Source organism: Salinithrix halophila, from assembly GCF_042650125.1.
In the GTDB taxonomy this organism is placed as follows: domain Bacteria; phylum Bacillota; class Bacilli; order Thermoactinomycetales; family DSM-45169; genus Salinithrix; species Salinithrix halophila.
Genome location: NZ_JBHSAP010000003.1, coordinates 57672 through 113211 on the forward strand (window position 1 = coordinate 57672; position 55540 = coordinate 113211).

Consider the following 55540-nt stretch of genomic DNA (forward strand, 5'->3'; position numbering starts at 1 on the left):
GCAATATCTCTGCGTTACTATATTTTGTGATCTTCGGTCAAATCGCTTGGTCTATTGGATTGATTATGATGCTCGGTCAAATCTTAGGTTCATTTATTGGCGCAAGGATGGTATTCACTAAAGGGGTTTCGTTAATCAGACCCGTGGTGATCATCGTATGCTTTATGATGGCTGTACGAATTTTTATACAGAATTTTTAAAACCCAATACGTTTTTTTGGACATAAAAAGGGGGGTCGGGTAGGGCAGGCCCCCCTTATGGTGTCATGACATTCAATATGATGATCTGGGGCCTCAATACGGTCGCTCTCGAGCCATGGAATGGCCCATGATCCCCAATCCAATAAAACCGACACGCATCCTTTCAGCCAAGCCGACTCCTCCTCTCCCCATCTAGGGGATTTCTTTGAATGTCCCTCCTCCCTTGTACCCGTTTCAAACGGGGTGCCAACTTCTCCTTGCACAAACCATCCCAAAGCGCTAAAATTTAGGATAACGAAAAATTTCGGGCATTCAAGGAAGAGGCCTTTGGCCTTTTCCCTTTCTTTTATCTTCAGGAAAGAAGGGTTGGGATTGGATAAGAAAGCCGCTTATGGTGTCATGACATTCAACATGATGATCTGGGGCCTCAATACCGTCGCTCTCAAAGTACTGGTGGCCCATTTCCCCCCATTGGCGATGCAGTCTCTCCGGATCTTCGTCGCCGGCCTGATCCTGGTTCCCTTTCTGCTCGTTTTCAACCAATGGCGGAAAATGAGCGGACAGGAATGGAATTTAACGCTGGGAGCCGCCCTATTCGGTGTCCTTGGTCACCATTCCTTGCTAGCGATGGGCCTGGAAAAAACGACAGCGAGTCATGCTGCCCTCATCCTTGCCTTAAATCCCCTGGCCACTTCTCTCCTCGCCTTTTTCCTGCTGAAGGATCGGCTTACCCTCCTTCGCTGTTTAGGCATCGTCTTCGGTTTGACCGGGGTCTCCTTCGTGGTACTCAACGGAAGTGAAGGGTTACAGCAAGGTACCATCGGTGACTTATATATCTTGGCCTCCATGGCATCGCAGGCGCTCAGTTTCATTTTCATAAAAAAAGCCACGGATACGCTGGATGCTAAACAGATGACGTCGGTCATGTTCTTGCTGGGATCCTTGATGATCCTCACAGTCGCCTTTTTCACAAACCCGGTATCCCTTCCGCAAATGATCGGCAGCAGTCCATGGATATGGACCATCTTCTTTGGATCAGCGGTCATTGCAACAGGCCTCGGTCATCTCATTTACAACTCTGCCATCCATCGACTGGGGCCGGGGCAGACAGCCATCTTCATCAACATGACCCCTTTCTTCGCTCTCACCGGCTCCATATGGCTCCTGGGTGAGGCGATGGCATGGACCCAGGCCTTCGGCTTTCTTTTCATCTGCACCGGTGTCTTCCTTGGCTCGGGTGCCCTGGATGGGTGGTGGACCGCCATTTGGACCGGCTTCCGTCTTTCCCGGAAGCAGACAGATTGTCAATGAAACAGAAGAAACCTGGTCGGTTCACCCCCTAAAAGTAGACACAGGAAAATCTCCTCTGTGTAGAACTACTTTTACGGGGTGTTTTTCGTGAAACCGAAGTTCCTTCCTCTGAGGTACAACAAACCATTAACGAATGAAATATCCATTTGGACGTTTTGCGCCGATTACTGGATCCTGTTTTTTATCTATTTGATCATCGTTCCCAACTGTTTGGTGTATAATCAAGATATAAGGAAAAAAGGGGGAATTTATCATCCCTCTAAGGAGGTAGTAAAAAATGAGTGAAGCTAGTAGTTTTTGGGATATCATGGGCCCAATAGGTTTTGCCCTGTTCGGTATTTGTTTCGTTCTCTCTATTTGGGGATATCGAAAACATTCGGCAATGGTTGTTTTTATGTGTAGTTTAGTTAGTGGTGTTACTGCCTATATAATGATGTGGTCTTTCGGGCTAATTATCGGAATCGTGGCTGTGCTTCAATTATTAGCTGCTTTTTATCTTTATAGAAAACCGAGAGAAAGCAAAGAGCGAGTCGACAACTAATTGTCGGCTCGCTCTTTTTATCCTTTTATCCCGACTTTGTAGCAATATCAAGGTCTAACAAAGTATGACCTTCACCACTTCGCGCCCAATCTACATAGTAACGTGACTTCCCTGTATAGTAACCTTCAATTGTTATATAATGTGTTACTCTGGTCACTTTACCATCATTTCCGAAATCGTAGTTGTGGAACTTCGCCCTAGACTTACTCTCGACAGTTCTGTTACCATCTATAAACCTTAAGCCTGTAAACTTATTTTCATCTACATACCAGTGTGTGCCTAGAGAACTTGGATAAGCAGCCCAAGCAGATTTACTTCTAGATCGATAAGAAACACTACTACTACCTTTTGAGAAATTCAACTTTTGAGTGTGCTTAGCTAAGTCTACCCCAGCAGGATCATCCGTAATAGCGGTTACGGATCGATACCGTGATCCTCTCGCTGTAATCTTATCCTGCAGTTCTTCTTGGAAGGATTCTAACTTTTCACCCTCTATGTTAGTAGCTGTGTACGTTCCGGCTTTCTCATCAACTTCTATATTATAAGCCTCCACTTCATTCGCTTCACTAGCTTCTCCTTCTATTCTAATGACGTCCTCTTCATCACTTATCACGGTTCGTGTTACCTTTTTAAACACCCTTTCCGTACTATTAGATGGGTTAAGTACCTCAGATTCATTATATACTGGCTCACTTGCCGATGAAACAGATGGAAATGAACCTATTGCTAAAGTGACAGCTAATAATACAGCCCTTTTCAACATTAAAAACCTCCTTATCCAAATATCACAACAACATATTACTCTAAAGTGGTTCTGTTGTAAATACTTAATATTTTTAAAAAATTTTTATGGTATTAAGCTTTGTAAAAAGCCTAGGCGACGCGAGGTCGTGACAGAATTTAACCATTATAACCCCAAAAAGGCGCTACACTTGTCATGGGCCCACCATGCACTCAAAACTACCAAATCGATTATCCCCAAAGATCTCAAATAAAACAGAAGAAGCCCAGCACCAAGGATGGGACACCTCGCCGAACTTCCTGCAAAAACATGATAAATTCCCTCAGTGGAGGCCGGTTACCAATTGCCAGCTAATGGATGTGCCTCCGTATTCCCCCTGTAAGGTTCGTACTCCTACGGTTTTCATCATGGAGGGCACCCTTCTTTTGCTATCCCTTCTACAGCTCTTTCAAAGAAAGCGGCCCCCGGCAGTGGCCACATCGATAGCGACGGGGGTCCATCCTTTTTTTCCGGTAGGCTTTTTGGCCGCATTCCCGGCAGACCAAAACCCAACGAAAGGGCTTTTCCCCCTTCCCGCCGGGAAGGGTCGGTGTGTAACGCAGGCCCTTGACACGGGCGAGGAGTTCCTTAAACTCCCCGTCACGATGGCGGTACCCTTTCCCTTCTCGATGCAGGTGATAGTGACAGAGCTCATGGCGAATGATCCCCTCCATCACTTCCACCCCCAATGCTTCCAGGTGTCGGGGGCTGACTTCAATCCGATGGTCGTGAAGAAAATACCGACCGCCGGTTGTCCGTAACCGCCGATTAAACCGGGCCTGATGGAGGAAGGGTTTACCGAAATCCCGGAGGGATATAGCCTCCACCCAGTGCTGCAACGCTGTGTCATCCATCGGTGTACCCAAATCGGGATTCACGGAACAACAGCCTCCTTCATAAACTTTAACCACGGCACATTCGTCACAGGGGGAGGCCTTTTTCATGCCATACTGGCTGCGTCGTCAGCTACAACGGGCATTCCACGGAAAAGACCGGCGGCAGATCCGCATCCTGAACGACTGCTGGTTTCAATATCAGGAGAAAAACACGTTTCTTCCGTTGGAATCCCGTTAAGGCATCCACCTCATGGATAAAGGGTATCACATGAAAAAGCAGACGGCGAAACCCGTCTGCTTTTTTGTAGGAATACCATTTTATTCACCAACGGCCTTGGCTGCATTGATACGACCGTAAGCCCAATCGCTTCCCGTACCGGAAATTTTATCAGCCGTCCCTTCAATGGTGGAACGGATATCGGCTGCTTTTTTGCCCTGAGAAGCTAAGAGGCCCGCCAGCCCAGCCACATGAGGCGTGGCCATCGAAGTCCCGGAAAGGTTTTTGTAACCGCCTCCGGTGATTGTGGAGTAAATGTCCACGCCGGGTGCCGCCACATCGACCCAGTCAGCTCCACAGTTGGAGAAATCCGCCTTTTTATCGTTGGAATCCGTAGCCCCTACAGCGATCGTCTTCTTGTAGTAGCCGGGATAATTCGGAGTGGTTTTGCCTTCATTTCCTGCAGCGGCAACCACGATTGCTCCCTTGTCGGCGGCATAGTCGACCGCGTCTTTTAACGCTTGCGCCCCTTTCGAGGCGCCGAGACTGAGACTGATTACTTTCGCTCCGTGATCTGCGGCATCCGTAATGCCATTAGCGACGGCATCCAAAGAGCCCCTCCCGTTAGCATCGAGAACTCGAGATGCGTAGATCTTTGCATTTGGAGCCATACCAGCGATTCCGATCTCGTTATTGGTATGGGCCGCGGCAATGCCGGCACAGTGGGTGCCATGGCCATTCTCATCCATCGGGTCGGAATCATTGTCGATAAAATCCCGGCCTTTGATGACTTTCCCTTTCAGATCCGGGTGATTGTAGTCCACGCCGGTGTCCACAATCGCAATTTTGGCTCCTTTACCCGTAACGGTTTTCCAGGCTGTGGGTGCGTTGACCAGCTCGAGACCATATTGCTTGGAGTAATCCGAGTCATTGGGAGTGGCGGCCGCTTTGAAGGTAATATTCGGTTCGGCATACTCTACCAGGGGATTTTCTCGGTACATCTTGAGGGCGTTCTCTACAGAGCCGTGCACTTTCACGACATCGAACCCAAGTGCATGATTTTTGGATAAGATCTTGGAGTTCAGTTTATCGAGTGTCGCTAGCCGTTTGGTTTGGGCCGCACCTTGCTTGAACTTGACGACAATCTCTCCCGCTTGGTATCCCGCATCAGCCTTTGTTTTTTCCCCCCTGGAGGCAGCAGCCGGGGAAGAAGGAAGTACTACAAGCGTGAGAGCGAGAGTCATGACAGCGAGAGCGGACAATGAACGCTTGATCGAGAATCCCTCCTCTTTTCATCTGAATGTTGTTGCAAATCGGACAACACTTACTTCCTAATTACCTAATACAGGTAATTATTGTGTTCCACCTCCATAAAAATGGTAGTTATATGATAAAAAACGTCACCCTTATACAACGGGTGACGCTGTTTCCCAGTTTCATTTTTCGACAAAAACCACGATCATTCGCGCCACGAACCCTGAACAAGAGATAATCGGTGCCTCAACCTTGTTATGGGGTGGGCTTATACTGAACACCTTCATCCGTAACCAATGGCCGTTCGGTTTCCCCCGAGGTAACCATCACGATGGAGCCGAAGACGGCACTGCCGGCAAGGTACAGGACTTCCGCCATATCGGGACCGATGGTATAGTTCGGGTTCTCATCATGATGGGCAAAGAGGTCGCTCCCCGAAAACTCCGGATGTTGCTGCATCATGTTCTCCACCGACCGCCGACACTCCGCGGAATGAAGAACCAACGGAAAGATTCGCTCAAAGGTAGCACCGATAAAAGCATCCCGGCCTTGGCCTGCATTTGGTAAATCCTGTCCTTTCATTTCCGTCTCTACAAAAGCAGCGATTGTCGCCAGTTCATCGGGGCAACGTTCAAATAGTCGACTGCAAGAGAGGGCTGTTTTGCCCATTTTTCGCGCCATTTCTTGGGGTACTCCGTGTTGGATCATGAGAAATCCTCCTCTGACCTTATTGCTTTTAATTTTCCTAGCCTTGCGGAAAACATGCAGAGGAGTTGTTACATTCATCGTTGACGGCTTTCCCAGGTTCGCAAAAAAACATAAGGATTCATCGCCTCACGCATCGGAGAAAAGAGACTCTCCCGAACGTATATACCAAAATGGAGGTGAGGAGCAAATTTTCCTGTCGTTCCTTCGGGGCCGTATCCGCTGTCCCCGACGTAACCAATCACTTGACCCTTTTTCACCTTGGAGCCCAATTGAATGTCTTCGGCGTAGCGGGAAAGATGGGCATAGTAGTAAATAATCTGCGAATGCTCCCCATCCATCAGTGAAAGCCGCCAACCTCCGAGTTCGTTCCACCCTTTAGCCACGACCCTGCTATCACGGACAGCGCGAAGCGGAGTCCCTTTAGCAGCGAATAGGTCCGTTCCTTCATGGGTGCGCTTCCCGCCATAGGTACGGCTGACACCCCATGTATCACCGTAATCCACCTTGGCATCCTTAGCAAAGGGAAAGACTGCTGGTTCCGCAAGCGACGCTGCTGCCCAATCATAAGACTTCGCTAGTCGGATCGCCTGATCCGCCTGGGAAGGAGCGAGTAATTTTTTCAAGGCGCGCTCCGCTGCCCGCTCTCCCGTTCCGCCACCGGCTTCTGCCATCCTTTTCCCCCGACGGAGGATGGAGGCGGCATTGACTCCCTTGTAATTCAACTCCACCTCGTCGGCAGCGGCCAAGTATGGCCAGGGGATGCCCGTTTTCTTTCCCGATTGTATATAGGCCTTCGCCAGTTCATCTTTTACCTTCATCTCGGGAATCTCTACTGACTTGGTCCAGTCGTAAACCACGTATCCGACCACGGCAAGTAATCCGGTTAGAATAAAGCCCCCGATCCACTTCTTCCACACGTCTCCCACTCCCCGACTACATGGTTTGTTTTTAACCAAACCCACACGGATTTTCGGCCCTTCCCTTTCCATTGTAAAGGAAAGAATCTTCCTTCCGTAGGCTATTTCCTAATTTATAGACAAAGAGCCTCCTCGTCTGAGAGGAGGCTCTGCTCTGCTACTTACCAATTGGGAATCATACTGAGCGAGACGCGTTCCCGATCATGATCCACGTTGATCACCCAGACATCCACGATGTCACCCACGCCGACGACATCCATCGGGTGTTTAACAAATTTATCGCTCATTTTGGAGATATGGACAAGGCCATCATTTTTCAGCCCGATATCGACAAAGGCTCCGAAATCAACCACATTGCGTACGGTCCCTTTCAATTCTAGGCCTTCCTTTAAGTCTTCCAACTGTAGGACATCGGAACGGAGCACGGGAGTGGGCAACTCTTCCCGGGGGTCACGTCCTGGGCGCAAGAGAGCCTCGATGATATCCCGTAACGTCGGCACACCACAGTCGAGGACGGATGCCATGGCCGTGATATCCACCCGGCGCAGTCGTTCGTTCAACTCCGGAGTACCGATCGCATCCGCTCGGCTATCCAGCTCCGTCAGGAGTTTTTCCACCGTTGGATAGGATTCCGGGTGGATGGGTGTTTTATCGAGAGGGTTTTCCCCGTCTATCACTCGTAAGAAGCCAATGCACTGCTCAAAGGTCTTGGCCCCCAGCCGAGGCACTTTTTTCAGCTGCTTCCGATCTCCGTAACGCCCCAGCTCCTCCCGGTATTTAATAATGTTTTTGGCGACGGTGGTATTCACTCCAGCCACATACGAGAGGAGCGGCGCCGAGGCGGTATTCACATCCACGCCGACATGGTTTACGGCTGACTCCACGACCGTACCCAGGCTCTCGGTCAGCCGCTTCTGAGAGACATCATGCTGATACTGGCCGACACCAACGGCTTTGGGCTCGATTTTGACGAGCTCAGCAAGCGGGTCCTGTAACCGGCGAGCGATGGAGACGGCACTTCGCTGGGCGACGTCCAGATCCGGAAACTCCTCCCGAGCCAGCTTGGAGGCAGAATAAACGCTGGCACCGGCTTCATTCACCATGATGTAATAGAGGTCACGATCCACTTCTCGCATCAATTCGGCGATGAAGGATTCTGTTTCTCGGGAAGCGGTCCCATTGCCGATGGCGATCAAGTCGATGCTGTATTCCTCGATCAGACGGCGAACCGTTTGTTTCGCCTCTTCGACTTGTTTTGGGGAAAGCGTGGGATAGACTACGCCGACATGCTGCAAACGCCCCGTATCGTCTACCACCGCCAGTTTACAACCGGTTCGGTACGCGGGATCGACACCTAATACCTTCTTGCCCCGGATCGGCGGCTGTAGCAAAAGCTTACGCAGGTTCTCAGCAAAGATGTGGATAGCCTGTTCCTCAGCGGCCTCTGTCATCTTCGCCCGGATCTCCCGTTCTACCGAGGGGAAGATCAGCCGTTTCCAACTGTCCACCGCCACTTCCTTCAAATACGGATGGGGTTTTTTAGGAAACCAGCCCTCCAATTGGCGAAGAATGGCCTCTTCCTCCACCTCGATGGAGAGCTTCAACACCTCTTCCCTCTCCCCCCGGTTGACGGCCAGTACACGATGAGAAGGCATCTTCCGTACCGGCTCGCGGCGGTCATAATACATCTCATACACCGTGCGGGCTTGCCCGTCCTTCGCCTCGGAGGCTAGGATGCCGTTTTTCCAGGTATAATCTCGCACCCATTTTCGGATGTCCGCATCATCGGCCAAATCCTCAGCGATAATATCCATCGCTCCTTGGATCGCCGCTGCTGCATCCTCCACACCCTTTTCTGAATCGACGAAACGAAGGGCTGCTTCATCCACTGATAATGGTTCCTCAGCCGCTAGCATGTGTTCCGCCAGTGGAGCCAGTCCGCGTTCCCGGGCGATCGAGGCACGGGTCTTCCGTTTGGGACGGTAAGGACGATAGAGATCTTCTACGGTCTGCAACTTGTCTGCCGCTTCAATCCGGGCCTTCAGTTCGTCATTGAGCTTCCCCTGGTCGTCGATCAATCGCAGGACTTCCTCTTTACGCCCGCCCAATTGGATCAGGTACCGGTTCCGTTCTTCGACGGACCGCAGCACTTCCTCGTCCATCTCTTTGGTCCGCTCTTTCCGGTAACGAGCGATAAAGGGGATCGTGTTGCCCTCATCCATCAACTCGACGGCTGCCTGTACCCTTTCTACAGCAAGGCCCAATTCCTTCGCAATCACCTGGTATCTCTCTCTTGCTTCCATAAACGCCTCCGTATCCAGTAGATTGTCGCTTCCCCATCATACCGCTTTGCCGACAGGGGCGCAATTTTCCGACGGAGGATATCTTTGCCCATTCCGTGAAAACGATTCGAATAGTTTCCTGAATTTCCTTCTGATCCACCTTGCGGGATTCTCCTATTAGCAATAGCATCCTTCCTCAATTCATAGTAGAATAGAGTTTATGTGTAACACGGATCGTAAGGAGGAAAAACCATCATGGCTTTAATACATCCACAAGGAGACACCTTACAGGAAAACCGAGGGCGAATCCTGATTTCCTGCCCGGATCGGCCAGGGATTGTCGCTGCGGTATCGCGATTCCTGTATGATTGGGGAGCGAACATCATCCGTTCGGATCAACATACCACCGATCCGGAAGGCGGCCTTTTTTTTATGCGGGTCGAATTCCAAATGGACGATCTGGCCCGGCGTTTCCCTGAGGTGGAAGAAGGCTTCCGCGAGGCGGCCAGGCCCTTCGGGATCTCCTGGCGGATGAGTCGGTCAGGCCATAAAAAACGGCTGGCCGTCTTCGTTTCTAAAGAGGACCACTGCCTGACCGACTTGTTGTGGCGGTGGCGAATCGGGGAACTCAATGCCGACATCTCGATGGTGGTAAGCAACCATCCCGATATGGAACCCCTGGTCTCCCCCTTCGGCATCCCCTACCACCATGTTCCCTGTAACCGGGACATCCGGCTAGAGGCAGAAAAAACCCACTTGAAACTGTTGGCGGAAAACGAGGTGGACACGGTGATTCTGGCGCGGTACATGCAGATCATCCCTCCGACGATGATTCAGCGTTACAAGAATCAGATGATCAACATCCACCACTCTTTCCTACCGGCCTTCGTCGGTGCTAAACCATACAATCAGGCTTATGAACGGGGCGTTAAAATTATCGGCGCTACGGCCCATTATGTGACAGAAGATCTGGATGAAGGCCCGATCATTGAACAGGATGTTGAGCGGGTCGATCATCGCTGCCGGGTGGAAGACTTGAAGCGGATCGGCCGCGATGTGGAACGCCTTGTACTCGCCCGTGCAGTTCAGTGGCATCTCAACGATGAAGTGCTCGTTCACGGCAACAAAACCATCGTCTTTCGCTGAGAGGGACGGGAAAAACCTTCCCCCTGTACCGGCGATATTCGAACCGCCTCCCTCATCGCAGGGAGGTGGTTTTTTAACGCGTTTTGAGTTACGGTTGAACTATAGCCTTGTTCCGTATTTTCCGACAATGGATCCCGAAAGGGCGGTAGTCATGAAAACGAGCCGACGATCCCGAATCTTCCGACAGCGTGTTCAACAAGTGGAGGGAGAAACATCCCGCATCCGACAGGATGTCCTGGCGGTGGAGGAGCCGCTGGAGATCCGCCTCACTTCTCCCCAATTATCTGATCCTGTGCCAATCTCCGTCACCATGCGTACCCCGGGAGACGATTTCGAATTGGCTGCTGGATTTCTCTTTACCGAAGGGATTCTCCCCTCCCATAACCTTATCCATTCTATCACCTATTGTCAGGAACCGAAGGTAGATGGAGAACAACACTACAACATCGTCAATGTTCGCCTCCAATCCGGAGCTCCCCTCGATCTGAAGCGACTTACACGCCACTTCTATACCGGTTCCAGTTGCGGTGTTTGCGGAAAAGCTTCTTTGGAGGCGATTCGGGTACAAGGGGTGCAACCCCTACCCGGTGGATTTTGTGTGGATGTCTCCATCATCTCCCGACTGGGTAAAGCTTTGCGTCGGGAACAGCAGATTTTTGAACAGACAGGAGGCCTTCATGCAGCCGGACAGTTCGACGCTGACGGCAACCTGATCGCCTTACGGGAAGACGTGGGACGCCACAACGCGGTGGACAAACTATTTGGTCACGCCTTTCTCAACGGGCAGACCCCCCTCCACCGCTCCATCCTGATGGTGAGTGGCCGAACCAGCTTTGAAATCATGCAAAAAGCGGCGGTGGCAGGGGTCCCCATCGTCGCCGCCGTCTCCGCTCCCTCTAGTCTGGCCTGTGACCTAGCGCGGAAGTTCAACATCACCTTAATCGGGTTTGCCCGGTCAGATCGTTTCAACCTCTATTCTTGCGGGGAACGAATCCGTTCTATTGGGGCTAATCAGCCAAAATAAAAAACCGCGGTACCCATGACCGACGGCCTCACGGTTATATTCAAATAATTTCAGTTGGCTCCACTCGAATCGCTTCCCTCAGTTTCCGAAGGGCACGCCGCTGGAGTCGGGAAACATGCATCTGAGAAATTCCCAGGTTTTCTCCGGCTTGTTTTTGACTTAGATTTTCATAAAACGTCATCCGGATGATCTCCTGCTCCCGCTCCGACAGAACCTGAAAAGCTTTACCCAAAAGCATCTGCTGATCCACTTGATCAAATCCGTGGTCTTGGTTACCGACCAGGTCGAGGAGGGTAACGTGGCTGCCGTCACTGTTGGCTTCAATCGGACTATCGACAGAGACAGCATTGTAGCTCCGACCCATCTCCATCGTCTCCAGCACTTCTTCCGTCGTAACACTGAGATAATCGGCAATCTCGTCCACGTGGGGGGAGCGTTGAAATTGAATGGTAAGCTCCTCGACAGCCTTCTTGATCCTCGGCCCAAGTTCCTTGATCCGGCGGGGAACATGGACACTCCAGGTTTTATCTCGAATATAGCGCTTAATCTCTCCAACGATGGTGGGCACGGCAAATCCTTCGAAACTCCTGCCATAGGACGCATCATAGCGCTTTAAGGCGGCAAGGAGTCCGATCATTCCCACTTGGGCTAAGTCTTCAAAAGGCTCCGACCCCCGTGAGAACTTGGAAGCCAGCGTCTCTACCAGGGAGGTATAGTGGTCGACAAGGCGAGCTTGCACCTCATTGTCCCCTTCTTCCTGGTACAGACGAATCATCTCCAGGATATCTTCATCCGTGAGATTGCGTTTCTGTGGGCGAGTCGACAACGTGATCCACCTCGTCCCTATCTATAAACTTGGTCAAGGTAACGACGACACCGCGATCTCCGTCGATATCGACCCGATCCATCAACGTTTCCATCAGGTGGAGACCCAGCCCCCTTTCCCTCATGGCGGTCAGCGGCATGTCGTTTTCAATCGGTCCTGAACGTTGTTTAACGGCAGCGATATCAAAGCTGTTGCCTTCATCCTTCACCTTCATCTCTAACCGATCATCATGAACGAAAAAGGAGACTGCGATTTGCCCCTCCCTCCCGGAATAGGCATGATCAACCGCGTTGGTGCAGGCTTCCGCCAAGGCCAGTTTCATATCTTCGATGTCGTCATAGTGAAACCCCATCCGATTGGCGATTCCTGACACGGCCAAACGCACCACACCTACATACTCGGCCTTGGCTGGTATGGTCAGTTCAACCAATTCCTTCGATTGATCCATCATCATCCGTTCACCCCTAGGCTCCGTCTTCAATATCGATGATCTCTGTCAGCCCGGTGATCTTGAGCAACCGGCTCAAGCGCGGGCTCATGCCAACTAATACCAGACGTCCCCCTTGGACGCGCAGCGATTTGTAGGCACCGATCAATACACCCAACCCCGTACTGTCCATATAATTTACTTCGGATAAGTCCAGATAAATTTCCCTGCTCTCTCTGGTCAGCGGCATCAGCTTTTCCCGGAGTTGCGGAGCGGTGAATGCATCCACTTCACCGGACACCACGAGAGTCGTTACTTTATCTGATTGGGTTTGTTCCTGGATCGATACATTCATATCCTCTCAACCTCCATACTTGTGACTTTACCCTACCCATTGGATTTTAAACCGGTGTTTCTATTCTTGGGGGCGTCGGAGCAGCATGATGGTCTGGTCATCCTTCAATTCATAATTCGCCCGCTCATAGAGGTTTTGGTAAATCCCCTCTACCGCCTGTTGAGCCGGCAGATGAAGGTATTCGTGGAATAGATCCTTCAGCCGTTCCCGACCGAGAAATTGCCCATCAATCCGCGCTTCCGTGACCCCATCGGAAAAGAGAAGGACAGCATCCCCTGGTTCCAGCTCGACGGTGAACTCCTCGTAGGAGATGTCTTTAGCTACCCCTAACACCAGTCCCTTGGTCGTTAAGTCCTCAAAGGAGCTACCTCTTTCCCTGTAAACAAAGCCGGGCTCATGGCCGGCGGTCGCGTAACGGAAAATATGCCGGACGGTGTCGTATACCCCGTACACCATGGTAATAAACATACTGGCGTCCACATTCCGTTCCACCACGATATTGAGTCGACGAAGGATCTCCGAAGGACCGGAGGGATTGTCCAGCTGATCCATGGCGTATTTAATCATCGACATGCAGAGCGCAGCAGGAATCCCCTTGCCGATAATATCGGAAAGAGCCACCCCCAGCGAACCGCAGCCATGGTCCACAAAATTATAATAATCCCCGCTCATACGATTGGCCGGCACGCTGATGACTCCAAGATCCAGAGCCCCCACCTCAGGGGGGGCATCGGGGAGGAGAGTCTGCTGCATCCCGACCGCTACTTCGATTTCATACTCCAGCTCTTTTTGCCGGTTAACAAGGCTTTCATGCTCCTTCAAGGCGATCCCATACCCAATCATCATCTCGATCAGCAGATCGAAAGAATCCTTGACCGAGGGGGATAGATGGGGCAACTTTTTCTTCACAGCCTCCGCGTGAACGCTGACCATCTCTTCGGGAGGGATTCTCTGTTCCATCATCCACCTGCTCATCTGCTGGGCCGTGTACAGGATGTCTTCCCGTTTTTCGTTCAGGTAGGAGGTGAGTAGCTCCTGGTATTGTTGCAATAGTTGATCTCTCATCATGTCACCTCAAATCGATGGGTGCCGGTCCCCCCGACACCCTACCGGCAACCTGCGCCATCGGCGCAAGGAGGCTCCGTCTTTTTAAACACTGTCTCTTAGAACCAATCCTCAACGGGGCTACCGGAGTCAATCGTTTCTATTATACAACACAAAGATCTCAATTGGAGAACGGGGATTTTTCCCTTCAGAAAAAAGAAGATGTGCCCCATGCACACCTCCTTGACCGCTTTTCTAAAAATCGATGAGGCCCAGGCTGATATTGAGCGCCTCGTTCACCCGGGACATCATTTCCTCATCCAAGTGGGTGATTTTATCTGTCAGGCGCTGTTTATCAATCGTTCTGATCTGTTCCAACAGGATGACGGAATCCCGGTCAAACCCGTAGGTTTTTGCATCGATTTCCACGTGAGTGGGAAGCTTCGCCTTTTGGATCTGGGCGGTGATCGCGGCGATGATCACAGTGGGGCTGAACCGGTTTCCGATGTTATTTTGAATCACCAGAACAGGCCGAACCCCACCTTGTTCAGATCCGACCACAGGAGAGAGATCGGCAAAATAAACATCGCCACGCTTGACTATCAAAGGTTTACACCCCGCTAACCAGACGAATCGTCGTATCGTCAGCTTCTTCTTCCGCCTCAAAGGCTTCCGATGCGATATTGAGATTGATCTTAGCCATCTCCATATAACCGCGTTGCATCATTTCTCGGATCAAACGCTTCTTCCGTTCATACAGATAGAGCTTCATCGCCTGGCGTACAAACTCGCTGCGATTGGAGTTTTCTTTCTCCACCATGCCGTCCACTTCCTGAAGCAAATGTTGCGGCAGGCTGATCATGATTCTCTTTGTCTCGGACAACGTACGCACCCCCAACCAATCATCACCGTTGGCGATTTCCCTTATCAATACTACCATTATGTTAAACCAGTTGCAAAAATATACTTACGGAGCGGGCTTCTGCGGGCTTTAGGGGGAACGGATTTTCCCTTCCCGCCGCCTTCGGAAACCGATTTCCTCTACCGGGCCCATCTTCCCGGCATACCCTCCACAGGCCTTCACAGCGGCGGCGAAGGACAATATTAAATTTATTCGCCCCACACGACAAAATTCCTTCCCGTTCTTCCCGGTTCTTAGTCGGGATTTCGCTCCCCTTCTCTCTCACCCAGAGACTTAAGGCGTCGGAGATCTCCTAAGAGATTGGAACAACCGATCACTTGGCCGTTCCTAAGGTAGACACGGGGAACGCGCCGCCCGACCCAACAGGTTACCTCGTAAGAAATCGTGTCGAGGTGTTGGGCGATTTCGTCCACATGAATCATTCCGCTACCCTGGGTGCCGTAAAGAACAACTTCGTCCCCCAGTTGAACAGGCATCACATCGGTAACATCGAGCATGGTTTGATCCATGCAGATCCGTCCTATTATGGGGACTCGTTTTCCTCCGACCAGGGCATGACCCCGGTTGGAGAGGCTGCGGTTTAACCCGTCAGCATAACCGACAGGCAACGTCGCCACCCATTCCCCTTCCCGTGCAATATGCGTTCGGCCATAACTGATCCCGGTACCGGGTTCCGGTTGTTTCAGATGGACAATTCGCGTCTTCAAAGTCATCGCCGGGCGCAAGTTGACGGCCTCCCGATCCACTTCAGCAGAAGGGTAGTAGCCGTACAAGCTGATGCCTACACGGATCATGGCATGGGCATATTCCGGCAGATCAATAGAGGCAGCACTGTTAGAACAGTGAACAAGGGGGACCCGAACCCCTCGTTCCGCAAGGTGTTCCACAACCTCCATTAGCAGCTCGTGCTGCTTGTGAGTGTAACGCTTGTCCTCGTCATCCGCTGTAGCAAAATGGGTATATAGCCCTTCCACTTCGATACCGGGGAGTGTTACAGCCTCTTCCGCCAAGGGCAAAATGTCATTTCCCCACAGGCCAATCCTCCCCATCCCCGTATCCAATTTTAAATGGATGAGTGCCTTCTCCCCTTGTTTCTCCGCTTCCCGGGAGAGCGATCGCAAGGAATCGGTATCGTATACAGTCAGGGCAATCCTTTGCTGAATCGCCTCTGCAAAGCCCCGCTCCGGGGTATAACCCAGAACCAATATGGGAGCTTGGATCCCCGCCGCCCGAAGCTCCAGCGCTTCGTCAAGGAAAGCGACGCCCAAGTCAGTGGCTCCCCCATCCAAAGCGGCCATGGAGACTGGCACCGCCCCATGGCCGTAGGCATCCGCCTTTACCGCCGCCATCAGGCGCCGGGAGCTGGGAAGCCGGCGTTGAAATTCTTTTATATTGTGCCGTATGGCATCCAAATCGATTTCCGCTACTGTGTCGCGGTAAAATGTATCCTGGTTCATATCAATCCAACCTTCGTTTAATCCGTTCCAACTGGGCATCCAGGGACTCAAGAAAATCGTCGTCCACCAGGAGCGGCCTCTTTTTTCCCCGAATCTCATAGATATAAGGAAGGTCGTAGGCCCGCTTGACTTCGGCCAGATCAAAGGTCTCTTCTTTCCCCCGGGAACGGATCGTTAATGCGTTCGGATAAAGCGTATATCGGAGCCGGAAAATCCCGAGGTAAACTGCTGGGACGGCGGCCATTACCAAGGCTCCCCAGACGAGAAGCGTCAATACAAAAGAAGCGGATCGCAGTTGAAAAAAGGGGATCATGGCAAAGAAACCCGCCAGAAAGACGACAACTTCAGCCAGGCGTTGCACCTTATCTTTCCGATAAAGCAAAATCTTATAGGAAACAACTTCGTCATGAATCGGCTGGTCAGTCAAATCATCGACCCCTTTGTTCACGGGGAACCAGTCGAAAAAACCCAAGTTTATCATACAACGGATTCCCTCGTATTTGCAAATGATGGAAAATGATGGTTTATCCTATTGCGTACCGAAGAGCACGTCCGGTACGGCTGGATTCCATCGCCCGCTCAATCACTCGGATGACACGGGTAGCCTCGCCAGCAGTAACCGGAACGGGAGCCCCGTGGGTGAGTGCATCCCGAATCTGCCGATAATACTCCTCGTAGCAACCCCTTAGGGTAGGGACGGTTTCGATTACCGTCTCTCCATGGCGATCCAGTGTCAGCTGCCCATAATTGCAGGGATCATCTTCACCCCAGCCTGCATCCCCAGGCTTGGCTCCTTGTTTCAACGCTTCCTCCTGACCATCGAGGCCGTATTTTATAAAGCTGCCCTTAGAACCGTGTACTTCGAACCGGGGCCCCGCTCCTTTCACGATCGAACTTGAGCGCAGATCCACACGCCGATAGTCCCCGTATCCTAGAACGAGATGAAAATAATCAGGGGCGCCTGCTCCATCACGCTGGATCAGAACATCCCCCCACACGGTGTCCGGTTCTCCAAAAAGGTGTAGCGCCTGATCAATCAGGTGGGACCCGAGATCAAAGAGGGTACCTGCCCCCTCCCCGGCCGTTTCCCGCCAACGATCCCGTACGAGGGGACGATAACGATGGTAATGGGTTTTCCAGGTGTGCACCTCACCGAGATGTCCTTGTTCCATGCAGGACTTAATGGTAAGAAAATCATTGTCCCAGCGCCGGTTATGATAAACACTTAATGCCAACCCTTTTTCCTCAGCGATCCGGGCCAGCTCTTCCCCTTCCTCCGAATGGATCGTGAAGGGTTTTTCCACGACAGCATGCTTTCCTGCCTGAAGAGCCTCTTTGGCCAGAGGATAATGAAGGGTATTCGGAGTGGCGATTACCACCAGATCAATGTCCGGATCCATGATCAGGTCCTTCGGTTCCTCCGTCACCGACACCTGCGGCCAGTCTCTCCTCACCTCTTCTCGCCGACTCGTCACCACTTTGGTCACCTGCAGTCCTTCTGTCGCCCCGATAATCGGAGCATGGAACACTTTCCCCGACAGTCCGTATCCGATGATACCCACTTTGATATCTTTTCTCACCCAGTCGCCTCCTCCTAAGGATCCATGAAAGGGTTAATACTTCTATCCTACCATGGGATGGGGAGCGGATAAACGGACGAACAAAAACAAAAAAACCGCCAACGATGGGCGGGTGATTATTTGGAATCCTGGCCGTACACGGATTGGGCGAGTTTGATCATTTCCTTTTCCTGTAGGGCACCGTACAGATCGAAGTCCGTCCCTTCATAGGTCCAGGAGAGACGTTTTTTTCCGTCCATTTCCAACAGGACACCCATTGTATAGCCGAGATCGATGGGCTTCCCGTAGACCTGTATGCTCGTTTCTATTGCTTCCGGATTCCGTTGCGTCAAAGTAAAGGGCTTCTTCCCCTTGTAGCGCATGATCACTGTCTTCCCTCTCGGTGTATCGACCGTCTTCTCCTCCGCCAGTTTGCTGCCTTCGGGAATCCATTCCGGGGTCAAGACGCGAACAGCGTCTTTCTTTTTCCCAGCAGCTTTTTTCTCTGCTAAGGTTGGGACGCTCCGACCAGCCAGCCCGATCATATTTCTTTCCATGTCGAATGCGTCTTTATCAAAGGAAGGATCCGCTTCAAATTGATCAAAAAGGACTTCCACCATCAATTTTTGTTCGTCGTTGAGAACTTCCACCTTTTGTGGATTGTAGTCGTCATCCATCCAGATTCGTTGGACCTTTAGGGATTGGTTTTGCGGATAGTTGGCAGCCACTTCAAACTGGAGGCTTTTTTCGCTGGTGGTCAGTTTGCGAGCGGAATCATCGATAATACTTTCCAACAAGGACTGGTAGAGATAAACCTGCCCGCTGTTTTCCGGCCAATCACTCTGAAAACGGAAACTCTTTTCTAAGTGAGGGGTGAGAACATAAACCCCCTCATCGTTCCGGAGCAGGATCTGGGTGATGTCTTTTTTGGTATTTTTCAGGGAGACCCGATAGAAATGAGGTTTTTTAAACCAGACCTCCACTTCATAGGCCTGAGGAGTCTTGCCTGTATGGATCGTCATTTTTCCCTTGCTTTTGTAGCTTTCCAGTTTTTCCGACCGTTTGGAGAGGTCACTCACGACTTCTTCGGGACTCTTCTCCCCGCACCCGGAGATAAAGGCGAAGATACCCAAAATGACAACGAAAACCCATGCAATCCGACGCATTTCATCAACCCTTTCTCCGACGGAGCAACAGCACTCTGATGCTGTTGATTTCCCGGGAAATGTGTCGGTCAGGGCACGGGCGCGATCAGTGAACCTGATGGATTGCATCACCGATGCGGGCGATCACATCGGTAGCAATAGTGCTATGGGCGGATGCCTTGACTGCCAACTGACCGGCTTCGCCATGGAGCCAAACGGCGGCGGAGGCAGCATCTGTCGGCGGAATCCCCTGAACCAGCAGAGCACCGAGGATCCCCGTCAAAACGTCACCGGAACCGGCTTTCGCCAAAGCGGGACTTCCCGTCGTATTCACCCTCTGGGAACCGTCGGGGGAGGCGATGATCGTATAGGTCCCCTTTAGCACCACCGTCACCTGATGAGCTTCTGCCCACTCCCGAGCAACCCGCTGTCGGGAAGCCTCCACCGACTTTACCGAAGAGCCCACCAGACGGGCCATCTCTCCCGGATGGGGAGTAACCACAGTCGGGTGATTCCTTCCTTTCAATACCGAGGGGTCTTCGGCTAGAATGTTGAGGGCGTCGGCATCCAGTACCAAAGGTCGTTCCGTTTTCAACAGCTTTTGGAGCCACTCCCGTTCCCCTTCAAAACGTCCCAGTCCGGGACCGACAGCAATCGCTTGAAAACGTTTTACCCTTTGTTCCCAGTCTGGGGGGAATTCAGCCGTAAAGCCGCCTTCTCCCCGATCCGGCCAACCCCAAACCAGTGCCTCAGTTACCCGGGAAGCCATCACCTTCTCCTGGCCGATCGGTACACCTAGGGTCACCATGCCAGCACCGGTCCGATAGGCCGCTGCTTCACTCATGGCCGCCGCCCCCAACATCCCCTGGGCGCCTCCAAGGATGAGCAGATGCCCGTAAGAACCTTTGTGGGACCATTTGGACCGCGGGGAAAGATGCTTCCCCCACATCGCCGGATCATTCAGGAGAGCTGCAGCCGGTCGTCTACCCGCCACCGCAGGGGGGATACCGATATCCGCAATCACCAGTTCCCCGGCGTATTCCGCTGCTGGGCGCAGGTAATGGCACCACTTGGGGCCCGCAAATGTGACGGTGACATCTGCCCGTACCGCCTCAGATGAGATAGCCCCAGTGTCCGACTGCACTCCGCTCGGCACATCGACAGCAAGAACCAGACCGGAATGCTCTTGGTTGATTCGCTCCACCAACTCCCGGTAGGGGGAGCGAAGATCCCCTTTGACCCCTGTTCCCAATAGAGCATCCACCACGGCATCTGCCCGGCGGAGGGATTCAGACAGTTCCTCTCCACGACCGGAACTCCAACGTTCCATTTGAAGATCGAGATTAGAACAGACCCGGTGGAATAAACGGGCCTCAGGCGACATCTTCTCCTCGTTTCCCGCCATCCACACCGTGACCTTCCAACCCGCCGAGGACAACAGCCGGGCGATGACAAAGCCGTCCCCTCCGTTATTACCGGACCCGGCCACCACTACCGCTGACTGCTCCCCAGGCAAACGTCTCAACAACTCTTCAGCCGCCGCCCGACCTGCGTTTTCCATCAGGACCGAACCGGGAATGCCCACCTGCTCAATGGCATACCGGTCCAGATCGCGCATTTCCTGTGCAGTGTAGAGATACAAAGGATGTCCCTCCCAACCGCGTTACCATATTTATGTCTCCCCCTGTCCGGTTATGCAGACAAGAATGACAGGCGTTGCCGGTTCTCAGGATTGTTCGATCACGGCAAATGCGGCAGCTGTGTCCCGGCTGTGAGTAATGGATAGATGGACCTTCACTCCAGCTCCGTATCCGAGGGCGTCCGATCCCTTTTTCGACAGCCATACCGTCGGTCGTCCTCCCGCCTCGGTCTCGATACGGATATCTTTAAAAGAGAGCAGGGAGCCGATCCCACACCCCGCCGCTTTAGCGATGGCCTCCTTGGCTGCGAAACGTCCAGCCGACCACTCCAGGCGACGCTTTTCTTCCTGTGGGATTTCCGCTACCTCCTCTTCCGTCAGAATCCGCCTCGTCAGGCGCTCCACCCCTATTTGTTTAACCCGATGCATCTCCACAAGGTCTGTTCCAACCCCGATAATCAAACCGCTTCACCTCCAACGGGTTCTCATAGCTGCCTGTTTTAAGTGGAATACCATCCTCACTTCACATCCCAGCGAAAGGTGACTGTAGCTACTAGGAAAGCGACGATGAGCCAGGCAGCTAATACCGACGTAGGCAGCCAAAGCTGGACGAGAGTGGCTCCTTCGTTCATCACCCCGCGCAGGGAATCGGTTAGGTATCCGATCGGGATCGCCTTCACCACTGGCTGCAAAAGACCCGGCAAATCTCGAACAGGAAAGAAAATCCCCCCGACGAAAATCATGGGGAAAGAGATCAGACCGGCAATTGGGGCTGCACTTTCCGGGGTACGGGCCAGGCTGGCGATAATGAAACCAATCGACATAAAAGTGAGTGTACCGAGGAGGATCATCCCCAAAAGGAGAAGCCAGGAACCATAGACTTGGACATTGTAGACGAAATATGCCACCAAGAGAACAACCACAGCCTGTAAGGTGTTCAGCAACACCCGGGCAGTGATCTGTCCGGCGATAAATGTCGAACTCTTCAACGGGGTTCCCTGCATCCGCCGCAGAATGCCGCGCTCCCTCCAGGAAGCGATCGTGGCCGCCACCCCGTTCAGATTGTTACTCATAATCATGAGGGAGAGAATCCCCGGTACCAGGAAATCAATCGTACGCAAGGGCCGGGTTTGCACGTCCAACTCCTGGGTCGTCACCGCAGGGCGAAAACCGACCGCCTCTTTATTCAGCTTGTCTACCGCTTGCCCGACCACCGTCGTCCCCACCTGAGAAACCGTGGGATTGCTCTTGTCCAGATACAGGCGAACTGCATCGGTTGGGGAGGACCCTTTGTCTGCGTCTGCCCTGGAAAGAGCCTCACCCATCCCTTTTTTCAACCGAACCAGGATATCAGCGTCCCCTTTTTTCAAAGAGGCCAAACCAGACGGAGCATCCGTTCGGTTCACCTTGACCCCCGCAGTTTTGGAAAGCTCTTCCGTCAGGTCCCGGGAAGCATCGCTTCCATCTTCGTCTGCCACTGCCACCGTCAAGGAAAATTGCGTCCCGCCGTTTCCCATGAAGGTGCCCAGAGCCAGCATCATGAAGATCGGCAAAAATAAGGACCAGATGACGGTATTTTTGTTACGGGCAAACAACAGCAGTTGAGCCCATGTCAATCGCCAGTATGCTTTCATGCCTCCGTCAACCTCTTTCCCGTTCGGGTGAGAAACACGTCTTCCAATGTGGAGGTTCGAGTCCGCAATCCGGAAAGGGTGAACCCTTTCTCATCGGCCAGCGGAATCAGGCCGCGCAGGGTTCCCTGGAGATCATCGGTGAGAAGCATCACCGCACCGTCCTCCCCCCTTTTCACTTCCTTGACGCCGGCGAGATTTTGGTAGGTCACACTCACGTCCTCCTGCCCAGGCACGAATTCCACCACACTATCCGAAGCCAGTCCCCGGATCAATCCCGCCGGGGTATCCAGCGCAATCACCCGACCGGCGTCCATGATCGCCACCCGATCACAAAGTTGCTCCGCCTCCTCCATATAATGAGTGGAGAGAAAGACGGTGCGTCCCTCGTTCCTTAAGCGCAAGATGATCTCCCAAAGGCTTCGTCGCGCCTTTGGGTCCAGTCCGGTGGTCGGTTCATCGAGGAAAATCACCTTCGGGTCATGTACGACTGCGATGGCAATGGCCAGGCGCTGCCTCTGTCCTCCGGAAAGGTGTTTAACCAGGGTTTTTCGCTTTTCTTCCAGAGCGAAGGAAGTGAGCAACTCGGACAAGGAACGCATGTCCCTGTAAAAGCTCCCATATAATAGGATGATTTCCTCCACCGTTAAATGATCGAAGAGTGCGGTGGACTGAAGTTGGATGCCGATCAAACCTTTCACCCGGTTCCGCTCCCGGATCCCATCATACCCGCCGACACACACTTCGCCCCCATCGGGTATGCGAAGGCCTTCCACCATCTCCATCGTCGTCGTCTTACCGGCGCCATTGGGGCCCAATAAGCCGAAAATCTCCCCCTTTGCTACTCGGAAAGAGACACCATCAACCACCCGCTCGCCGCCATAGATCTTCACCAGGTTATGTACATCAATCATCTTATCCTCCAGACCGGGGCCGGCCATGCAGCCCGTGTTCTTCTATTCACCTGCTTCCCCCTTTCCCCCGCATGAGAATGAAGATGGAAATGGAGGCGAAAAAGGGTACCCCAGGCTCCATGACGCACCGGCGGCACCCCGTCAATCCAGTAGTTGGCGATACGGCGAAAGATCGATCTGTTTTCGTTTCAGGGTTTTGACCAGCCACTTGTGATCCCGCTTCGGCGTAGCTAGGATATAGCCCCGAACGATCAGATCCTCCCTTATCCGCTGTGCATTCTCTTTCACTGCCAGCTCGCCGATCTTGCCGGCAATCGTCCGTTTCGCCGTCTCCCGGAACAATTGGGGGACGGGCCGGACCAAATCATCCAGGAACTCTTGTTGCTCCTCGGACCACATATGCCGGGTTTCATTGATATAATGATCCTGCCAGTCTAACGCCGACTTTCCGTCTTCCTTTGGCATCCCCTTTAAAAACTTGCGGAACATAAAGTAGCCGCCTGTCGCAAAAAACCAAAGCATGAACAGAAACCAGGGAATCATCACCCATAAGATCCAGTCCGGCATCCACCATCACCTCGAAATCGATCAGGATCACGGGGATCCTTCTCCGCTTTCATCTCTGCCTCTATTGTAGCATGACTCGTTGTTCGACACTATCAAGCCGAAATTAAGGAGCTTTACACTGACAATGTGTTCATGGTTTGTTTACAATTGATTTAAAGTCTTTTGTTTCCAGAAGGGCGCCGATATGATATATATTGTAATCTGGGGGGGGAGTGCAATCCGATGAATGTTCGATTACGACGAAATATGAAACGATCCGGCCGTCTATTCTACAGGGCCATGATGACCAAAAAATGGTGGCTGCTCGTCCTGTCCACATCACTGCTCTTCATGATGGGCGGATGCGCCGCTGTCCTTATGACCACTGCCTACTATAATTTGGACAGCCTGAAGAACATGAAATTCGCCACCACCCTCTACGATCATAAGGGAAAACCCATCGTCCCTCTCGGAGACACCAAGAGAGATTATGTCTCCCTAAAGAAAATAAAATCCGCTGAGCTGATTGAAAAAGCCTTCATCTCCGTAGAAGACGAGCGCTTTTATCAACACAACGGAGCCGACCTGAAAGGCATCGCTCGCGCCTTAGCTGTTGATATCCTCACCTTCAGCCCAAAGGAAGGCGCCAGTACGATCACCCAGCAAGTAGCCAGGAATGTCATCTTGAACGAAAATGAAAAAACGATGCTCCGGAAAGTAAATGAGATCGCCATCGCCTACAACCTGGAACGCAAATACACGAAAAAGCAGATCCTGGAGTCTTATCTCAATTATATCTACTTGGGAAATGAAGTTCGCGGCATTCAGATGGCATCCAAGATCTACTTCGGCAAGGACCTGACTAAAACCGAGTTAGAACCCTACGAAGCCGCACTGCTCGCAGGCTTACCCAAGGCCCCGGAGGGTTACAACCCCTATATCAACCCTGACCGGGCCAAACAACGGCGCAATGTCGTCCTTGCCAAGATGGCGGAAAAGAAGATCATTACCGAAGAAGAGAAAGAGAAATATCAGGAACGGGGTCTCGGCGTCAACAAAAAGTATTTACAAAAACACAAAGGCGATAACCGTTTCCAGGCATACAAGGATTATCTGATGAAGGAAGCGGAAGAACGATACGGCCTTGACGCTCAAAAGCTGGTGAATGGCGGTTACAAAGTCTACACGGGCATGAACAAAAAAGCCCAACTTTCCCTTGAGCAAGCTTTGCAAAATGATACCTTTTATCAGGGGCATGAGAAGCTGGATAGCGGTGCAACGATGGTCGACCCCAAAACCGGGCGGATCGCTGCCATCGGCGGAGGACGCCAGTACATGCGAGGCTTTGAAAACCGGGCGCTGGCCCATATCCAACCCGGATCATCGATCAAGCCATTGACCGTATATGGTCCCGCGGTCCAAGAAAAGGGGTACAACGAGAACTCTCCCGTTTCCGACGCACCCTACACCTATCGTGGCTGGAGCCCGAAAAACATGGATCGTACCTACCATGGAACCCTTCCCCTAAAAGAGGTGGCCGCCAAGTCCCTCAATGTAGCAACGGCACGCCTATTGACACAAGTAGTGGGTGTCGACACAGCCTTCAGCTATGCTGAAAAATTGGGTCTCAATTTGGACGAAAGGGATAAATCCCCCGCTCCTCTAGCACTCGGCGGGCTAACCAAAGGGGTAAGCACCCTTCAGATGGCCCAGGCCTACTCTTCCTTCCCTAATAAAGGGAAATATACGGAAGCCCACGCCATCAAAAAGATTGTCGATGCCGATGGAAACGTGGTGGAACCGAAAGAAGAAGTGGCGAAGAAGAAAAAGGTCTTCAGCCCCCAAGCTGCTTTCACCATGAACAAAACCCTGAAACATGTCGTTACCAGCGGTTCCGGCAGGAACGCTCAACTGGCCGACGGGCGTGACATCGCCGGCAAAACAGGGACGACCCAAAACAGCAGGGAAGCCTGGTTTGTCGGTTACAGTCAAGAATATGTGATGGCAACCGTGGTCTTTAACCAGAACGGAAGCGGGGTAGACTTGACCGGCGGTGAATACCCCGCCCGTATCTTCCGTAAGGTGATGACCGACACCCTGAGGGGAACCAAGGTCAGCCGTTTCAAGGCCCCCGGTGGTGACGGCAGCTCCGGCGGCGGATGGAAACAGTTCTTCGGCGATGACGAACCGGAGCAGCCGGAAGAACCGGAGCAACAGGAACCGGAGCAATGGACGCCCCCGACAGAAGATCCCGGTAACCAGGGCGACTCAAACCCCGGCAACCAAAACGGTAATCCTGGTAACCAGGACGGTAACCCTGACAACGGCGACCAGAGCGACCCCCCCGGCAATGATAATCAAGGCGGTCCAGGTACCGATGACCAAGGCGGGGGTCCGGACCCTGGAAATCAAGACGGTAATGATGATCAAGGCAGTACCGGTGACCAGCTTCCTCCACCTCCTGACACGGGAGAGGATGGAGGCTGACGCTTGACCTTTCGTCCGAAGCCCCTTCACGGCTGAATCGTGAAGGGGCTTCTTCTTTTGTCATCTACTACCAAAGGATGAATTCCCTTGACGCCAGCACCTCAGAGGTGGATCCATGGGGCTTCTATAAGCGCCAGTGCACTTCTTTTGTCGCCTGGCGGATGAATCAACGAGGCGTTGCCTTTGAAAACGGAATGCGCGGCGGCCACTGGGGAAACGCAGAACATTGGGATGAGAACGCTCGCGCCATCGGCTACCGGGTGGATAACCAGGCTGCCGTCGGAGCCATCGCGCAGTTCAACCCTGGTGAGGGAGGCAACGTTAGCTTCGGCCACATCGCCTATGTAACGGGGATTTCTGGGGCTACCATTACCATTGAAGAATACAACTTCGACCCGCCTTACGAGTTCAGCCAGCGACAGATCCCCGCCTCCCAAGTGAGCAACTTTATCCATATCCAGTAAGATTCAAAAACCCGAACCTCTAACGGTGCGGGTTTTTTCCTCTTAGCGGATCAATCCTTTTTTCTTCAGAAATTCCCGCGCCACCTTCTCCGGGTCTTCATCGTGGAAATCGACTCGGTAATTCATGCGGCGCATTTCCTTCTCCGTAATCCTTCCGGCCAGCTTGTTGAGGGCTCCTGCCAGCTCGGGGTGCTCATCCAAGGTTTCCTGCCGAAGAAGCGGGGCTCCCTGATAAGGCGGGAACAGGTTTTTGTCGTCCTCCAGCTCCAATAGGCGGTACTGGATCATATACCCGTCGGTGGAGTAGGCATCAATTAAGTCGACATCACCCGCTTCCAAAGCTTTCGACCGGAGACCGGCATCCATCGTCCGGATCTGTTTTAGGTGAATCCCGTATTTTCGTTGGATTCCTTTATATCCGTCTACCCGGTCCTTAAACTCGAAGGTAAAACCAGCCCTAAGTTCTTCTTCATACCTCTTCAGATCGGAAATGGCTTTTAGATCGTACTTCTTAGCTGTCTCCTGTTTTACTGCCAGAGCATACGTATTGTTGTATTTCATCGGCTTCAAATAAGCCATCTGATACTTGTCGGCCAACCCTTTCCGAGCCGCCGCGTAAACCTTTTCTTCTTGCGTCGATTCCGGCTCCTCCTTCAATAAGGCGGTCAAGGCGGTGCCGGTGAATTCAGGATAGATATCGATGTCCCCTTTGTTCAGGGCTTTGAAAAGAAAATCGGTTCCTCCGAGATCCGGCCGCAACCGGACGGTCAAATCCGTCTCCTCTTCGATGAGGAGCTTGTACATATGAATGAGGATATTGGGTTCAGCCCCCAGTTTTCCTCCGATCACGATGTTGCTACCGCCTCCTTGGACAGCCAGCGGGGCCAGCACCACGAGCGCCGCGACCGTAACAACGGAAGCAATCGGTTTGAACCCGGCTCCCCGGGACTTCTTCTCTATCAAACGCAGAATACCGTCAAAAAGGAGGGCCAAAAGAGCCGCTGGGATCGCCCCCAACAAGATATATCCGTTGTCCGCCCGCTGAATGCCGGTAAGAATTAAATCCCCGAGACCACCGGCACCGATTAGGGCCGCTAGCGTGGCTGTACCGACAATCAGAACCATGGCCGTTCGGATCCCTGCCATAATCACCGGCATCGCCAGTGGAATCTCCACCGTACGGAGCCTCCGCCAGGAACTCATCCCCATCGCTGTCCCTGCCTCAACAAGAGCGGGGTCAACCTCCTTGATCCCCGTATAGGTATTCCGTAAGACAGGTAGGAGAGCATAAGCGGTCAGAGCGATGACGGCTGGTACCTTGCCGATCCCGATCAAAGGGATGAGGAAACCGAGCAGAGCAAGACTGGGGATCGTCTGAAGTACCGCCGTAATGCCGATAATCACTTCCGCAGCTTTTTTTCGCCGTGTCAGCCAAACACCGAGGGGAACGGCAATCAACACCGCTAGCAAGAGGGAAATCAGGGAGAGTTGCAAGTGTTCCCACGTCGTAGTGATCAAGACATCGGACCGCTTTTGCGCCAAGTGGAACCATTCATTGAAGGTGTTCTCCACTGGCTTCTCCTCCTTCCCGGTTTGTTCTTTCCAGATAGTCCACCATGTTTTTATACGAGAGAACCCCCACCAATCGATCTCCCTTCACGACTGGCAGTCTTTCTAACTCGTTCTTGCGGAAACGGGCTAGTGCTTCCTGAAGGGGAAGATGATTGTCCAGGGCGGGGCCCTTGGACAGCCATTCTCCTCTGTTCCACCGCCCCCGGTATCGTCCCTGTCCGTCTATGACGTAGAAGGGGCCGGTTTTCTCTTCTTTCTTGGCTAGCGCATCCTCTCGGATAATCCAAGGGCTCTCGCCGTCTGCAATGACATCCACCGCCGTTCTCCACGGGGATTTGCGGTCCCCAATAAATCGGCGTACAAAGTCATCTGCTGGATGGTGTATCAGGTTTTGCGGCGTATCGATCTGACAAATGGCCCCTTTTTTCATCAAGCACACCCGATCTCCCAGCGCCAAGGCTTCATCCATGTCATGGGTGACGAAGATGATGGTCTTTTTGATTTCCTGTTGCAGCTTTTGGATGTCCTTTTGCAGCCGTTCCCGACTGATCGGATCCAGTGCGCTGAAGGGCTCATCCATCAGGATGATATCGGGATCAGCGGCGAGAGCCCGAACCACCCCCACCCGCTGCTGCTCCCCACCAGAGAGTTCTGAGGGTCGTCGACTCCGGTAGGTAGCAGGATCTAAGCCCACCATATCCAGGAGTTCGTCGGTTCGCCGCCGAATCTTCCCTTTGTCCCACTTTCGCATCTCCGGCACAACCGCGATATTCTCCGCCACGTTCATATGAGGAAAGAGAGCAATTTGCTGTAGTACATACCCGATATTCCAGCGCAGTTCATGAATATCAAAGTGGTGGATTTCCCTGTCGCGGATCCTGATTTCACCTTCTGTCGGCTCGATCAGACGGTTGACCAGCTTCATCGTCGTGGTCTTTCCGCACCCCGAAGGGCCGATTAAAACAAAAAATTCCCCTTCCTCCACCTGGAAGTTGAGGGACTTCAGCGCTTCAGTCCCGTCCGCATAGGTTTTGCTCACAGCTGAAAAGGTAATCACCGTCTCACTCCCACCCTTTTTCGTACTTGGCCAACCCTGACTTTTTTTCCCTAACCGTCGTGGAAACGACCCTTCTCATTCTCCCCTCTCACGATCTTGAAACAACCATATCAGATTGATCCCTTTCCTGACATCCTTCGGTAGGGGTATACAGAATAGAAAATCTCCCTATATAATGAAACCAAAATCAGACAAAATTCTGGGAACCAATGCAATCATTCCCGGTTTCGAAGGATTGCCCCGGTAGCATGTCCAACATCCAGGCAGATTATCGCTAGCTTCCCAAGCCGACATCTTCACGACATGAACACGGAATGAAAAATTTGTGTTAATTTCATGTCGGTCAGCGAAGAAACGGACGGAACAGCAGGAAAAATCGTGTTTTCCCGTGTACAATGAAAACTGGAGAGGAGTGAAAGACATGTACCAGGTGAACAATCGGATCACCCTTCGGTCCGAGGAGCAATTAGACCACCTCCGCAAGATGTTCGATGGTGCCGCCGGACGAATGGAGACGGTACCGGGCTTTGTTTCCTTCCGGCTGCTAAAGAAGGAGGACGGTTCCCAGCTGGTAGTCGAAACAGTTTTCGAAAGCAAAGAAGCTTATATCAACTGGACGGAGAGCGAACACTTCGCCCGCGCCCATGGCGGAAAAAGCGGCTCCCAAGGAGAGCGGCAAGCCGACCTGGAGCGATTCGAAGTGTTGATCGGCTCCCATTGATTCGAGAAAGGCTTGGTGATTTGAGATGGTAGGTTACAAGATCGCCCTCTTTATCCACATCCTCAGCGTAGCCAGCTGGTTTGGCGGTCTAGCCGTCATGTCCGTTTGGCTGCGTAAATCGATCAAACTGAATGAAACCGGCATTTCGATGACAAAGAGTATGGAAAGCGTCCACAACCTAAACGTTCGCATGATGATACCGGTGGCGATCCTAGCCCTGGCGGCTGGTCTCTACATGCTCGTCTCCGGCAACTTCGGTGCAGACAAGCCCCTATGGCTCACGATCAAGGAGCGCTTCGGCAGCCTTTTTATCCTATTATACGCGATCGGGCTGCCGATCTATGGAGGCAAACTCTTCAAAAAGGTGGCGGAAGGCGGCGATCAGGCTGTTTCGGTTGTAAAACGTTACATCGCCCTGCTCAATACTACCTTGGTGGTCCTTCTCTTTATCATCTTCGTTGTTAGTTTCAAATTCTAATGGCTATACGGTTATCAAAAGAACACCGTTCTCTTCCTTCATGAACAGGAAGAGAACGGTGTTCTTTTTTGAAAAAATGAAACCCTCCCCTCTTTCATCCGTATCATTCAATGACATACCGGTGAAGGGGGTGTGGACCCAATGGAATGGACGACGATTTACTGGGCTTGTTTTTTTATCGGGTTAGGTTTGACAGGGATCATCTGGCTGTTCGGAGATTTGCTGGACGGCGTGTTGGATGGCCTGATGGAGTTGGGTGCTCCTCTGGTAACCCCCCTAACTCTGGTCGGCGCGCTAACCGCTTTTGGAGCTTCGGGGATCGTGCTGGGACAGACGACCCCTTTGGAGGGGCTCCTGCTGACAGGTTCAGCGCTCTTCACAGCGCTGGCCGTCTTTTTCACTCTTTATCTGTTCTTTGTCAAACCCATGGAAAATGCGGAAAGTTCCATCGGCTTTCGACTGAGTGACCTCACGGGCCGGAAGGGGGAAGTCATCACGACGATCCCAGCCACGGGTTGCGGTGAGGTCCTAATCTGGACAGGTGGCGGCAACACCAATCAAATCGCTTCCAGTTTCCATGGAGAATCGATCCCCCAAGGCAGCCGCATCGTGGTACAAAAAGTGGAGGAGCACACGCTGTGGGTGGTACCGGATGAACCTAACGAGGAGTGAACTCAATTTGACCATTCTACCCGTACTGATTCTCGCGGGAGTCGCTTTCTGCGTCCTCGCGATCGGCTTCTGGGCCCGTTACAAGACTGTAGGGGCCGATGAAGCCCTCATCGTCACCGGCAGCATGTTGGGACGCAAAAACGTGCTCACTGACGACTCCGGAAAAAAGATGAAGATCATTCGCGGAGGCGGGGCATTTATCGTACCGATTTTCCAGAGAGCTGAACGCCTCTCTCTCCTTTCCCACAAACTGACCGTCTCCACACCAGAGGTGTACACCGAACAGGGCGTCCCGGTGATGGCCGACGGAGTCGCTATTATCAAGATCGGCGGCTCACTGGATGACGTAGCCACCGCCGCCGAACAGTTCATGGGTAAAGAGGTCGACTTGTTAAAAGATGAAGCGGAAGAAGTGCTGGAAGGCCACCTGCGGGCGATCTTGGGTACGATGACCGTGGAAGAGATCTACAAAAACCGCGACCGCTTCGCTCAGGAGGTTCAGGCGGTGGCAGCTAAGGACCTGAAAAAGATGGGACTAGCCATCGTTTCTTTTACCATCAAGGATGTCCGGGATAACAACGGCTACCTTGACGCGCTGGGTCGCCCTCGGATCGCTGCGGTCCGCCGGGATGCGGACATCGCCGAGGCCAACGCCCGCCGGGATACCGAGATCCAAACCTCCAAAGCCCGGGAAGAAGGGACCAAAGCCACCCTTGTCTCCGAAACCCATATCGCCGAAGCTCAGAAAGAAAAAGAGCTGCACGTCGCTCATTTTAAAATTGAGCAGGATATGAAGAAAGCGGAAGCGGACCAGGCTTATCAATTGCAGGAAAACCGCTACAAGCAACAGGTCGTCGACGAAGAGATGAAAATCGAGCTCGTCCGGAAGCAGAAGGCGATCGAATTGGAGGAAAAAGAAATCCTCCGCCGTGAAAAACAATACGATGCTGAAGTGCGTAAAAAGGCGGACGCCGACCGCTACTCCCAGGAACAGGCCGCCCAAGCTGCCCGCTTTGAACGGGAAGCACAGGCCCGGGCTGAAGCGGAAGCGATCCGTACTAAGGGGTTGGCTGACGCCGAATCCCACAAAGCACAGGGTCAGGCTCAGGCGGAAGTCATTCGATCCAAAGGGTTGGCCGAGGCGGAAGCCAAAGAAAAGCTGGCGGAAGCCTTTGAACGCTATGGCCAGGCTGCCATTCTCGACCTGGTGGTTAAAATGCTTCCCGAACTGGCCGGCAAAGTGGCCGAACCGATGGAACGGATCGATCGTATCACCGTCGTTGACTCCGGCAACGGCGGCGACGGCGCCGCCAAGGTATCTAACTACGTTACCCGCTTGATGGCCCAGGCCCCGGAAATGGTCAAACAGGTCTCCGGGATCGACATCAACCAGATGATCCACGACGCCAACACTCGTAATGACAAACCGGCACACCCTGTCCCATCCCGTCCCGAAACGGAAACCGCAACGGAGAAAACTGCCGGATAACATCTGATATGAAAAAAGAGAGGGGGAAATGCACCCCTCTCTTTTTTAGTCGCTGGAACCATCACTTTAACAGCCGCAATCCGTTCAAGATGACAAGGAGGGTACTTCCTTCGTGGCCGATGACCCCGAAAGGGAGAGAAATTACCCCGAGGAAGTTGGCCGTGATCAGGCAAGTGATTACCACCGAGGCGAAGAGAAGGTTTTGCCTGATGATAAAACCGGTTCGCTTCCCGAGAGCGATCGCATCAGCAACTCGGTTCAGGTCGTCATGCATCAGTACGACCCGGGCGGTTTCCAGAGCAACATCGCTTCCCGCAGCACCCATGGCTACCCCGATATCCGCTACAGCCAAAGCCGGGGCATCGTTCACCCCGTCTCCAACCATCGCCGTCAAGCCGAAACGCCGCTGCCACCGATGAAGAGCGTTCACCTTTTCTTCGGGCAACAGCTCCGCTTCTACCCAGTCTATCCCGACTTCATCGGCAATCGCCGCTGCTGCCTGCCGACGGTCACCCGTCAACATGACTACTTGGACTCCCAGTTCCTTCAACCGTCTCACCACTGTCCTGGCTTCCGGGCGGATCGTATCTCGTAAAGCAATCAGGCCGACGGCACCGTGATCGCTCCGGATGCAGATCACGGTCTTCCCTTCTCCCTCCAGACGGCAGAGCTCCTCAGCCTCCTCGTCTCCGGCCAGCCAGCCCGGCTTTCCCAACCGCCAGGTGGTTCCGTTCCACTCCGCTTCCACCCCGTATCCCGTTTTAGAGCGGAACGATTCTGGCTGGGTACAAGAAATCCCTCGTTGATTCGCCTGTGTAACAATGGCACGGGCGATGGGATGTTCTGACAGACTTTCAACCGAAGCCGCTGCCGCAAGCAGTTCTTTATCATCTTCAGCACCGAATGTGAGGACATCCGTTACCTGCAGTTCCCCTCGGGTCAGTGTGCCCGTCTTGTCGAAGGCGACTACGTTCACCTCGCCAAGGGATTGCACGTAGGCACCTCCTTTAAACAACATCCCTCTCCGTGCTCCCCAGGACATGGCGGACAGTACCGCTGGCATGATGGAAGCAACGACTGCACAAGGAGAGGCCACTACCAGAAAGACCATTCCCCGGTATACAGACTCCTGCAACGTCCATTCCCAAAGGAAGGGGGGAACCAGGATCAACCATAGGGTAACCGCTACGATGCTCCAGGCATAGAGACCTTCCAGACGATCGATGCGTCGTTGAACGGGGGGCTGCTGCGTTTTTGCTTCCTCCACCAGTTGAACGATTTTGGAAAAGGTGCTCTCCGATGCCGGATGATCTACCCGTACAAAGAGAGAGCCCTGGCCATTCAAGGTGCCTGCAAACACCTGGTTCCCCGCTTCTTTGTCCACCGGAACGGACTCCCCGGTGATGGCAGCTTGGTCTACCTCGCTCCGACCTTCCAGAACCGTCCCATCGGCGGGAATCTGCTCCCCTGGTTTAACCGCTACCACATCACCGATTTTCAAGGCATCGATGGAGATCCGCCGTTCCCCTGCTTTCGTCCACAACCAAGCGGACTGGGGCTGGAGGGACAGCAAGGAGGACAGGTCCCGTCGGCTTCGCTGCTCACTGTAGCTTTCAAGGGCACCGCTCAGAGAGAAAATAAAAATGAGCAAAGCTCCCTCCATCCAAAAACCGATCACCGCAGCTCCCCCGCCGGCAAACAGCATCAGCAAATTGACGTCTAGTTTCCCCGCCTTATACAGCGCCATGATCCCTTCCCCAGCTTTGACGAACCCCCCTACCACATATGCAACCAAGTAAAGGAAAGGACTCACATATCCAGCGTTTCCTTCTGTCAGCCAAGCAACTAGGATCAACAAACCACAAAGAAGAGCCGCCGCTCCTTCACCATGTCGCTTCAGGTTTCGTCTCCATCCTGCACCCTTCTCTATACATTCAACCGGACGGCAGGCGGTCATCGGTGACAACCCATCGCGCTTGATCCCTTCCTTCATCATTCATACCGCCTTTCCCCCATAACCCTTGAGAATAAAATTCATTGTTAATAGCCGTATAACAACGCATGCTGCCCGCTCGAAGCGGACAGCATGATGAAAATGAGTCTCAATTTTGGCACCTGTAAATAAAGTTTCCCACGGGAAATTTATTTGTAATTATTATAAATAAATCACAGCCCTTTGCATACCCTTATTTAGAATCACTATCGATTAAGTAGCAGACCCTTTCCCTATCCTATGCTCCTCTCATAAGAAAAGGGACTGGACAAATGGGCGAAGAACTGTGGCGAAGAGGTGAAACCGCGTGATTTCAACCTCAGGTCGATTTATACTACAGGAAAGGGGTGGTGATTCAAAATGAAACTGTTTATCCTGTTGGGAGCTATCAACATGTTTCTGGCGATCTCCCTTGGTGCTTTCGGTGCCCATGGGCTAGAAGGAAAAGTCTCCGACCGCATGTTGTCCAACTGGCAGACCGGGGCTCACTATCACATGATCCATGCCTTAGCTTTGCTGTTCATCGGGCTTTTGATCGATAAGATCGGTCCCTCTCCCCTTGTCAACGTCGGCGGCTGGCTGATCCTCGCCGGCATCGTCCTCTTCGCTGGAAGCCTGTATGTGTTGGTTCTAACCAATATCAAAGTACTTGGTGCCATTACCCCCATCGGGGGGATTTCCTTCCTCACCGGATGGATCTGTATCGCCATCGCCGCCCTCCGATAACCTCTAAAGGCCCCCCTTTTCCTTGAAAGGGGGGTCTTTGTATCGCCCGAAAAACAGAGCAGCCAAACTTTCCCACTCCCCTTTCTGGTAAAAGGGGAGTGTTATCTGTGCCGGTTTTTTGTAGAATTACTGGTATGCTTAATCTATCTGAATAGGCTAACCACGACTGATTTTAATTGAATAAACGCGGGGGAATCTTACCCCTTTTATACCAAATGGTGCTTCCATATCTTCGATCTTCGTAACCATCACCAAGAAGGAGTTGGTCCAGCGTGCCACCGCATCATGAGCTCTCCCTTTATGAACTACTGGGTGACGAGGGCGTATCGGCAGTGGTTAATGATTTCTACGACCGGGTAATTCAAGACCCTCGCTTAAATCATTATTTCCAGGGGATGGACATGAACCGTTTGCGTCAACACCAGATGCATTTTTTGGTCACCTACGCCTTGGGCGGCCCTGAAATTTACAAAGGCCCCAAACTGAGTTTGGCCCATCGGAACCTACACATTACCGATTCGGATTATGAACAAGTCATCCGCCACCTCAACCGGTCCTTGATTCGATTCGAGGTGCCTTTGGAGATCCGCATCAAAATCGAAGCTTTCATCCGAGGGATCAAACCCCACATTATCAACAAATGAATCCCTTCACACCGTCCAAACCAAAGAAACCACTTCCGGAGCTCGGAGGTGGTTTCTTAGCGATAACACGAATGATGGCAGGCGGGAATATCTCTCAGGCGCTGATCACTCTGATAAACATTCCGCGTCCCCCGACCCCATGCAGGCCCGAGGTATAACCCAGTGATAACCCAATCAATGTGTCCCGTTCCTTTCCTTCCGATGTTGATGGACGGCTGCATTAATCACCCCGCCCATGATCAGGATCAAAGCCGTCAGATAGAACCAGACCATCAATACGATGATACCGCCCAGACTGCCGTAGGTTCCGGAGTAATTATTGAAGTGATTGACGTAATAAGAGAACCCAAGAGAAATCAGATGCCAGCCCAGGGTCGCCGCGATTGCTCCTCCAACGACTTCCCGAAGCGGGAGTCTCATGTTGGGAGCAATCTGATAGATGGCTATCAGAACCAGAACGGTTACCACAACCGCGGCTGCCCACCGAAGAGGTCCAAACAATAACTCCGTTCCGACAGATAGGGGGAGGGCACTATCAAGGTAACCAAAAAGCAACTTGCCGAAAACCTGCAAGGTCAGCATCACGGCAAATACCAGAACGATTCCGACTGTCAGAGCCAAGGACAACAGACGGGCCCGAATTATATTACGACTTTCTTCCACTTGATAAGCAATATTCAACATTCGGATCATGGCACTTACCCCATTGGAAGCAATCCACAGGGTGGCGAGGAGACTGAAGGAGAGCAGACCTCCCTTGCGTTGGCTTAAAATCTCCCGGATCGGCTCATCAATCGATTCAGCCGCCGTCCTTGGAACCATCTCCTTCACAAACCGGATGGCTTCGTCAGGATCGATGGAGAAATACGGGAGTAGCGAAACGATAAAAATCAGGAGAGGAAAGATCGAGAGCAGAAAATAATACGCCAAGGCCGCCGCAAGATCGATGACCCCATCATCCATCACCGACCGGTAGACATTTTTCATCACTGGCCAAATTTTTCGTTTCGTTTCTTCTGGCGTCATCTTTTCACCTGCTTTCCCTAATCCTACTATACCCGTTTGCAAGGGTTCCGGCATCAGTATAGCCGAACCCTTCAACAGAAAAAGCCCGCTAAGTAAATGAGCGGGCCTTCCTCTATATTTCTCATTTTTCAGTGATTAGTGCCGCGCTTACGGTAAAATACACCCCGCCTGCTCCCAAGACCAGGATGACCAACCCGATCAGAACGTGGAGCAGATGGGTTTGGGGCAGGTCCGCTCCGTCGTCATCCGTCTGGTTGTTAAAACCTTGGTCGGGTCCGGGTTCACAATAGGCAGGTACCAGTGTCGCTCCGTAAAAATCCTATTCCGGGATGTCCTTCACGCTGATACATTGCTATCAGGAATAGCTGGGGTGACCCCGTTCCGCCTTCCGGTAGTGGACAACGAGTAAGGAGAGCAGGAACAGATTGGCCAGGGCAGACCAACCGATATTCCACCCATTATGATAGGACATCCGACCCTGAGACCCCAAATGAAACTCCACCACCAGGAGAACAATGGCACCACCGATAATCCAAAGAACCTGCCGGAGTCGGTCCTCCGGAAGCTTTTGTACAAAGATCCAGGAACCCACCGGGTAGATGCTGAAATTAAGCAGAATATTGGGCCACAATCCACTAAGTAAAGGATCCGGGTAACTCCAAAAACCCCCGCTGACGGAAGCCGTATCGATAAAAAAGGACCCCAAGCTTCCTGCCAGCGCCGTCGGATATCCTATACGCCACCGTTTCCAGTCAATATAAAGGAGGCCAATGATCCACCAGACAACAAACCAAATCAGGAACACCAACTCGCGATCCCTCCTCTTCCCTAACTTGCCCGAGTTTATTTCTAACCATCCCGTTCCATGAAAAACCACCCCTACTTAACAGGAGCGGTTTTTCTGATATGGTCACGCCACTTCATCAGAGGCGCAGCGATTCTGTGAAGCGGTTTTGAGGTTTTAAGGGGGGATCCACCTAAGGTGGTGGCAAGAGGACACTGCTTTCCCCGATCCCCGACCCCCGTCGAACGACGGGTATAAGTCCCTGTGTTCTTCTCATTATCGGATCACCCGGCGAGCACTAGCATACCGCTGACTCCAGTAGGATTCGCTCAATCGATTGATGCAGACATCGTCCCTGGGATTGGTGGCATGGATGATCTTATCGTCCCCCATGTAGATGGCTACATGGCTGATTCCCCCGCCAGAACCTGTCCGGAAAAAAACCAGATCTCCTTCGCGGAGATTGTTACGGGAGACGGAAACTCCCGCCGTAGCCTGGGCAGAGCTGCTCCGTGGCAGGCTGTAGCCGTTCTTCTTAAAGACATGACGGGTAAAACCGGAACAATCGAAGCTCCCCGGCCCTGCCGCCCCATACCGGTAAGGGTCGCCCAAATGACTTTTTGCATCACCCAGCACGGCATTGGCTTTTTTGCTCCAGCCGGCGGAAGGTGAAGAAGGCTTTTCATTGGGCTCTGACGGCGAAGAGGAAGTCCCCTCCGTGATCCGGATCTTTTGTCCAGGATAAATGAGAGAAGGATTCTTGATCCCCGGGTTTAACTTTAGGATGGATTTCAATGTTAGGCCATGACTGGCCGCAATTCGTCCTAGCGTATCCCCCCGCTTTACCTTGTAAACTCCAACCCCCACAAATTGGGCTTTTGTGTCTACTTTGACGCGAATTCCACCGGAGGCGACATGAAATTGACGCTTTATCGGAGACTGTTGGACGGATACATTTTGGTCGACATGCTTGGTTTCTCCACGGGTCGATTTCTCTTTCTCCACCGGGTAGGCCGCCGCATCAGCCGTTTGAGAACCCAGAATCAGCGAGCCGGCCACCGTCAGTGATGTCATCACCTTCTTATCGGGATATACAGGCATGGGTTAAATTCCCCCGTTTCTCATTTTTCGGCCGTTTTTCTTATCGATCCCCCTTTCTCCAACGGAACTCCCTGACCAGAGAAGCCACCGGCTTTTGTTTCAATGGAGATGCCACCGTTGGTTAAGTTGCTTTTACAAGGGTTACAGCCCAATCATATGAAAGGCGGCCGAAAACATTCCGCTAAATCTCAAAACCTTCCTGGAAGCGAACGTATCCCGCGAAAACATGGCAGGAAGGTTTCACAGGGTAACCCATGAAAATTAAAGAACCCTGGATCAGGGTCCAGGGGTTTGGCGTCCTTATCGAAAGCCGCCGTCTGAATGAATGATTTGTCCGGTGATCCATGCCGCATCTTCACTTGCTAAAAAAGTAACCAACTTCGCTACATCTTCAGGTCTCCCCAATCTGCCCATGGGGGAGCGAGCCAGCAATTCTTTTTTCAATGCTTCCGTTACCCATCCCGTGTCGGTAGGGCCCGGGTCCACCGCATTGACGGTAATCCTAAGGGGAGACAACTCCGCCGCCAATGAGCGAGTAAAAGCCGATATAGCTCCCTTGGTAGCGGCATAGGCCAGCTCCTTCGGCTGCGGCTCTTTGTCTTGCCCTGAAACCATATTGACGATGCTGCCACGCCATTGATTGTCTAATCTTTTCGCAAACTCGACACAGAGAAGACTAGTTCCTCTGACGTTAACCGCATAGTGGTTATCCAAACCCTCCGCATTCAGGTTCTTCCATCCATCCTCTGTCGAATGGGTAGCATTGTTAATCAAAATCGTCGGTACACCAAGCTTCGCTTCGACACGGTCAAACAGCTGAGACGGGACTTGGGGATCCGCCAGATTCCCTTCGAAATGATCCGCATGAACTCCTTTTTCGCTAAGTTCCTCACAAAGCAAGGTGGGCCAATCATGATCCGCACCCCACTCCATGGTTTGGTCATAGGTTTTCCAGTGGGTAAAGAAAACGTCAGCGCCTTCATCTGCTAAGGCTCGACAGATGGCCGTCCCTATCCCTTGACGGCGGCTAGCCCCCGTAACAATCGCAACCCGTCCACTTAAACGACCTTTACACCGATGATTGATCGAACTCACCTCATAGATAAAGATTGGATGAGGAAACATCGATTTTTGTCACCCATTTGGATCCACCTCCTACCGTCCCACAGGATCGTTATAGAATGGGGGATAGTAACCGGGAAATCGACTCTTTAAAACGAACCGTATAAGAGCGCTGTCGGTAATCTTCCAGCGTCAGGGGAGTGGCTTGGAGGATATCCTTTTGGAAGATTTCAGCCAATTGTTCAGCGGTCCTACGGTGATATAAGAAGGCATTTACTTCAAAATTCAGGCGAAAACTCCGCATGTCGATATTGGCTGTTCCTACCGAAGCAATTTTTCCATCGACCACAATCGTCTTCGCATGGAGAAAGCCGTTTTGATAGATATAGACCCTTCCCCCGGCTTTCAAGAGCTCCCCCACATTGAAGTAGGTAGCCCAATAGACGAAGGGATGATCCGGCTTGTCGGGGATCATGATGGATACATCGACCCCTGATAAGCAGGCGATTTTCAAAGCGGCCAACAAGCTGTCGTCCGGAATGAAATAAGGGGTTTGGATATGGACATATTTTTTTGCAGATAAAATCATTTTGATATAGCCGTTTTTAATGGGCTCCCACTCGGAATCAGGCCCGCTGGCTACAATTTGAGCCCCCACTCCTCCTAAAGAGGAGGATGTCGGGTAATACTCATCCTGAAAGGAGAGATCATGGCTAGAAGCCTGGTTCCAATCGAGAATGAAACGGGATTGAATGTGGTGAACGGCCTCCCCCCTGATCTTTAAATGGGTATCCCGCCAGTATCCAAACCGGGGATTTAACCCCAAATATTCATTACCGATATTGAATCCTCCGATATACCCGATCTTTCCGTCAATCACGACCAGTTTTCGGTGGTTGCGATAATTCAACCGCATGTTGATCAAGGGAAGCCTAGCAGGGAAAAAAGCCTCGATTTCCCCGCCGGCAAGGCGAAGGTCTCGGATAAATGCTTTGCTTAACCGTCTGGAACCCAAATCATCATAGATAACCCGGACTTGAACCCCTTCGCGGGCTTTTTTTGCCAGTACCTTAGCTATCTTTTTCCCGAGCTCATCGTTGCGGATAATATAGTAGAGCAAGTGGATATGATGTTGGGCTCCTTCAAGATCTTTTAATAAAGCATCGAATTTCTCATGGCCATCGGTGAAAATCTCCACTTCATTGGTCTGGCTTAAAACAGACTGATCTTTGTTCAAAAACATCAGCACTAATTCTTTGTATTCATTTAAAATCGAATCACGAAATAAAAATTCCCGGTTACTCCATTTCACCTTTTGGGCGGTTACCGCTTTTTTTAACCGGGTGTGGATTTGTTTATCCCAGGTAAAGATCTTTTGTTTGCTTAAGTTCCGACCAAAAAGCAGATAGATAAGAAACCCAAGGACAGGAATGAAGGTTAACACCATCAACCATGCCCAAGTAGAACTAGCGTCCCGACGTTCAAGAAAGATAAGGACTGTCGCGAAAACCATGTTTAGGATCAGCAGGATACTTAATACTACTGTAGCACCATCCAAGTTCTCTCTCTCCTTATAACCCTATCCGTCTTTCGCGGGAGAAGGGTAAACGCCTCCTGAACGGAGGTCTCGAAGGCTCCATCCGATCCTAAATTTGCCCATCTTGCCAATTGATGAGCTCCCTGTCCCTATTCTACCAGGTATCACCGACCATAGTGTATGATACCTTTGCGAGCGATACTTCAGTGATGAGACTTAACCATCCGGGTAACCGATAGGTAAATTTCTCGTCATTGAGGTCCCCCCCCTTTATACTGCTCTTTTATGTACCCGTTTTCCCGCTACTGAAAGCCCTTCCTGATGAAAAAGGTAAGCGGTGCAAATATAGAACATGCCCTTGAAAGAGCATGCTCTTTGTATCCGGTCGATGTACTTTCGGATAAGCAGGTTTTACTCATCTTCACCAAAATCATATTCCTTCAGGATTTGCTGGACGATTAACGCATATCCGCGATGATTAGGGTGAAGTGAATCGCTGAAATAGACTTCTTTTTGCTTATCCCGGAACAATTCATTCGTCGGAATAAAGGTGACACCGGGGTGTCTTCTGATGACTTCCCGGCTGGTTTTATTCCATTCCTTCACATACTCATCCAGCCCAGCCGGTCCTGGATAAGGGTCATAAAGACCTAAGAGCAAGACGGGGACATCCGGATTCTCTTCTCGCAAGGCGGAGAGGATTCGATCAAGATTTCGTTTTAAATCCACTCGGCCTTTTTTCGTCCCCTTACAGTAAGTTGCCGTTTGAAAGCCCACGGTTTCCAATCGTGGGATGAAAGACGGCGTTGCTCTTTCAACCCCCAAAAAAGGGGGTGGAAAGAGCAACCAATCCCTAATATAATCGAACATATGAGCGATGCTCATCCCACTGGTAGTGGGTGGTTCCTTGAAAACGTTATGGTATGGGGTTCCAGCGGCGAACGAATCTCTCCCGCTGGGTAAAACCATAAGAGTGAGCGATCAGGAACTAGAACGCTGGTAACAGGCGTTCCGCCCATGTGGGTACACTCTAACTGCATGGGATGGGCTGATGAGACAGCCCTGAACTTGGGAGTTGTCCGAAACAGAAATGGACTGAGGGCGCTAACTACCCAAAAATCCCATGGCTTCAGCCGTGTGGAGTCTCAATATTAATCAGATCATTGGTACCGATAAACAGGATTACCGTATCGGCTTTTTTGACTTCTTGCTGGATATTCCAGTGGGCCAGCTGCTTTAATACCCCGTCGGTTTCCTGCCCCCGGATTCCATAATTTTTGATCGTGAAGGTCTTTTCATATTTTTCATTCAGTCGTTCTTCCAGACTATCCACATATCCGTTCCCCAAGCGATCCCCATAGCCATAGGTTAAGGAATCCCCCAAGGCGACCATTCGTTTATCGCTTCCCCATGCAGCCGGCCAAAGCTGACCCGTAATCCCCGTGAGCAGGATCACGATCAAAAAGGCCCCTGCCATTGCAGAAGATAGTATCCAGCTCTTCTTCAAAAAATCCTCTCCTAACCGAACACACGCTTCTCGATCCAACCTTTCCTACCAGGGCACTTGTATTCCTATTTCACCGGTGCTGCTGGACAAAACGCCTGTCGTCCGACGACCTTTCTCGTCCTGCACCCTTTCTCCTCATAAAAAAACCACTTTTCGGGAGATCATGACCTCCCAAAAAGCGGCTGCTGTTTCTATCTTTATTTATGCTTGACCCTATTTACTCCACAGTCACGCTCTTGGCCAGGTTGCGCGGTTTGTCGACGTTGTGGCCGCGTGCGACGGAGGCATAGTAGGCCAGAAGCTGAAGAGGGATAACGGCGAGGGGCGGAGTCAGGAGGGGCAGGGTTTTCGGGATCGTAATTACTTCATCCACGGATTTGCCCAACTCCTGATCGCCTTCCAGACCCAAGCCCAGAATGTGTGCACCCCGGGCCTTCACTTCGATGATGTTGGAAACCATCTTGTCGAAGACAGGCTGTTGGGTTGCAAGGGCGATCACCGGAATCCCTTCCTCGATCAGGGCCAGTGTGCCGTGTTTCAGTTCCCCAGCGGCATAGGCGTCGGAATGGATATAGGAGATCTCCTTCAGCTTCAGAGAGCCTTCCAGCACCACGGCATGGTCAAGACCCCGACCGATAAAGAACAGGTCTTCATGCTTGGCAATGCTTTCCGCAAATCGCCGAATGGGTTCAGGATTCTCCAGCTGCTCTTCCGCCTGTCCTGGGAGTTCGAGGAGCGCTCGGGTGGCTTCGGCCAGTTGGCTTTCAGTGCTAGTCCCAACAACACGGGCCAGGTAAAGGCCAAACAGATAAATGGCAATTAATTGGGATGTATACGCCTTGGTAGAAGCGACAGCGATTTCCGGGCCGGCCCAAGTCATCAGGACTTCGTCAGCTTCTCGGGCAACGGAGCTACCCACCACATTGGTGATGCCTAGCACTTTGGCTCCCGCCTTCTTCGCTTCCCGCATGGCAGCCAAAGTATCGGCGGTTTCCCCCGACTGGCTGACGACGATGACCAAGGTAGAAGGTGTAATGATCGGATCCCGGTACCGATACTCCGAAGCTACATCCACTTCCACCGGGATGCGGGTTAGCTTCTCCACGACAGATTTGCCGATTAAACCGGCGTGGTAGGCGGTACCGCAAGCGACGAAATGGATCTTGTCAAAACGCTTCAGGTCCTCTTTCGTAAAGGAGAGATCCTGGGAAAGATCCACGATTCCATCCTTGATCCGTCCTGCGAGGGTATCCCGAATCGCTTTGGGTTGTTCATAAATCTCTTTGAGCATGAAGTGGTCATAGCCGCCTTTTTCGGCTGTGACAGCATCCCAGGTGACGTGCAGGACTTCTTTTTCCACCGGTTTCCCCTCAATGGAGGATAGCTTCACATCATCTCGTGTGATGACAGCCATCTCCCCATCTTCCAACACATAGACATCCCGGGTGTGTTCCAGGATAGCGGGAATATCTGAGGCGATGAAGTTCTCCCCGTTTCCGAGGCCCACGATTAGTGGGCTGGCGAGGCGGACCGCCACCAGTTTATCCGGTTCTTTGATGCTGGTGATCGCCAGCGCATAGGCGCCCTCCATCCGCTCGACTGCTTTCCGGACGGTGGAGACGAGATCTCCGTCATCAAGATCCTTCAACAAATGGGCGATCACTTCTGTATCTGTCTCTGAGGTGAAGAGGTAGCCCTTGGATTGCAGCTCTTCTTTGAGTTCGATGTAGTTTTCGATAATCCCGTTATGGACTACAGCAAACTGGAAGTCTTCGTCCACATGAGGATGGGAATTCTCATCGGAGGGCTTCCCGTGAGTAGCCCAACGGGTATGTCCGATCCCAATTTGCCCCGGCAGAGGGTGGTTGGATAGGTTCCCCTCGAGAGCCAAGAGGGGTCCCTTGGTCTTCTCCACGTCCAGCCGACCGTCTTGGTTTACAGCGATGCCTGCTGAGTCATACCCGCGGTATTCCAGTTTGCGTAAGCCTTCCACCAAAATGTCCTGGGCGTTCTTCGCCCCGATGTAACCGACAATTCCACACATTGGTTTCACCAAACCCCCTAATGGTTGGGAGAAAGCACCGCTCTCAGGGGTCGTTCTCTGACAGCGGCGCCCCCCGTGCTTGTTTTTTGTCTCTGGGTTCTGCCGCATGATTTTCCGGCATTCTTGTCGTCAAATCTATCCGTTTTCTGATTCTATTAATCTATGCTTCCATCCGCATGATCGTGCGTGCATCGTGCCGGCGCCTTTGTCGGACGAGTCGCCCCACCCTTTTGTACGCCGGCCCCTCGGCTTCGATGCCAAGCCGGGAGGTATCCGCCGAATGATCGATTCTCCTCCACCTCGTCAACTGCAGCTTCCTCCACCGCAGCCCTGGCGCTTTACAACAAGAAATTTCCAGATGTTATCCTTGGTTTATCCCCCTCACCTCCCTAACAGACATAATACCATGCTATGCAAATCCAGTTTGTTTGTAAAGTAAAGAAAATTTAAAGGAAAAGGGCCGGGAACCTTCCCCGGCCACTTCACCCTACCATCTCGACATGGGGGATGGTGGCTCTTGGTCAGGCCAGTTCGGCACGGATCACCTCGGCAATCCCGTTTACGTATTCATCCAGCGATTGGGCGTCCGGCCCCTCGGCCATGACCCGGATCAAGGGTTCTGTACCAGATGGACGGACAAGGACACGACCGTCATTACCAAGAGCCGCTTCCACTTCATCGATCTTGGTCAAAATAGCCTTGTTCTCCGCCCAGCCGTCCTTCTTTTTCACCCGAACATTGACAAGGGTTTGAGGATATTTTTTCATCTTTTGCGCCAGGGGATTTAAAGTCGTGCCCTTTTCCTTGACGACACGGCAAAGTTGGAGGGCGGTCAGCATCCCGTCACCGGTGGTGTTGTGATCAAGAAAGATGATATGGCCCGACTGCTCGCCACCCAGGTTATAGCCGCCTTCTCTCATCACTTCCATCACATAGCGGTCTCCGACCTTGGTCTTTTCGGTCCGGATCCCCTCGGATTCCATCGCCTTGAAAAACCCAATATTGCTCATGACCGTGGTGACGATGGTGTCCCCTTTTAGCTCACCTAACTCCTTCATGAAGCTACCACAAATACAAAGGATCTGATCTCCATCCACCAATTGCCCCCGTTCGTCGACGGCGATCAACCGGTCAGCGTCACCGTCAAAAGCGAGGCCGAGATGAGCCTGACGCTGAACCACTTCCTGTTGCAGCCGACCGGGGTGGGTGGAGCCGGAATCGACATTGATATTTACTCCATCGGGATCAGCGTGAAGGGCCGTGACATCCGCGCCCAAATCCCGCAGGAGAATTGGCGCTAGTTTGGAAGCAGCCCCGTTTGCACAATCGACAACGATGTCCATTCCGCACAGGTCGGTCTGGATGGTGGAGCGCAGATGAGCCAGATACTCCTGGTATGCCTTAAAGCGATCTTCCACCCGACCGATCCCATCCCCAACGGGCCTTGGCATCGATTTCCCCGATCCGTCGAGGTGGGATTCAATCTCTTCTTCCAGTTCATCGGATAATTTGAAACCATCAGCGCCGAAAAACTTAATCCCGTTATCCTCAAAAGGATTATGGGAAGCGGAAATCATTACGCCGGCCTCTACAGAGAGACTCCGGGTAAGAAAGGCAACACCCGGGGTGGTGATAACACCGAGTCGCCACACATCCACCCCAATGGATAACATGCCGGCGATCAAAGCAGCCTCCAGCATTTCCCCGGAGAGGCGGGTATCCCGTCCAACGATGATCCGAGGCTTTCTTCCTCTCTCCCCATCAGTCTGTTTCGTCAAAACATATGCGCCGGTGCGTCCTAATTGGTAGGCCAACTCAGGGGTGAGCTCTTGGTTGGCGACTCCCCGAACACCGTCGGTTCCAAAATATTTACCCATGATTCTCCTCCTTCAGCCCGTTTGCTGTTTATCTCCTGATGCTGACCGTCACGGAGGGTTCTTCTCCCTCCAGGCGGATATAGTTGGGCAAGTTGAGCCGTACCGGCACCCGGTGCTCCCCATTAGACAGGTTGGAGACATCGATGTAGGCTTCTACACCCGACTTCTTTATTTTCTTTAAAAGAGAAGGAGCCCCATGTAAGGGAAAGTCCAGTTTGGTTTCACCCATGATGGAAGCCCGGCTTCCATCATCCTTCCCTTTAATCTTGACGGGCACGTCCTTCATCGTTTTCGTCGCACTTTTTACAATGTCGACTTTGATTTCCGCCTTATCGGGCTCCACCTTCACTGCCCCCTCTGTCAGCGGAATGGGAAGCTCGAAGGTACGATCGTTTTTCGCTTTTGATAAGTCCAGCTTGGGACCGGGATAATATTCCAGAGCTTCCACATCATTTTTCGATCCATAAACGGTCACCTGATCAGTATTAACCGTCAAATTCTCTATGGCATAGCCCTTGGGCGGATATTTGCCGATATCTACTTTCAGCGGAACGATGGCATTGGGACTGGCCACCGGAAGGGTGACATCCACCAGTTCCGGATTGACCTCTACACCGCTCAAGAGTCCATTTTCTCCGTATATCTGTAACGAGGCCGATCGGGATATCGTTTCCTTTGCCCCCTCCGCGTTGACGGTCGCCTTGACCGCCTTCACCTGATCTAAAACAGATTCTGGGCCTCGAACCAATACTCGGGCCGGTTTTACTACCGGCTCACCCATTTTGAATTGATCGTCCGGTTTGCCGATCACGTTCACCTGAACGGCCATTTCTTTTTGCTGTTTTTTCTCCATCACGACGTCAACGCTGCTGGGTCTCACATCCACATCGACACCCCGGGGCAATCCCTCCACCTTGACGGGGACGTTGGGATGCCTTCCGGCTTTAAGCTCCCGCAAATCGACAAAAGCCTTGTATCTGCCGGGCGTAACCATATTGAGAGAAAACGCGTCCCCACGCAAAACAAAGTTCACGGAATCAGGGACCTGAACGACCTCGAAGCGATCCTCGTCATAAAGGGCTTCCAACGTAACGTTGTTGATCATTCGGGTATCGTCCCGATCTTGGGGGAAATGGAGAGATGTATCATTGACCGACATCCATAGCATGATAGCTAACGCCAGTGCCACGAGCTTGATGACGGTATTGTTCTGAAGCCATTTATCCATCCTTCTCCCCCCTCCGGTTCCAGAAAGACGGATTTTTATCAGGGGGCTTCAGCTCTTCATACAACCGGGATATCAGATTTTCCTCCGATAGACCCCGCTCCAGTTGTCCTTGGATGGCGAGAGAAATATGGCCGGTTTCTTCCGACACGATAATGGAGAGAGCATCAGAGACCTCGCTCATCCCCATACCTGCTCGATGGCGGGTTCCCAGCTCTTTACTGATAAAGGGATTCTCAGACAAAGGCAAATAACACCCGGCCGCCATAATCTCCGCATTGCGGATGATGACAGCACCATCGTGAAGCGGGGTGTTGGGCAGAAAAATATTAATCATCAATTCGGAGCCTAATTTGGCATTCAGCTGGATTCCCGTTTCGATATAGTCGGACAAACCCGTCCGGCGCTCCACGACAATAAGTGCCCCGATCCGACGTTTGGAAAGATGAGAAACAGCCTTAACGATGTCACTAACGGCCTTGGTGACCACCTGCTCCTCCAACTGCGTACTACGGCTGAAGAGACGACCTCGCCCTAATTGCTCCAGGGCGCGTCTTAGCTCTGGTTGAAAAATGATGATAATGGTAATAACTCCGACGGAAAACAGATTTTCCATCAACCATTGTAGCGTGGATAGTTGAAAAAAACTGGATACCATCCATGCTACAATCACGACCGAGATCCCCTTTAACAGTTGAACCGCTCGTGTTCCCCGCAAGAGCATCAGCAATTTATAGATGACATACGTCACAATCAGGATATCGACGATGTCATTCACATATTGGGTCAATCCGTCCAATACTTGCATGGGCCCCCTCCACAGTCCATTCCTTCCATCACCATATAGCCTACCCGTTTCACCGAATTCCTCCCTCTCCACACCATTATGCGATAAGCGCAGACAAAAAGAAATGCCCCCGGTCGAAAAACCGGTGGCTGGAGAAAATCGGAGAAAAAAGACTGGAAAAAGACTGCTGGCAAAGCCCGTCCGTACCATAAAAGATGGCCTGGTTTTCGGCGGAGCACCTGTTAGCACCAACAACCCAGCGGATTTCTGAGGCTCCACCCGTTTTAAGGCCATACACGTTCCCTTTGGCCACTGGTTAGAGCCGGAGGGTACGGAGCGGACAGACGGCGGAACATCCGGCGCGGAGTCGAAAATCCCGCTCCACGCCCCGTTTTGGGGTTTGGCATGAACCTTGGAAAGGGGGTTCTTACAAACAAGAGGCCAGTTGGCTGCGAAGGGCTTTCCTCCCTCGATGAACACGAATTTTCACCGTAGTCACCGGCAGATGAAGGATCTCACCGATATCAGCAAGCGGAAGCTGCTGCATATAACGAAGAATCATAACGGAGCGATATCGCGAAGGCAGCCCTTCTAGAGCAAGGATGATCTCCCGCTCCGTCTCCCGGCGGATCAAACTTTCTTCCGGTGTAAGGCCTTTCCCTGGCAAATGGTGATACCAATCCTTGGAATCCCCCCCGGTGGGGGCATCCAGATAAAAGTCCGCTTTCTTCTTTCGGAGTCGGTCTATACAGAGATTGACTGTGATCCGATACAGCCAGCTGGAAAAACGGCGATCAGCATGATATCTGGCCAGATGGGTATAGCTTCTCAGGATAACCTCCTGAGTGACATCTTCGGCTTCCTGCGCGTGATTCAGTTTTCGGTACGCCAAAGCGTAGACCTGTTTTCGATAAAGTTGAATCAATTCGACAAAGGCATCGCAATCACCGGTTTGGGCTTGTTTAATCAGTATTTTTTCTCTCTGTTCGGTCAAAATGTTCAACCCTCGCCTCAATATTCCTGGGAAAAAAGCCCCAGCACTTGTAAAGATCGCCTAGGCGCTTCATTCCGGAAAACAGAAAGACTTCCCATGAAATTCTCCTGTTATGTCCGATGATATCCCGTATTTTTCCTAGAAATTCATTTCGTTTCTCTCCATTTTATCCGATGTTTCGTCCATTTTCTACAAATTCTCCTCAAGTTTGACTTCCCTCCAATAAAAATAGGCCATAAAGACTAGAAACGAAATCCATTCACATACGTATCTGGCAACGCCCACGCAAAAAGAGCTTCCATCCCTAGGGATCGGAAGCTCTTTTTTTACAACAGATTTCATCAACCGGTGTTGCGAAGGCCAGCGGCAATTCCATTAATGGTCAGAAGCACCTGCTCCAGTTCATCCTGTCTCTCCTTACTCTCCTCATCCGAGCGGAGAAGGCCAAGCAGATACACCTGAATGAAACTGAGCGGGTCCACATAGGGGTTTCGCAACCGGATAGACTCCTGAATCACCGGAAGATGATCCAGGATCTCCGTCTGGCCGGTGATGGCGAGCACCACTTCTTGCGCCTTCCTGTATTCCTCTTCCACTTGGCGGTATACAAGGTTTCTCACTTCAGGATCGCGGGCCAGATAGGAGTATTCTCGGGCGATTCCCAAATCCGCTTTCGCCAGGGCCATCTGTAAGTTATCCACCAATGAACGGAAAAACGTCCAAGAGCGGTACATCTCTCTTAACCGCTCCAATCCACCTGTTCCCTCGGCATACTCAGCCAGCCCCGTCCCCGCCGCATACCAGGCAGGAAGGAGATTCCGGCTTTGGGTCCAAGAAAATACCCAGGGAATTGCCCGCAGATTCTCGAAAGCACGGCTATTCTTCCGCCGTGAAGGCCTGGAACCGATCTTTAACTTTCCGATCTCAGGCAGGGGAGTCGCCTCATTAAAATAGTCGAGGAACCGGGGATCTCCGAAGACCAACTCCTGGTACTTGTGCCGAGCAACCTCTGAGATGTCAGCCATCGTCTCCATCCAGGCTTCTCCCGGAGCGTCACCCCGTCCCTGAAGCCCATCCGCGTAGGAGGTGAGAAGAGCTGAAGTCGCCTGTTCCAAGCTGCGGTAAGCAATGGGTTTCAAGGCGTAGCGGGAAGAAAGTACCTCCCCTTGTTCCGTGATTTTCACGCCCCCTGCCAATGTTGCCGGGGGTTGGGCTTGGATACTTTGGTTGAGGGGGCCTCCGCCCCGTCCCAGGGCGCCTCCCCGGCCATGGAAAAAGCGAACCTCTAAGCCGTAACGCTTGGACAGGCTGTACAATTCCTCCTGGGCCCGGAAAAGTTCCCAGTTAGCGGTCAACATACCGCCGTCCTTATTGCTGTCCGAGTAGCCCAGCATGATCTCCTGATAAGGGCAGTCTTTCATTGTCGCCGGTACATACGCCGGATGGCGGTAATAAGCTTCCATGATTTCCTCGGCCCGGTGCAAATCGTCGATGGTCTCCAAAAGGGGAACCACATGCAGGCTTGCGACGGGTTTCCCCTCCTCTTGCCGCCACAGGCCCACCTCCTTGGCGAAGAGGACTACTTCTAGCAGGTCGCTGGTGCCCTGGGTCATACTGATCAGATAATTGCGGATGGCTTCATCTCCGAATTCCTTTTTGGCTCGGACAATGAGAGCGAACAGATCCAAACATTTCCGTGTGTCCTCGGAAAACTCCATAAAGGAAGACGTAAGAGGGCGGGGATCCTGCAACAACTCCGTCAGCAAAGCCATCTTGTCCTCTTCGCTCAGGCTGGCATAGTCCTCCGCGATACCGAGCGTGGAAAGGATCTCACTCAGAGCACTTTCGTGCTCCCCGCTGTCTTGACGGATATCCAAGGTTAGCAGGTGAAAGCCGAACAATTCTACTTGCCGGATCAACAAGGCCAAATCCCCGTCAGCAATGGATTGTGCATGGTGAATACGCAACGATTCGTCGATCAGTCTCAGATCAGCTAAAAACTCTTCGACATCCCGATAGCACCCCTTCTCCTTTTGCCCAAGGCGGGTATGCTTTAAGCGGGCGAGGATATAGGTGCACTTACGACGGTAGAGTTCGTGCTCATTGCGCCACTCTCCCTGGCCGATATCACCGGGTTCCACTTCTTTCCTGTCCTTCTCCAGGGAGTCCAGCAGGGAGTCCGCCACACGGATCACACGGGTCGAATGGCTGAGCTTTTCGACCAGGTTGTGAAGGCTTGCTTCGTACTTGCTTATGACTAATTCCCGCTGCATCTCCAAGGTGCGCCAAGTAACTTCAGGCGTAACCCAAGGGTTGCCGTCCCGATCCCCGCCGATCCATGATCCAAACTTCAGATAACAAGGGACGTGCCACTCCCTGTCAGGATAATGCCGATTCAGGGAGTGTTCCAACTCCCGATGCACCTGGGGAAGCACATCAAAAAGAGTCTCATCCAGATAATAGAGGCCATTACGAACCTCATCGATCACCGTCGGTTTGCGTTGGCGAAGCTCATCGCTCTGCCACAGCGTGACTACTTCCCCTTGTAATTCTTGCTGATAGTGATCCTTCTCTGATTCAGTCAACAGCGGGTCATCCAACCGGGCCATCAGATCGGAAATACGGTGGTGAATGTCCAGCACGGTCCGCCTCATCGCTTCCGTTGGATGGGCAGTCATCACCAATTCCAAGGAAAGCTTGTCCAGGATCCCTGCCACCTCTTGTGCTTCCATCCCGGATTCCTTCAACATCTGGACAGCACTTTCAATGGACCACCGTTGACCTCCACCATCCCTTCGGTATTCCCTATGGCGACGGATACGGTGGTTTTGTTCCGCGATGTTGACCAATTGGAAATAGATCGCAAAGGCACGTATCACGTCCCGTCGAGTCCCAGGGGAGAGACTTTGGATCTCTTGCTTACACTGCTCTAACCGGTCGGAGTTATGGGAGATACGTAACTCCTTGGTCATTTCCCGAATGTGTTCCACCCGTTCAAGCAACTCCTGGCCTCCCTGCATCACCAGGACTTCACCCAGGATGTTTCCCAAAAAGCGTACATCTTTACGAAGAGGTTGTTCTTTTCCCTGTTCGATCGTGCTGATTTCTGTGCTCATCAGCTATCCTTCACCTCACCATGGAAACTGTAATCGATGGAGTATTCGTTCATTTCAAGCGGACATAGCCCGGACAATCCCCGCCGCCAGGCAAACCGCTGCTCCCCTTATTGTAACAGATTGAATCGGTGTATAACGAAATCCCGCCTATAATCATCAATTAAACCAATCGGTCTGCTTTAATTTTGGGCAAATTGACGACTTGCCAATAAAAAAACCCTCTGCTCAAAGGCAGAAGGTTTCCCCATCCGTTAGAGAACTTTTTCCCCAAATACGGAACCGATCAAAGCAACAGCCGCTTTGGCAGTCTTGTTTTCCACATCGAGGATCGGGTTAACCTCCACGAATTCAGCAGAAGTGAGAATCCCCGATTCAGCCAGTAACTCCATCGCCAGATGACTTTCCCGGTAAGTCATACCCCCTGCCACCGGTGTACCTACCCCCGGTGCGTCATTGGGATCCATTCCGTCTAAATCTAGACTGAGATGGACACTATCCGTACCTTCCGTAACGATCCGGATCGTTTCATCCATCACTGCACCCATGCCCATCCGATCAATTTCATGCATGGTAAAGACACGGATCCCTTTTTCCCGAATCAGATTGCGCTCCCCTTCATCAAGGGAGCGGGCACCAATCACGACAATGTTTTCCGGATGCACTTTAGGTGCATAGCCCGCGATATTGACCAAATCTGGATGGCCCAGCCCCAGGCTTACGGCGAGAGGCATACCATGAATATTACCGGTCGGGGATGTTTCCGCAGTATTCAGATCCCCATGGGCATCAAACCAGATCAGACCCATTCGTTTTCGTTTCTTGGCAACACCGGCAATCGTACCGATGGCTATGCTGTGGTCTCCCCCCAATACCAGAGGGAACCGGCCACTTTCCACGATTTTTTCCAAGGATCCTGCCAATTCTTCACTGACTGCCACGATCTCTTTCAGATATTTCAACTGTTGCTGCCCGACTTCGTATGATTCCGGTGTCGGAACCTGCAAGTTTCCGATATCTTTTACCTCATAACCGAGATGAGTCAATTTTTCCTGTATGGAAGCGTAACGGATGGCGCTTGGCCCCATATCTACCCCCCGCCGATCTGCGCCCAGATCCATCGGGACTCCCAGAATGGAGATCCCTTGTTTTCGCTTATCCATTTTCACATCATCGCCCCCTCGATAGCCCAAAGCATATCCTCTATCCTTCCAACACTCTTTCATTTTAGCATAACCATCCCCAGCATCTATGTCTCATCCCCTGTTTCCTCATTTTTTCATCCTCACATACATAAAAGAGAGATAAAGTGATTAAAAGGGACTATATAATGAATACAAGTGGGTAAATAGGAGCTAATCACTTTTAATGAATATTCATTTCACCCTTTTAGCCCAAATAAAAAGGGCTCCCCACTGGGAGTCCCACCACTCAGTTGCATGAATATAAAAAACCCCACCTCATGAGGCAGGAATCTGGTTTGGAGCGGAAGACGGGATTCGAACCCGCGGCCCCCACCTTGGCAAGGTGGTGCTCTACCCCTGAGCTACTTCCGCATATTATGTAGTTGGTGGGTCGTGCAGGCCTCGAACCTGCGACATCCTGATTAAGAGTCAGGTGCTCTGCCAACTGAGCTAACGACCCATCCCCGCTTGGGAAGATGGAAATGGTGAGCCATGCAGGATTCGAACCTGCGACACCCTGATTAAAAGTCAGGTGCTCTACCAACTGAGCTAATGGCTCGCAAAAAAATGGCTGGGGCGGTAGGGATCGAACCTACGCATGACGGAGTCAAAGTCCGTTGCCTTACCGCTTGGCTACGCCCCATCATATATGGTGGAGGGGGTAGGATTCGAACCTACGAAGGCAAAGCCAGCGGATTTACAGTCCGCCCCATTTGGCCACTTTGGTACCCCTCCATATATTTATATCTTATGGTGGACGGTGCAGGGCTCGAACCTGCGACCCCCTGCTTGTAAGGCAGGTGCTCTCCCAGCTGAGCTAACCGTCCAAGTGGACTCGGCGAGTCCTTTAAATGGTGACCCGTAGGGGATTCGAACCCCTGAATGCCAGCGTGAAAGGCTGGTGTGTTGACCGCTTCACCAACGGGCCCTAGGTGGAGCTCCCAACCAGACTCGAACTGGTGACCTCTTCCTTACCATGGAAGCGCTCTACCGACTGAGCTATGGGAGCAGGTGGCTCCTCAGGCAGGACTCGAACCTGCAACCTACCGGTTAACAGCCGGGCGCTCTACCATTGAGCTACTGAGGAACACTTGGCCGTTTTTTCAACGGACATCGTTTATTATATATCGTATCCTCATTTTTATCAAGAGGAAATTTTAAACTCCAGAAAGGTATGCACCCTGAAAACCGGATACGGAAGAAAAGCGTGGCTGGAATGAATCCAGGAGAAGTCCTCGACCGATTCGTATCCGTCAGCTGAACGCATCACTGCGCTTACACCTCGGACCGATCTACCTCGTCATCTTCAAGGGG

At 52.1% G+C, this 55540-nt stretch carries 53 protein-coding genes, 9 tRNA genes and 1 rRNA gene (1 of these 63 running past the window's edge); 14 read left to right on the top strand and 49 right to left on the bottom strand.

What is annotated here, in order from left to right; genetic code table 11:
- The 3 genes from ACFOUO_RS00625 to ACFOUO_RS00635 form a co-directional block, all read left to right on the top strand.
- Positions 1–200 carry the final stretch of a TSUP family transporter gene (locus ACFOUO_RS00625; RefSeq protein WP_380701113.1) on the top strand. The gene continues 556 nt to the left of window position 1, outside the view, so the window shows 200 of its 756 coding nt (coding positions 557–756); its start codon lies beyond the left edge, outside the window; its stop codon occupies positions 198–200.
- 372 nt (positions 201–572) lie between these two features.
- Entirely contained in the window at positions 573–1511 is a 939-nt protein-coding gene (locus ACFOUO_RS00630; protein WP_380701115.1) for a DMT family transporter, read from the top strand.
- Between the two features lie 277 nt (positions 1512–1788).
- Positions 1789–2052 (top strand): hypothetical protein, encoded by a 264-nt coding sequence (locus ACFOUO_RS00635; RefSeq protein WP_380701117.1) that lies wholly within the window; start codon positions 1789–1791, stop codon positions 2050–2052.
- A 25-nt stretch (positions 2053–2077) separates the two neighbouring features.
- On the opposite strand, the gene ACFOUO_RS00640 is transcribed toward ACFOUO_RS00635, so the two are convergent.
- A complete protein-coding gene (locus ACFOUO_RS00640) occupies positions 2078–2812 on the bottom strand; it encodes a hypothetical protein (protein WP_380701119.1) in 735 nt (244 codons plus the stop codon).
- A gap of 419 nt (positions 2813–3231) precedes the next feature.
- On the bottom strand, positions 3232–3687 hold the full coding sequence (locus tag ACFOUO_RS00645; protein ID WP_380701214.1) for a SprT family protein: 456 nt from the start codon (positions 3685–3687) through the stop codon (positions 3232–3234).
- 88 nt (positions 3688–3775) lie between these two features.
- Here ACFOUO_RS00645 and cmpA point away from each other — a divergent pair, with 88 nt between their 5' ends.
- Positions 3776–3907 (top strand): cortex morphogenetic protein CmpA, encoded by a 132-nt coding sequence (gene cmpA / locus ACFOUO_RS00650; RefSeq protein ID WP_380701121.1) that lies wholly within the window; start codon positions 3776–3778, stop codon positions 3905–3907.
- An 80-nt stretch (positions 3908–3987) separates the two neighbouring features.
- Here the strand turns inward: cmpA and ACFOUO_RS00655 are convergent, their stop codons facing one another.
- The 4 genes from ACFOUO_RS00655 to ACFOUO_RS00670 form a co-directional block, all read right to left on the bottom strand.
- Positions 3988–5148 carry a S8 family peptidase gene (locus ACFOUO_RS00655; RefSeq protein WP_380701123.1) on the bottom strand — a complete coding sequence of 387 codons (1161 nt, stop codon included), beginning with the start codon at positions 5146–5148 and terminating at the stop codon, positions 3988–3990.
- A 247-nt stretch (positions 5149–5395) separates the two neighbouring features.
- Positions 5396–5848 carry a hypothetical protein gene (locus ACFOUO_RS00660; RefSeq protein ID WP_380701125.1) on the bottom strand — a complete coding sequence of 151 codons (453 nt, stop codon included), beginning with the start codon at positions 5846–5848 and terminating at the stop codon, positions 5396–5398.
- 74 nt (positions 5849–5922) lie between these two features.
- On the bottom strand, positions 5923–6765 hold the full coding sequence (locus ACFOUO_RS00665; protein WP_380701127.1) for a M23 family metallopeptidase: 843 nt from the start codon (positions 6763–6765) through the stop codon (positions 5923–5925).
- 161 nt (positions 6766–6926) lie between these two features.
- Complete coding sequence (locus tag ACFOUO_RS00670; protein WP_380701129.1) at positions 6927–9068, bottom strand: Tex family protein; 2142 nt, start codon at positions 9066–9068, stop codon at positions 6927–6929.
- 234 nt (positions 9069–9302) lie between these two features.
- Here ACFOUO_RS00670 and purU point away from each other — a divergent pair, with 234 nt between their 5' ends.
- Both purU and fdhD read left to right on the top strand, forming a co-directional pair.
- Positions 9303–10193, top strand: a complete 891-nt coding sequence (purU, locus tag ACFOUO_RS00675; protein ID WP_380701131.1) for a formyltetrahydrofolate deformylase — start codon at positions 9303–9305, stop codon at positions 10191–10193.
- A 151-nt stretch (positions 10194–10344) separates the two neighbouring features.
- Complete coding sequence (gene fdhD, locus ACFOUO_RS00680; protein ID WP_380701133.1) at positions 10345–11217, top strand: formate dehydrogenase accessory sulfurtransferase FdhD; 873 nt, start codon at positions 10345–10347, stop codon at positions 11215–11217.
- 40 nt (positions 11218–11257) lie between these two features.
- On the opposite strand, the gene sigB is transcribed toward fdhD, so the two are convergent.
- From sigB to ACFOUO_RS00755, 15 genes are all read right to left on the bottom strand, one after another.
- Positions 11258–12043, bottom strand: coding sequence for an RNA polymerase sigma factor SigB (gene sigB / locus ACFOUO_RS00685; protein ID WP_380701136.1), 786 nt, complete (start codon positions 12041–12043; stop codon positions 11258–11260).
- Positions 12006–12491, bottom strand: a complete 486-nt coding sequence (gene rsbW, locus ACFOUO_RS00690) for an anti-sigma B factor RsbW (protein ID WP_380701216.1) — start codon at positions 12489–12491, stop codon at positions 12006–12008. The genes sigB and rsbW overlap by 38 nt, the downstream gene beginning before the upstream one ends.
- Before the next feature lie 16 nt (positions 12492–12507).
- Complete coding sequence (locus ACFOUO_RS00695) at positions 12508–12825, bottom strand: STAS domain-containing protein (protein WP_380701138.1); 318 nt, start codon at positions 12823–12825, stop codon at positions 12508–12510.
- Positions 12826–12885: 60 nt separating this feature from the next.
- Positions 12886–13890 (bottom strand): PP2C family protein-serine/threonine phosphatase, encoded by a 1005-nt coding sequence (locus ACFOUO_RS00700; protein ID WP_380701140.1) that lies wholly within the window; start codon positions 13888–13890, stop codon positions 12886–12888.
- A gap of 234 nt (positions 13891–14124) precedes the next feature.
- A complete protein-coding gene (locus ACFOUO_RS00705) occupies positions 14125–14475 on the bottom strand; it encodes a type II toxin-antitoxin system PemK/MazF family toxin (protein WP_380701142.1) in 351 nt (116 codons plus the stop codon).
- A 4-nt stretch (positions 14476–14479) separates the two neighbouring features.
- Positions 14480–14731, bottom strand: a complete 252-nt coding sequence (locus ACFOUO_RS00710; RefSeq protein WP_094265413.1) for a CopG family ribbon-helix-helix protein — start codon at positions 14729–14731, stop codon at positions 14480–14482.
- A gap of 293 nt (positions 14732–15024) precedes the next feature.
- Complete coding sequence (alr, locus tag ACFOUO_RS00715; protein ID WP_380701144.1) at positions 15025–16248, bottom strand: alanine racemase; 1224 nt, start codon at positions 16246–16248, stop codon at positions 15025–15027.
- A 1-nt stretch (position 16249) separates the two neighbouring features.
- Complete coding sequence (locus tag ACFOUO_RS00720) at positions 16250–16729, bottom strand: hypothetical protein (protein WP_380701146.1); 480 nt, start codon at positions 16727–16729, stop codon at positions 16250–16252.
- Positions 16730–16772: 43 nt separating this feature from the next.
- Positions 16773–17828, bottom strand: coding sequence for an oxidoreductase (locus ACFOUO_RS00725; RefSeq protein ID WP_380701148.1), 1056 nt, complete (start codon positions 17826–17828; stop codon positions 16773–16775).
- 116 nt (positions 17829–17944) lie between these two features.
- Complete coding sequence (locus tag ACFOUO_RS00730) at positions 17945–18973, bottom strand: DUF4367 domain-containing protein (protein WP_380701150.1); 1029 nt, start codon at positions 18971–18973, stop codon at positions 17945–17947.
- 85 nt (positions 18974–19058) lie between these two features.
- Positions 19059–20594: an NAD(P)H-hydrate dehydratase gene (locus ACFOUO_RS00735; RefSeq protein WP_380701152.1), complete on the bottom strand. Its 1536-nt coding sequence runs from the start codon at positions 20592–20594 to the stop codon at positions 19059–19061.
- Between the two features lie 84 nt (positions 20595–20678).
- On the bottom strand, positions 20679–21053 hold the full coding sequence (gene acpS / locus ACFOUO_RS00740; protein ID WP_380701154.1) for a holo-ACP synthase: 375 nt from the start codon (positions 21051–21053) through the stop codon (positions 20679–20681).
- A 56-nt stretch (positions 21054–21109) separates the two neighbouring features.
- Entirely contained in the window at positions 21110–22225 is a 1116-nt protein-coding gene (locus tag ACFOUO_RS00745; RefSeq protein ID WP_380701156.1) for an ABC transporter permease, read from the bottom strand.
- On the bottom strand, positions 22222–23136 hold the full coding sequence (locus ACFOUO_RS00750; RefSeq protein WP_380701158.1) for an ABC transporter ATP-binding protein: 915 nt from the start codon (positions 23134–23136) through the stop codon (positions 22222–22224). The genes ACFOUO_RS00745 and ACFOUO_RS00750 overlap by 4 nt, the downstream gene beginning before the upstream one ends.
- A 141-nt stretch (positions 23137–23277) precedes the next feature.
- Complete coding sequence (locus tag ACFOUO_RS00755; protein ID WP_380701160.1) at positions 23278–23703, bottom strand: DUF2621 family protein; 426 nt, start codon at positions 23701–23703, stop codon at positions 23278–23280.
- Between the two features lie 222 nt (positions 23704–23925).
- On the opposite strand from ACFOUO_RS00755, the gene ACFOUO_RS00760 reads away from it, so the two are divergent.
- Both ACFOUO_RS00760 and ACFOUO_RS00765 read left to right on the top strand, forming a co-directional pair.
- Positions 23926–26169 carry a PBP1A family penicillin-binding protein gene (locus ACFOUO_RS00760; protein ID WP_380701162.1) on the top strand — a complete coding sequence of 748 codons (2244 nt, stop codon included), beginning with the start codon at positions 23926–23928 and terminating at the stop codon, positions 26167–26169.
- 77 nt (positions 26170–26246) lie between these two features.
- Entirely contained in the window at positions 26247–26633 is a 387-nt protein-coding gene (locus tag ACFOUO_RS00765; protein WP_380701164.1) for a CHAP domain-containing protein, read from the top strand.
- A 42-nt stretch (positions 26634–26675) separates the two neighbouring features.
- Here the strand turns inward: ACFOUO_RS00765 and ACFOUO_RS00770 are convergent, their stop codons facing one another.
- Together ACFOUO_RS00770 and ACFOUO_RS00775 are read right to left on the bottom strand one after the other, a co-directional pair.
- Positions 26676–28205 (bottom strand): ABC transporter permease/substrate-binding protein, encoded by a 1530-nt coding sequence (locus ACFOUO_RS00770; protein ID WP_380701166.1) that lies wholly within the window; start codon positions 28203–28205, stop codon positions 26676–26678.
- Complete coding sequence (locus ACFOUO_RS00775; protein ID WP_380701168.1) at positions 28186–29262, bottom strand: ABC transporter ATP-binding protein; 1077 nt, start codon at positions 29260–29262, stop codon at positions 28186–28188. Before ACFOUO_RS00775 ends, ACFOUO_RS00770 begins: the two co-directional genes overlap by 20 nt.
- A 421-nt stretch (positions 29263–29683) precedes the next feature.
- On the opposite strand from ACFOUO_RS00775, the gene ACFOUO_RS00780 reads away from it, so the two are divergent.
- The 4 genes from ACFOUO_RS00780 (at position 29684) to ACFOUO_RS00795 (ending at position 32622) form a co-directional block, all read left to right on the top strand.
- Positions 29684–29983 (top strand): antibiotic biosynthesis monooxygenase family protein, encoded by a 300-nt coding sequence (locus ACFOUO_RS00780; RefSeq protein WP_380701170.1) that lies wholly within the window; start codon positions 29684–29686, stop codon positions 29981–29983.
- A 25-nt stretch (positions 29984–30008) separates the two neighbouring features.
- Positions 30009–30461 carry a hypothetical protein gene (locus tag ACFOUO_RS00785; RefSeq protein WP_380701172.1) on the top strand — a complete coding sequence of 151 codons (453 nt, stop codon included), beginning with the start codon at positions 30009–30011 and terminating at the stop codon, positions 30459–30461.
- Positions 30462–30602: 141 nt separating this feature from the next.
- On the top strand, positions 30603–31133 hold the full coding sequence (locus ACFOUO_RS00790; protein WP_380701174.1) for an NfeD family protein: 531 nt from the start codon (positions 30603–30605) through the stop codon (positions 31131–31133).
- Positions 31114–32622 (top strand): flotillin family protein, encoded by a 1509-nt coding sequence (locus tag ACFOUO_RS00795; RefSeq protein ID WP_380701176.1) that lies wholly within the window; start codon positions 31114–31116, stop codon positions 32620–32622. The genes ACFOUO_RS00790 and ACFOUO_RS00795 overlap by 20 nt, the downstream gene beginning before the upstream one ends.
- 61 nt (positions 32623–32683) lie before the next feature.
- Here ACFOUO_RS00795 and ACFOUO_RS00800 read toward each other — a convergent pair whose 3' ends face one another.
- A complete protein-coding gene (locus ACFOUO_RS00800) occupies positions 32684–34615 on the bottom strand; it encodes a heavy metal translocating P-type ATPase (protein WP_380701178.1) in 1932 nt (643 codons plus the stop codon).
- 360 nt (positions 34616–34975) lie between these two features.
- On the opposite strand from ACFOUO_RS00800, the gene ACFOUO_RS00805 reads away from it, so the two are divergent.
- Positions 34976–35341, top strand: a complete 366-nt coding sequence (locus ACFOUO_RS00805; protein ID WP_380701180.1) for a DUF423 domain-containing protein — start codon at positions 34976–34978, stop codon at positions 35339–35341.
- A 272-nt stretch (positions 35342–35613) separates the two neighbouring features.
- A complete protein-coding gene (locus ACFOUO_RS00810; protein WP_380701182.1) occupies positions 35614–35985 on the top strand; it encodes a group I truncated hemoglobin in 372 nt (123 codons plus the stop codon).
- 174 nt (positions 35986–36159) lie between these two features.
- Here the strand turns inward: ACFOUO_RS00810 and ACFOUO_RS00815 are convergent, their stop codons facing one another.
- The 25 genes from ACFOUO_RS00815 to ACFOUO_RS00935 form a co-directional block, all read right to left on the bottom strand.
- Entirely contained in the window at positions 36160–37011 is an 852-nt protein-coding gene (locus ACFOUO_RS00815) for a YihY/virulence factor BrkB family protein (RefSeq protein WP_380701184.1), read from the bottom strand.
- 355 nt (positions 37012–37366) lie between these two features.
- Entirely contained in the window at positions 37367–37816 is a 450-nt protein-coding gene (locus ACFOUO_RS00820; protein ID WP_380701219.1) for a CBO0543 family protein, read from the bottom strand.
- Between the two features lie 255 nt (positions 37817–38071).
- Positions 38072–38896 carry a C40 family peptidase gene (locus ACFOUO_RS00825; RefSeq protein ID WP_380701186.1) on the bottom strand — a complete coding sequence of 275 codons (825 nt, stop codon included), beginning with the start codon at positions 38894–38896 and terminating at the stop codon, positions 38072–38074.
- Positions 38897–39196: 300 nt separating this feature from the next.
- The gene (locus ACFOUO_RS00830; RefSeq protein WP_380701188.1) at positions 39197–40021 is read right to left on the bottom strand and encodes an SDR family oxidoreductase; all 825 of its coding nucleotides are present in this window, start codon (positions 40019–40021) and stop codon (positions 39197–39199) included.
- Between the two features lie 49 nt (positions 40022–40070).
- Positions 40071–41516: a cardiolipin synthase gene (gene cls, locus ACFOUO_RS00835; RefSeq protein WP_380701190.1), complete on the bottom strand. Its 1446-nt coding sequence runs from the start codon at positions 41514–41516 to the stop codon at positions 40071–40073.
- A 390-nt stretch (positions 41517–41906) separates the two neighbouring features.
- Positions 41907–42365, bottom strand: a complete 459-nt coding sequence (locus ACFOUO_RS00840) for a GDSL-type esterase/lipase family protein (protein WP_380701192.1) — start codon at positions 42363–42365, stop codon at positions 41907–41909.
- A gap of 259 nt (positions 42366–42624) precedes the next feature.
- Complete coding sequence (locus tag ACFOUO_RS00845; protein WP_380701194.1) at positions 42625–43002, bottom strand: GDSL-type esterase/lipase family protein; 378 nt, start codon at positions 43000–43002, stop codon at positions 42625–42627.
- Between the two features lie 217 nt (positions 43003–43219).
- Positions 43220–45046, bottom strand: coding sequence for a glutamine--fructose-6-phosphate transaminase (isomerizing) (glmS, locus tag ACFOUO_RS00850; RefSeq protein WP_380701221.1), 1827 nt, complete (start codon positions 45044–45046; stop codon positions 43220–43222).
- 160 nt (positions 45047–45206) lie between these two features.
- A complete protein-coding gene (locus ACFOUO_RS00855; protein ID WP_380701196.1) occupies positions 45207–45353 on the bottom strand; it encodes a hypothetical protein in 147 nt (48 codons plus the stop codon).
- A 214-nt stretch (positions 45354–45567) separates the two neighbouring features.
- Entirely contained in the window at positions 45568–46923 is a 1356-nt protein-coding gene (gene glmM / locus ACFOUO_RS00860) for a phosphoglucosamine mutase (protein ID WP_380701198.1), read from the bottom strand.
- 28 nt (positions 46924–46951) lie between these two features.
- A complete protein-coding gene (locus ACFOUO_RS00865; protein ID WP_380701200.1) occupies positions 46952–48151 on the bottom strand; it encodes a CdaR family protein in 1200 nt (399 codons plus the stop codon).
- On the bottom strand, positions 48144–48956 hold the full coding sequence (gene cdaA / locus ACFOUO_RS00870; RefSeq protein WP_380701202.1) for a diadenylate cyclase CdaA: 813 nt from the start codon (positions 48954–48956) through the stop codon (positions 48144–48146). The genes ACFOUO_RS00865 and cdaA overlap by 8 nt, the downstream gene beginning before the upstream one ends.
- Before the next feature lie 406 nt (positions 48957–49362).
- On the bottom strand, positions 49363–49929 hold the full coding sequence (gene sigW / locus ACFOUO_RS00875) for an RNA polymerase sigma factor SigW (protein ID WP_380701204.1): 567 nt from the start codon (positions 49927–49929) through the stop codon (positions 49363–49365).
- Between the two features lie 341 nt (positions 49930–50270).
- Complete coding sequence (ppc, locus tag ACFOUO_RS00880; RefSeq protein WP_380701206.1) at positions 50271–53045, bottom strand: phosphoenolpyruvate carboxylase; 2775 nt, start codon at positions 53043–53045, stop codon at positions 50271–50273.
- A 251-nt stretch (positions 53046–53296) separates the two neighbouring features.
- A complete protein-coding gene (rocF, locus tag ACFOUO_RS00885; RefSeq protein WP_380701223.1) occupies positions 53297–54205 on the bottom strand; it encodes an arginase in 909 nt (302 codons plus the stop codon).
- 318 nt (positions 54206–54523) lie between these two features.
- Positions 54524–54598 (bottom strand) — tRNA-Gly (locus tag ACFOUO_RS00890).
- Between the two features lie 12 nt (positions 54599–54610).
- Positions 54611–54686, bottom strand: a tRNA-Lys gene (locus ACFOUO_RS00895).
- Positions 54687–54709: 23 nt separating this feature from the next.
- Positions 54710–54785 (bottom strand) — tRNA-Lys (locus ACFOUO_RS00900).
- A 9-nt stretch (positions 54786–54794) separates the two neighbouring features.
- Positions 54795–54869: transfer RNA gene (locus tag ACFOUO_RS00905), tRNA-Gln, on the bottom strand.
- Positions 54870–54876: 7 nt separating this feature from the next.
- Positions 54877–54961 (bottom strand) — tRNA-Tyr (locus tag ACFOUO_RS00910).
- Between the two features lie 16 nt (positions 54962–54977).
- Positions 54978–55053, bottom strand: a tRNA-Val gene (locus ACFOUO_RS00915).
- A gap of 25 nt (positions 55054–55078) precedes the next feature.
- Positions 55079–55154: transfer RNA gene (locus ACFOUO_RS00920), tRNA-Glu, on the bottom strand.
- A 5-nt stretch (positions 55155–55159) separates the two neighbouring features.
- Positions 55160–55235: transfer RNA gene (locus ACFOUO_RS00925), tRNA-Thr, on the bottom strand.
- Between the two features lie 3 nt (positions 55236–55238).
- Positions 55239–55313 (bottom strand) — tRNA-Asn (locus ACFOUO_RS00930).
- A 136-nt stretch (positions 55314–55449) separates the two neighbouring features.
- A 23S ribosomal RNA gene (locus ACFOUO_RS00935) occupies positions 55450–55540 on the bottom strand; the annotation flags it as partial.

What these genes read in the sequence shown, in the direction of transcription:
- ACFOUO_RS00635 (WP_380701117.1), top strand. Translation starts at nt 1,789, where the DNA reads ATGAGTGAAGCTAGTAGTTTTTGGGATATCATGGGCCCAATAGGTTTT.
- ACFOUO_RS00645 (WP_380701214.1), bottom strand. Translation starts at nt 3,687, where the DNA reads ATGGATGACACAGCGTTGCAGCACTGGGTGGAGGCTATATCCCTCCGG.
- cmpA (WP_380701121.1), top strand. Translation starts at nt 3,776, where the DNA reads ATGCCATACTGGCTGCGTCGTCAGCTACAACGGGCATTCCACGGAAAA.
- ACFOUO_RS00660 (WP_380701125.1), bottom strand. Translation starts at nt 5,848, where the DNA reads ATGATCCAACACGGAGTACCCCAAGAAATGGCGCGAAAAATGGGCAAA.
- ACFOUO_RS00670 (WP_380701129.1), bottom strand. Translation starts at nt 9,068, where the DNA reads ATGGAAGCAAGAGAGAGATACCAGGTGATTGCGAAGGAATTGGGCCTT.
- purU (WP_380701131.1), top strand. Translation starts at nt 9,303, where the DNA reads ATGGCTTTAATACATCCACAAGGAGACACCTTACAGGAAAACCGAGGG.
- fdhD (WP_380701133.1), top strand. Translation starts at nt 10,345, where the DNA reads ATGAAAACGAGCCGACGATCCCGAATCTTCCGACAGCGTGTTCAACAA.
- rsbW (WP_380701216.1), bottom strand. Translation starts at nt 12,491, where the DNA reads ATGGATCAATCGAAGGAATTGGTTGAACTGACCATACCAGCCAAGGCC.
- ACFOUO_RS00695 (WP_380701138.1), bottom strand. Translation starts at nt 12,825, where the DNA reads ATGAATGTATCGATCCAGGAACAAACCCAATCAGATAAAGTAACGACT.
- ACFOUO_RS00700 (WP_380701140.1), bottom strand. Translation starts at nt 13,890, where the DNA reads ATGAGAGATCAACTATTGCAACAATACCAGGAGCTACTCACCTCCTAC.
- ACFOUO_RS00710 (WP_094265413.1), bottom strand. Translation starts at nt 14,731, where the DNA reads ATGATCAGCCTGCCGCAACATTTGCTTCAGGAAGTGGACGGCATGGTG.
- alr (WP_380701144.1), bottom strand. Translation starts at nt 16,248, where the DNA reads ATGAACCAGGATACATTTTACCGCGACACAGTAGCGGAAATCGATTTG.
- ACFOUO_RS00720 (WP_380701146.1), bottom strand. Translation starts at nt 16,729, where the DNA reads ATGATAAACTTGGGTTTTTTCGACTGGTTCCCCGTGAACAAAGGGGTC.
- ACFOUO_RS00730 (WP_380701150.1), bottom strand. Translation starts at nt 18,973, where the DNA reads ATGCGTCGGATTGCATGGGTTTTCGTTGTCATTTTGGGTATCTTCGCC.
- ACFOUO_RS00745 (WP_380701156.1), bottom strand. Translation starts at nt 22,225, where the DNA reads ATGAAAGCATACTGGCGATTGACATGGGCTCAACTGCTGTTGTTTGCC.
- ACFOUO_RS00750 (WP_380701158.1), bottom strand. Translation starts at nt 23,136, where the DNA reads ATGATTGATGTACATAACCTGGTGAAGATCTATGGCGGCGAGCGGGTG.
- ACFOUO_RS00755 (WP_380701160.1), bottom strand. Translation starts at nt 23,703, where the DNA reads ATGCCGGACTGGATCTTATGGGTGATGATTCCCTGGTTTCTGTTCATG.
- ACFOUO_RS00760 (WP_380701162.1), top strand. Translation starts at nt 23,926, where the DNA reads ATGAATGTTCGATTACGACGAAATATGAAACGATCCGGCCGTCTATTC.
- ACFOUO_RS00765 (WP_380701164.1), top strand. Translation starts at nt 26,247, where the DNA reads ATGAATTCCCTTGACGCCAGCACCTCAGAGGTGGATCCATGGGGCTTC.
- ACFOUO_RS00780 (WP_380701170.1), top strand. Translation starts at nt 29,684, where the DNA reads ATGTACCAGGTGAACAATCGGATCACCCTTCGGTCCGAGGAGCAATTA.
- ACFOUO_RS00785 (WP_380701172.1), top strand. Translation starts at nt 30,009, where the DNA reads ATGGTAGGTTACAAGATCGCCCTCTTTATCCACATCCTCAGCGTAGCC.
- ACFOUO_RS00790 (WP_380701174.1), top strand. Translation starts at nt 30,603, where the DNA reads ATGGAATGGACGACGATTTACTGGGCTTGTTTTTTTATCGGGTTAGGT.
- ACFOUO_RS00795 (WP_380701176.1), top strand. Translation starts at nt 31,114, where the DNA reads ATGAACCTAACGAGGAGTGAACTCAATTTGACCATTCTACCCGTACTG.
- ACFOUO_RS00800 (WP_380701178.1), bottom strand. Translation starts at nt 34,615, where the DNA reads ATGAAGGAAGGGATCAAGCGCGATGGGTTGTCACCGATGACCGCCTGC.
- ACFOUO_RS00805 (WP_380701180.1), top strand. Translation starts at nt 34,976, where the DNA reads ATGAAACTGTTTATCCTGTTGGGAGCTATCAACATGTTTCTGGCGATC.
- ACFOUO_RS00815 (WP_380701184.1), bottom strand. Translation starts at nt 37,011, where the DNA reads ATGACGCCAGAAGAAACGAAACGAAAAATTTGGCCAGTGATGAAAAAT.
- ACFOUO_RS00825 (WP_380701186.1), bottom strand. Translation starts at nt 38,896, where the DNA reads ATGCCTGTATATCCCGATAAGAAGGTGATGACATCACTGACGGTGGCC.
- ACFOUO_RS00830 (WP_380701188.1), bottom strand. Translation starts at nt 40,021, where the DNA reads ATGTTTCCTCATCCAATCTTTATCTATGAGGTGAGTTCGATCAATCAT.
- ACFOUO_RS00840 (WP_380701192.1), bottom strand. Translation starts at nt 42,365, where the DNA reads ATGTTCGATTATATTAGGGATTGGTTGCTCTTTCCACCCCCTTTTTTG.
- glmS (WP_380701221.1), bottom strand. Translation starts at nt 45,046, where the DNA reads ATGTGTGGAATTGTCGGTTACATCGGGGCGAAGAACGCCCAGGACATT.
- glmM (WP_380701198.1), bottom strand. Translation starts at nt 46,923, where the DNA reads ATGGGTAAATATTTTGGAACCGACGGTGTTCGGGGAGTCGCCAACCAA.
- ACFOUO_RS00865 (WP_380701200.1), bottom strand. Translation starts at nt 48,151, where the DNA reads ATGGATAAATGGCTTCAGAACAATACCGTCATCAAGCTCGTGGCACTG.
- cdaA (WP_380701202.1), bottom strand. Translation starts at nt 48,956, where the DNA reads ATGCAAGTATTGGACGGATTGACCCAATATGTGAATGACATCGTCGAT.
- ppc (WP_380701206.1), bottom strand. Translation starts at nt 53,045, where the DNA reads ATGAGCACAGAAATCAGCACGATCGAACAGGGAAAAGAACAACCTCTT.
- rocF (WP_380701223.1), bottom strand. Translation starts at nt 54,205, where the DNA reads ATGGATAAGCGAAAACAAGGGATCTCCATTCTGGGAGTCCCGATGGAT.